This is a genomic window from Nakamurella sp. (assembly GCF_044224575.1).
GTDB lineage: Bacteria > Actinomycetota > Actinomycetes > Mycobacteriales > Nakamurellaceae > Nakamurella.
This window is the reverse complement of record NZ_JBGAKE010000027.1, coordinates 1-57022: the sequence shown is the minus strand read 5'-3', so window position 1 is coordinate 57022 and position 57022 is coordinate 1. Positions and strand designations below refer to the sequence as shown.

Annotated in this window: 55 protein-coding genes and 1 pseudogene (1 of these 56 cut by a window edge); 19 read left to right on the top strand and 37 right to left on the bottom strand. The window is 72.1% G+C overall.

Annotated features, from left to right (window positions below; translation table 11 throughout):
* The 3 genes from ACILSK_RS22330 to ACILSK_RS22320 all read right to left on the bottom strand — a co-directional run.
* On the bottom strand, positions 1-415 hold the start of the coding sequence (locus ACILSK_RS22330) for a bifunctional 3-(3-hydroxy-phenyl)propionate/3-hydroxycinnamic acid hydroxylase (RefSeq protein WP_395729391.1). Its footprint begins 1385 nt before the window's first position; the window shows 415 of its 1800 coding nt (coding positions 1-415); its start codon is at positions 413-415; its stop codon lies off the left edge, out of view.
* A 92-nt stretch (positions 416-507) separates the two neighbouring features.
* On the bottom strand, positions 508-1392 hold the full coding sequence (locus tag ACILSK_RS22325) for an alpha/beta fold hydrolase (RefSeq protein WP_395729390.1): 885 nt from the start codon (positions 1390-1392) through the stop codon (positions 508-510).
* A gap of 225 nt (positions 1393-1617) precedes the next feature.
* On the bottom strand, positions 1618-2337 hold the full coding sequence (locus ACILSK_RS22320; protein WP_395729389.1) for an IclR family transcriptional regulator: 720 nt from the start codon (positions 2335-2337) through the stop codon (positions 1618-1620).
* A 267-nt stretch (positions 2338-2604) separates the two neighbouring features.
* On the opposite strand from ACILSK_RS22320, the gene ACILSK_RS22315 reads away from it, so the two are divergent.
* A complete protein-coding gene (locus tag ACILSK_RS22315) occupies positions 2605-3945 on the top strand; it encodes an MFS transporter (protein WP_395729388.1) in 1341 nt (446 codons plus the stop codon).
* A 95-nt stretch (positions 3946-4040) separates the two neighbouring features.
* On the opposite strand, the gene ACILSK_RS22310 is transcribed toward ACILSK_RS22315, so the two are convergent.
* From ACILSK_RS22310 to ACILSK_RS22285, 6 genes are all read right to left on the bottom strand, one after another.
* A complete protein-coding gene (locus ACILSK_RS22310) occupies positions 4041-4463 on the bottom strand; it encodes a pyridoxamine 5'-phosphate oxidase family protein (protein ID WP_395729387.1) in 423 nt (140 codons plus the stop codon).
* Positions 4460-5485 (bottom strand): o-succinylbenzoate synthase, encoded by a 1026-nt coding sequence (locus tag ACILSK_RS22305; protein WP_395729386.1) that lies wholly within the window; start codon positions 5483-5485, stop codon positions 4460-4462. The genes ACILSK_RS22310 and ACILSK_RS22305 overlap by 4 nt, the downstream gene beginning before the upstream one ends.
* A gap of 59 nt (positions 5486-5544) precedes the next feature.
* Positions 5545-6033 (bottom strand): hypothetical protein, encoded by a 489-nt coding sequence (locus ACILSK_RS22300; protein ID WP_395729385.1) that lies wholly within the window; start codon positions 6031-6033, stop codon positions 5545-5547.
* Positions 6034-6151: 118 nt separating this feature from the next.
* Positions 6152-7594 carry a histidine kinase dimerization/phospho-acceptor domain-containing protein gene (locus tag ACILSK_RS22295; RefSeq protein ID WP_395729384.1) on the bottom strand — a complete coding sequence of 481 codons (1443 nt, stop codon included), beginning with the start codon at positions 7592-7594 and terminating at the stop codon, positions 6152-6154.
* 11 nt (positions 7595-7605) lie between these two features.
* A complete protein-coding gene (locus tag ACILSK_RS22290) occupies positions 7606-8355 on the bottom strand; it encodes a response regulator transcription factor (RefSeq protein ID WP_395729383.1) in 750 nt (249 codons plus the stop codon).
* A 50-nt stretch (positions 8356-8405) separates the two neighbouring features.
* Positions 8406-8801 carry a hypothetical protein gene (locus ACILSK_RS22285; protein ID WP_395729382.1) on the bottom strand — a complete coding sequence of 132 codons (396 nt, stop codon included), beginning with the start codon at positions 8799-8801 and terminating at the stop codon, positions 8406-8408.
* A 205-nt stretch (positions 8802-9006) separates the two neighbouring features.
* Here ACILSK_RS22285 and ACILSK_RS22280 point away from each other — a divergent pair, with 205 nt between their 5' ends.
* The gene (locus tag ACILSK_RS22280) at positions 9007-9411 is read left to right on the top strand and encodes a MerR family transcriptional regulator (protein ID WP_395729381.1); all 405 of its coding nucleotides are present in this window, start codon (positions 9007-9009) and stop codon (positions 9409-9411) included.
* Positions 9408-9752 carry a thioredoxin gene (gene trxA, locus ACILSK_RS22275; RefSeq protein WP_395729380.1) on the top strand — a complete coding sequence of 115 codons (345 nt, stop codon included), beginning with the start codon at positions 9408-9410 and terminating at the stop codon, positions 9750-9752. The genes ACILSK_RS22280 and trxA overlap by 4 nt, the downstream gene beginning before the upstream one ends.
* A 119-nt stretch (positions 9753-9871) precedes the next feature.
* Here trxA and ACILSK_RS22270 read toward each other — a convergent pair whose 3' ends face one another.
* Positions 9872-10369 (bottom strand): winged helix-turn-helix transcriptional regulator, encoded by a 498-nt coding sequence (locus ACILSK_RS22270; RefSeq protein ID WP_395729379.1) that lies wholly within the window; start codon positions 10367-10369, stop codon positions 9872-9874.
* Positions 10370-10433: 64 nt separating this feature from the next.
* On the opposite strand from ACILSK_RS22270, the gene ACILSK_RS22265 reads away from it, so the two are divergent.
* From ACILSK_RS22265 to ACILSK_RS22225, 9 genes are all read left to right on the top strand, one after another.
* Positions 10434-10949, top strand: a complete 516-nt coding sequence (locus ACILSK_RS22265) for a PaaI family thioesterase (protein ID WP_395729378.1) — start codon at positions 10434-10436, stop codon at positions 10947-10949.
* Between the two features lie 577 nt (positions 10950-11526).
* On the top strand, positions 11527-12486 hold the full coding sequence (locus tag ACILSK_RS22260) for a 1,4-dihydroxy-2-naphthoyl-CoA synthase (RefSeq protein ID WP_395729377.1): 960 nt from the start codon (positions 11527-11529) through the stop codon (positions 12484-12486).
* Between the two features lie 4 nt (positions 12487-12490).
* Complete coding sequence (gene menE, locus ACILSK_RS22255; protein ID WP_395729376.1) at positions 12491-13756, top strand: o-succinylbenzoate--CoA ligase; 1266 nt, start codon at positions 12491-12493, stop codon at positions 13754-13756.
* A complete protein-coding gene (locus ACILSK_RS22250) occupies positions 13753-14334 on the top strand; it encodes a mismatch-specific DNA-glycosylase (RefSeq protein WP_395729375.1) in 582 nt (193 codons plus the stop codon). Before menE ends, ACILSK_RS22250 begins: the two co-directional genes overlap by 4 nt.
* A gap of 227 nt (positions 14335-14561) precedes the next feature.
* The gene (locus ACILSK_RS22245; RefSeq protein ID WP_395729374.1) at positions 14562-15440 is read left to right on the top strand and encodes a 1,4-dihydroxy-2-naphthoate polyprenyltransferase; all 879 of its coding nucleotides are present in this window, start codon (positions 14562-14564) and stop codon (positions 15438-15440) included.
* A gap of 87 nt (positions 15441-15527) precedes the next feature.
* A complete protein-coding gene (locus ACILSK_RS22240) occupies positions 15528-16034 on the top strand; it encodes an RNA polymerase sigma factor (protein ID WP_395729408.1) in 507 nt (168 codons plus the stop codon).
* Positions 16031-16813, top strand: a complete 783-nt coding sequence (locus ACILSK_RS22235; RefSeq protein ID WP_395729373.1) for a hypothetical protein — start codon at positions 16031-16033, stop codon at positions 16811-16813. The genes ACILSK_RS22240 and ACILSK_RS22235 overlap by 4 nt, the downstream gene beginning before the upstream one ends.
* Before the next feature lie 57 nt (positions 16814-16870).
* The gene (locus ACILSK_RS22230; protein WP_395729372.1) at positions 16871-17632 is read left to right on the top strand and encodes a hypothetical protein; all 762 of its coding nucleotides are present in this window, start codon (positions 16871-16873) and stop codon (positions 17630-17632) included.
* 41 nt (positions 17633-17673) lie between these two features.
* Positions 17674-18321 (top strand): hypothetical protein, encoded by a 648-nt coding sequence (locus ACILSK_RS22225; RefSeq protein ID WP_395729371.1) that lies wholly within the window; start codon positions 17674-17676, stop codon positions 18319-18321.
* Positions 18322-18361: 40 nt separating this feature from the next.
* On the opposite strand, the gene menC is transcribed toward ACILSK_RS22225, so the two are convergent.
* The 5 genes from menC to ACILSK_RS22200 all read right to left on the bottom strand — a co-directional run bounded on the left by menC (position 18362) and on the right by ACILSK_RS22200 (position 23337).
* Positions 18362-19504, bottom strand: a complete 1143-nt coding sequence (gene menC, locus ACILSK_RS22220) for an o-succinylbenzoate synthase (RefSeq protein ID WP_395729370.1) — start codon at positions 19502-19504, stop codon at positions 18362-18364.
* Positions 19501-20475: a GNAT family N-acetyltransferase gene (locus ACILSK_RS22215; RefSeq protein ID WP_395729369.1), complete on the bottom strand. Its 975-nt coding sequence runs from the start codon at positions 20473-20475 to the stop codon at positions 19501-19503. The genes menC and ACILSK_RS22215 overlap by 4 nt, the downstream gene beginning before the upstream one ends.
* Complete coding sequence (locus ACILSK_RS22210) at positions 20472-21608, bottom strand: M20 family metallopeptidase (RefSeq protein WP_395729368.1); 1137 nt, start codon at positions 21606-21608, stop codon at positions 20472-20474. The genes ACILSK_RS22215 and ACILSK_RS22210 overlap by 4 nt, the downstream gene beginning before the upstream one ends.
* Complete coding sequence (locus tag ACILSK_RS22205) at positions 21605-22768, bottom strand: PLP-dependent cysteine synthase family protein (protein ID WP_395729367.1); 1164 nt, start codon at positions 22766-22768, stop codon at positions 21605-21607. The genes ACILSK_RS22210 and ACILSK_RS22205 overlap by 4 nt, the downstream gene beginning before the upstream one ends.
* 170 nt (positions 22769-22938) lie before the next feature.
* Positions 22939-23337: a DUF4229 domain-containing protein gene (locus tag ACILSK_RS22200; RefSeq protein ID WP_395729366.1), complete on the bottom strand. Its 399-nt coding sequence runs from the start codon at positions 23335-23337 to the stop codon at positions 22939-22941.
* A 319-nt stretch (positions 23338-23656) separates the two neighbouring features.
* Here ACILSK_RS22200 and ACILSK_RS22195 point away from each other — a divergent pair, with 319 nt between their 5' ends.
* Complete coding sequence (locus ACILSK_RS22195; protein WP_395729365.1) at positions 23657-23857, top strand: BldC family transcriptional regulator; 201 nt, start codon at positions 23657-23659, stop codon at positions 23855-23857.
* A 306-nt stretch (positions 23858-24163) separates the two neighbouring features.
* The gene (locus tag ACILSK_RS22190) at positions 24164-24376 is read left to right on the top strand and encodes a hypothetical protein (RefSeq protein ID WP_395729364.1); all 213 of its coding nucleotides are present in this window, start codon (positions 24164-24166) and stop codon (positions 24374-24376) included.
* A gap of 75 nt (positions 24377-24451) precedes the next feature.
* Here the strand turns inward: ACILSK_RS22190 and ccsB are convergent, their stop codons facing one another.
* The 13 genes from ccsB to ACILSK_RS22125 form a co-directional block, all read right to left on the bottom strand.
* Entirely contained in the window at positions 24452-25486 is a 1035-nt protein-coding gene (gene ccsB, locus ACILSK_RS22185; protein WP_395729363.1) for a c-type cytochrome biogenesis protein CcsB, read from the bottom strand.
* 37 nt (positions 25487-25523) lie between these two features.
* Positions 25524-27194 (bottom strand): cytochrome c biogenesis protein ResB, encoded by a 1671-nt coding sequence (locus ACILSK_RS22180; RefSeq protein ID WP_395729362.1) that lies wholly within the window; start codon positions 27192-27194, stop codon positions 25524-25526.
* Positions 27195-27207: 13 nt separating this feature from the next.
* Positions 27208-27999: a cytochrome c biogenesis CcdA family protein gene (locus tag ACILSK_RS22175; protein ID WP_395729361.1), complete on the bottom strand. Its 792-nt coding sequence runs from the start codon at positions 27997-27999 to the stop codon at positions 27208-27210.
* 16 nt (positions 28000-28015) lie between these two features.
* Entirely contained in the window at positions 28016-28606 is a 591-nt protein-coding gene (locus ACILSK_RS22170; RefSeq protein WP_395729360.1) for a TlpA family protein disulfide reductase, read from the bottom strand.
* Positions 28603-29280: a histidine phosphatase family protein gene (locus ACILSK_RS22165; RefSeq protein WP_395729359.1), complete on the bottom strand. Its 678-nt coding sequence runs from the start codon at positions 29278-29280 to the stop codon at positions 28603-28605. Before ACILSK_RS22165 ends, ACILSK_RS22170 begins: the two co-directional genes overlap by 4 nt.
* Positions 29277-29651: a hypothetical protein gene (locus ACILSK_RS22160; RefSeq protein ID WP_395729358.1), complete on the bottom strand. Its 375-nt coding sequence runs from the start codon at positions 29649-29651 to the stop codon at positions 29277-29279. The genes ACILSK_RS22165 and ACILSK_RS22160 overlap by 4 nt, the downstream gene beginning before the upstream one ends.
* On the bottom strand, positions 29648-30295 hold the full coding sequence (locus ACILSK_RS22155; protein WP_395729357.1) for a hypothetical protein: 648 nt from the start codon (positions 30293-30295) through the stop codon (positions 29648-29650). Before ACILSK_RS22155 ends, ACILSK_RS22160 begins: the two co-directional genes overlap by 4 nt.
* Positions 30296-30591: 296 nt before the next feature.
* Positions 30592-31422: a hypothetical protein gene (locus tag ACILSK_RS22150; protein ID WP_395729356.1), complete on the bottom strand. Its 831-nt coding sequence runs from the start codon at positions 31420-31422 to the stop codon at positions 30592-30594.
* 76 nt (positions 31423-31498) lie between these two features.
* Positions 31499-32059, bottom strand: a complete 561-nt coding sequence (locus ACILSK_RS22145) for a hypothetical protein (protein ID WP_395729355.1) — start codon at positions 32057-32059, stop codon at positions 31499-31501.
* A gap of 191 nt (positions 32060-32250) precedes the next feature.
* Positions 32251-33771: a uroporphyrinogen-III synthase gene (locus ACILSK_RS22140; protein ID WP_395729354.1), complete on the bottom strand. Its 1521-nt coding sequence runs from the start codon at positions 33769-33771 to the stop codon at positions 32251-32253.
* Between the two features lie 136 nt (positions 33772-33907).
* Positions 33908-34678 carry a redox-sensing transcriptional repressor Rex gene (locus tag ACILSK_RS22135; protein ID WP_395729407.1) on the bottom strand — a complete coding sequence of 257 codons (771 nt, stop codon included), beginning with the start codon at positions 34676-34678 and terminating at the stop codon, positions 33908-33910.
* 319 nt (positions 34679-34997) lie between these two features.
* Entirely contained in the window at positions 34998-35255 is a 258-nt protein-coding gene (locus ACILSK_RS22130) for a glutaredoxin family protein (protein WP_395729353.1), read from the bottom strand.
* Between the two features lie 76 nt (positions 35256-35331).
* On the bottom strand, positions 35332-37245 hold the full coding sequence (locus tag ACILSK_RS22125) for a class I adenylate-forming enzyme family protein (protein WP_395729352.1): 1914 nt from the start codon (positions 37243-37245) through the stop codon (positions 35332-35334).
* 304 nt (positions 37246-37549) lie between these two features.
* Here ACILSK_RS22125 and ACILSK_RS22120 point away from each other — a divergent pair, with 304 nt between their 5' ends.
* The gene (locus ACILSK_RS22120; protein WP_395729351.1) at positions 37550-38452 is read left to right on the top strand and encodes an HAD family hydrolase; all 903 of its coding nucleotides are present in this window, start codon (positions 37550-37552) and stop codon (positions 38450-38452) included.
* Between the two features lie 46 nt (positions 38453-38498).
* Here ACILSK_RS22120 and ACILSK_RS22115 read toward each other — a convergent pair whose 3' ends face one another.
* From ACILSK_RS22115 to ACILSK_RS22100, 4 genes are all read right to left on the bottom strand, one after another.
* Complete coding sequence (locus tag ACILSK_RS22115) at positions 38499-39536, bottom strand: lysophospholipid acyltransferase family protein (RefSeq protein ID WP_395729350.1); 1038 nt, start codon at positions 39534-39536, stop codon at positions 38499-38501.
* 73 nt (positions 39537-39609) lie between these two features.
* A complete protein-coding gene (locus ACILSK_RS22110; protein WP_395729349.1) occupies positions 39610-40803 on the bottom strand; it encodes an NAD-dependent epimerase/dehydratase family protein in 1194 nt (397 codons plus the stop codon).
* A gap of 88 nt (positions 40804-40891) precedes the next feature.
* Entirely contained in the window at positions 40892-40993 is a 102-nt protein-coding gene (locus tag ACILSK_RS22105) for a 30S ribosomal protein bS22 (protein ID WP_015746237.1), read from the bottom strand.
* 543 nt (positions 40994-41536) lie between these two features.
* Positions 41537-41710: a helix-turn-helix domain-containing protein gene (locus tag ACILSK_RS22100; RefSeq protein ID WP_217180750.1), complete on the bottom strand. Its 174-nt coding sequence runs from the start codon at positions 41708-41710 to the stop codon at positions 41537-41539.
* Positions 41711-42091: 381 nt separating this feature from the next.
* Here ACILSK_RS22100 and ACILSK_RS22095 point away from each other — a divergent pair, with 381 nt between their 5' ends.
* Complete coding sequence (locus tag ACILSK_RS22095) at positions 42092-42742, top strand: hypothetical protein (RefSeq protein WP_395729348.1); 651 nt, start codon at positions 42092-42094, stop codon at positions 42740-42742.
* A 67-nt stretch (positions 42743-42809) separates the two neighbouring features.
* Here the strand turns inward: ACILSK_RS22095 and ACILSK_RS22090 are convergent, their stop codons facing one another.
* Together ACILSK_RS22090 and ACILSK_RS22085 are read right to left on the bottom strand one after the other, a co-directional pair.
* On the bottom strand, positions 42810-43316 hold the full coding sequence (locus ACILSK_RS22090) for a hypothetical protein (protein ID WP_395729347.1): 507 nt from the start codon (positions 43314-43316) through the stop codon (positions 42810-42812).
* A 64-nt stretch (positions 43317-43380) separates the two neighbouring features.
* Positions 43381-45699, bottom strand: a complete 2319-nt coding sequence (locus tag ACILSK_RS22085; protein WP_395729346.1) for a transketolase-like TK C-terminal-containing protein — start codon at positions 45697-45699, stop codon at positions 43381-43383.
* A 271-nt stretch (positions 45700-45970) separates the two neighbouring features.
* Between ACILSK_RS22085 and ACILSK_RS22080 the strand changes: the two genes are divergently transcribed.
* The 3 genes from ACILSK_RS22080 to hutH all read left to right on the top strand — a co-directional run bounded on the left by ACILSK_RS22080 (position 45971) and on the right by hutH (position 54172).
* Entirely contained in the window at positions 45971-47620 is a 1650-nt protein-coding gene (locus ACILSK_RS22080) for an ABC-F family ATP-binding cassette domain-containing protein (RefSeq protein ID WP_395729345.1), read from the top strand.
* A gap of 280 nt (positions 47621-47900) precedes the next feature.
* Positions 47901-52523, top strand: a complete 4623-nt coding sequence (locus ACILSK_RS22075) for a PKD domain-containing protein (protein ID WP_395729344.1) — start codon at positions 47901-47903, stop codon at positions 52521-52523.
* Between the two features lie 53 nt (positions 52524-52576).
* A complete protein-coding gene (gene hutH, locus ACILSK_RS22070) occupies positions 52577-54172 on the top strand; it encodes a histidine ammonia-lyase (protein WP_395729343.1) in 1596 nt (531 codons plus the stop codon).
* Between the two features lie 266 nt (positions 54173-54438).
* Here hutH and narI read toward each other — a convergent pair.
* The 3 genes and pseudogenes from narI to ACILSK_RS22055 form a co-directional block, all read right to left on the bottom strand.
* Positions 54439-55155: pseudogene (gene narI, locus ACILSK_RS22065) on the bottom strand (respiratory nitrate reductase subunit gamma); the annotation flags it as partial.
* 2 nt (positions 55156-55157) lie between these two features.
* Positions 55158-55874, bottom strand: coding sequence for a nitrate reductase molybdenum cofactor assembly chaperone (gene narJ, locus ACILSK_RS22060; RefSeq protein WP_395729342.1), 717 nt, complete (start codon positions 55872-55874; stop codon positions 55158-55160).
* Positions 55871-57022, bottom strand: a 1152-nt coding sequence (locus tag ACILSK_RS22055; protein ID WP_395729341.1) for a 4Fe-4S dicluster domain-containing protein, incomplete at its 5' end; no start/stop codon positions are given. The genes narJ and ACILSK_RS22055, both read right to left, overlap by 4 nt.

Here is a 57022-nt window from a genome sequence, read left to right as displayed (position 1 = left end):
CGTCGACATCGTCGAACCGGTGCAGGGCGGCGAACAGTTCGGCGTCGACCGCGGGCTGGATGAACCCGTTGCGCCGCGACCAGCCGAAGTCCTGCGCGCCGGGGGCGACGTTGGCCAGTACCTGCCCCTTGCCGTTGATCATCCGCATGATGTGTTGCGGCGTGGTGTGCGGCAGCACGGCGTCGACCACGCCGGCCGTCTGGAACGTCCGCAGCGACTCGTCGTCCAGACCGACGCCGCGCGGATAGTCGATCAGCTTCTCCCCGGCCTCGGTCAGGGTGGTCCGGATGCCGTACCCACCGAGCAGGTTGGCCAGGGTCAGCCCGACCGGGCCGGCCCCGACGATCAGCACGTCGGTGTCGAAGGGCCGGGCGGTGGAACCGTTCGGCGGCAGAGCGGGCGTGGAGGTGGTCATCGGGTGGTCCTCGGCGTCAGTGGCGGGTGGGGGAATGGCAGATGGGGTGCAGCGAGCGGCCGCACGGGGCGGGGCGAGCCGCGCCGGGCGGGTCAGCGGGCGAGCAGGAAGTCCAGGTGAATCCGGTCGAACGTCTCGGTGTCCTCGTACTGCGGCCAGTGACCGCAGTTGTCCATCACCGCGAGCTGCGCACCGGGGATCAGTGACGCGATCCGCCGCGCCTCGGCGACCGGACCGGACGGGTCCTTGGTGGTCCACAGCACCAGCGCCGGGGCCTGGATCCGGCCCAACGCCTGGTCGGTGAGCATGTTCCGCCGGCGGATCTCCGGGTCCTGCAGGGCCATGTTGGCCTCGCACGCGGCCAGCCAGTCGGGCTGCTGGAAGATCGCCTGCCGGGTCTTGATCAGATCGTCGGTGACCATGGTCGGATCGGCCATCAGCCACTCGAGGCGGGCCTTCACCCGCTCCCACGACGGATCCTTGGCCGCCTCCATCGACAGGGTGTACAGACGATCCATCACCTGCGGGTTCGCCATCGTGCCGCCCATCGTGTTCAGCACGATCCGTTCCACCCGCTCCGGGTGATCGATCGCCAACTGTGCGGTCACCCAGCCGCCCAGGGATTCCCCGGTGAAGGAGGCCTTCTGCACCCCGATGGCGTCCAGGAACGCCAGCACCTGCTCGATGTAGTGCTTGACCTCGAGCGGGTGGTCGGGCTTGCTGCTGTAGCCATGGCCGATGAAATCGATGGCCCAGCAGGAGAAGTGCTCGGAGTGCGAGCGAAGGTTCCGGACGTACGCCTCGGCGTGCCCGGTGATGCCGTGCAGCATGATCAGCGCCGGCTTGCTGCGGTCCCCGGCGTGCAGGTAGCGGGTCCGGTAGGGGCCCGCCTGGATGAAGCCCTGCTCGAACTCCACCTCGCGCAGGTCGGACCACACGCTGGTGAACGGGCGGGGGCTGGTGGGCGTCTCGGTCACGACTCGCTCCTCATCGACGGTGCGCACTCATCTCGACCATGCGGACGGCAAAGTGTGCGATATTCGGTTGCCTTGTTGCGATAAGTGAACATCTTCGTGCGGTCATGTGTCAAGACCTCAGCGAGGTTGAGTTCGCCACCGCGCGGGCGGGGACCGGCGGCGGGCGGTCACGAGCACGACAATGCCCGGAGGCCGGGTGGCCTCCGGGCTCGTCGAGCAGGTCGGTCAGCTCAGCAGGGCGCTGATCCGGGCGGCGCCGTCGATCATCACCGGGGCGGCCCCGGCCATGATGTCGTCGCGGTAGGTGATCAGGTTCAGGCAGGCGGTGGGTTCGCTGTCGCCCTGGTGGATCAGCACGGCCAGACCGTGCGCGCCGGGTTCGACCTCACCCTTGCTCACGGAAAATCCCTGCACCCGGGCCCGGGTGACCTCGGGACGCTCGCCCGGTCGGGGCGGCAGGGCCGACAGCAGGCAGATGCCGGCCGACCCCCGACCCAGCGGATGCCGGCTGCCGGTGCGAAAGGCCAGGTGGTAGGTGCTGGAGGTCGGGGCGGCGACCGCGATTCCGACGACCTCCTCCCCCTCGCGAATCAGCAGCACCACGGTCGACTCCAGCTCCTCGGCCAGCTCCCGCATGATGGGCATGGCGGTGTCCCGCAGGGTGCTCTGCAGCCCGCCGGCCAGCGCGATCAGCCCGCCGCCGGCCCGGAACCGGTTGTCCGGCCCGCGGGAGATCAGGTGATGCTCGGCGAGCGTGGCCAGCAACCGGTGGGCGATCGTGCGGTGCACCTGCAACCGGTCCGCAACCTCCTGCACGGTCAGGCCCCCCGAGGTCGCCGCCACCAGTTCCAGCGCCCGGATCCCCCGATCCAACGTCTGCGATCCGCCGCCTTTCGCCGACGTCGCACGGGCCTTCGGATCGGCTGGGACCTCGAGGTCGGTCATGGGTGCTCATTTCGCTCGGCGTGCTCGTCACGGTGGCATTTGCCGGGCGGACTGGCCGCCGGCCCCTCGGTGATCGCCGCTTCAGGCTAGATCACGGGGCTGAAGGGCTTGACAGACCGCGGTATGGCCAGGATTCTATTCCATATAACGCACGGCAGTGCGCGTTGATCGCACGAGAAGCCAGGAGGCCGGCGGCGTCGATCGTCATCGGTCTCGCTCGCCTCCCTTGCGTCACCCCCCTGCGTCACCCCACACAAAGGAGTGTCCGTGTCCCCCACCCCGTCCACCACCGTGCCCGGTCTCGCCGACAAGACGCAGATGCGTCGGGTGCTGTTCTCCAGCTTCCTGGGCAGTGCCGTCGAGTTCTACGACTTCCTGCTGTACGGCACCGCCGCCGCCCTGGTCTTCGGGCAGCTGTTCTTCTCGGACCTGTCCCCGGTGGTCGCGACCATCGCCTCGTTCGGCACCCTGGCCGTCGGCTATATCGTCCGGCCGCTCGGCGGGGTCATCTTCGGCCACTTCGGCGACCGGATCGGCCGCAAGTCGATGCTCGTGCTCACCATGACCCTGATGGGCGCGGCCAGCTTCGCCATCGGCCTGCTACCCACCTACGCCACGATCGGCGCGGCCGCCCCGATCCTGCTCATCCTGCTGCGGCTGATCCAGGGCTTCGCCGTCGGCGGTGAATGGGGCGGCGCCGCCCTCATGGCCCTGGAACACTCCGACGAGAACAGGCGCGGCTTCTCCGCCAGTTTCGCCAATATGGGGGCCCCCGCCGGCGCCGTCCTGTCCACCGTAGTGCTGGCCATCGTGACCCTGCTGCCCGGCGACGCATTCCTGTCCTGGGGCTGGCGCATCCCGTTCCTGCTGTCCGCGGTCCTGGTCGGCATCGGCCTGTACGTGCGGCTCAAGGTCACCGAATCCCCCCTGTTCGAACAGGAAGTCATCACTGCCGTCGCCGTCGACCCGACCGTGAAGAAGCGACTGCCGATCATCGACGTCCTGCGCACCAACCCCGTCTCGGTGCTGCTCGGCATCGGCGCCGGCCTCGGCGCGTTCGCCCTGCAGGCGCTGATGGCCACCTTCGCCCTGACCATCGGCGTCCAGGGTGGCCTGACCCGCTCCACCGTCCTGTGGCTGTTCGCCGCCGGATCCCTGCTGCAGATCTTCGCCCTGCCCGCCTACGCCGCCCTGTCCGACCGGATCGGCCGCCGTCCCGTCATGATCAGCGGGTGCCTCGCCGCCGTCGTCGCCGTCTACCCGATCCTGCTGCTCATCGACTCCGGCTCCGCGCTCGGGGTGCTGCTCGGCTTCGTCATCGCGATGCCTCTGGTCCAGGCGGCCATGTATGGGCCGCTGGCCGCGTTCACGACCGAGATCTTCGCAACGGGCAACCGGTACACCGGGGCCTCGCTGGGCTACCAGCTCTCCTCCACCCTCGGCGGCGGGTTCGCCCCGCTCATCGCGGCCACCCTGGTCGCCGGCACCACCACCGGCAACGGCCTGCTGCGGGTCGCCGTGTTCGCCGCGACCGCCGCCCTGATCAGCGCGATCACCATCGCCCTGGCCAAGGAGTCCAGCCGGCGCACCCTGGTCACCACCGGCTGACGACGAGATGATCAGTGGTGCCGAGGTCGCCCGCCATCGGGTGACCTCGGCGCCGCACCACGTCCGGACCTGTAGATCCGTCGGTGGCGGTGGAGTCAGTCGTCGCCCGGCTCGGGACCGAAGACGAAGCTGCGCCCGGTGACGAACCGGGGCACGATGCGAACGAAGACGTGCTTGCGGGTAGCGACCCATGGGTGCACCCCCGCCGTGGCGGCATCCTCGAAGTCGGCGCCCCACTCGGCCGGATGGGCCTGGCCCTTCACGACCACGCTCCACCCGGACGTCTGGTCGAAGCCGTCGATCTCCATGGCGACGACGTCGTTGACGGTCAGCGCGGCGAGCTTGGTGCCCTGCGCGGTCCGGAACACCAAGGTGCCGTCCTGGACCACGTAGTTGATCGGGAAGATCTCCGGCTCACCGCCGACGGTCAGCGCCAGGCGACCGAACTGATTGCTGCGCAGTAGATCCCAGCAGGCCTCGGGGGTCAGCTCGGTCACGGCGGAAAGTGTCTCGGTCATTGCTCGATCCTGGGCGACGGGGCGCCCGAACGACCAGAGCCGAAAGTCCCATTGCCGGCGAGACGGGCCACCCGGCGGAGCCGGTCCAGCCAGAAGGCGGTCCCGGCGGGGTCCGCGGCGACCTGGTCGATCCGGTCCGGGTCCGGCGCCCGATCGGGGACCGTCAGGTACCCGTCGACCGGGCGCGGCGCCGCGGCGCAGACGTCGTCGGCCAGCAGCACGCCGGTCCCGAGCCCGCAGGCGTAGGGCAGCTCCGGGAGCGCGGCGGCCAGCGCGACTCCGGCGGCCAACCCCACCGCGCTGTCCACCGCCGACGACACCACCACCGGCACCCCGGCCGCCGCGGCCAACGCGAGCGCGGCCCGGACCCCACCCAGCGGCGCCACCTTGACGATCGCGATGTCCGCGGCATCCGTCAGCCGGACCGCGTGCGGATCGCCGGCCCGGCGAATCGACTCGTCGGCAGCGATCGGCGGCCGGATGCGACCCCGGACGGCGGCCAGCTCGGCCAGCGTCGGACACGGTTGCTCGACGTACTCCAACCCGCCGGCGGCGTCGTCCAGGTCGGCGACCGCCGCCACCGCCTGGTCCACGGTCCAGGCGCCGTTGGCGTCGATCCGGATTTGCCCGCCGGGCCCGAGTGCGGCCCGCACCGCGCGGACCCGGGCCAGGTCGGTCGCCGGTTCGGTCCCCGGATCGGCCACCTTGACCTTCGCCGTGCGGCAGCCGGCCGCCGCGACCAGGTCGGCCGCGACACCCGGGTCGACCACCGGCACGATCACATTCACCGGGACCTCGTCACGCACCGGCGCCGGCCAGGGCGTCGTCGCCGACTCGACCGCGGCCCGCAGCCACGGCACACACTGCGCATCGGTGTAGTCCCGGAACGGGGCGAACTCCGCCCAGCCGGCCGGTCCCCGCAGCAGGACCCCCTCACGCACGGTCACGCCGCGGAACCGGTGCACCATCGGCAGCGCGAACACCCGAGCGGTGCCGAGCAGGTCCTGCAGATCGCCGTTCACCGCCTCATCGTGCCCCGACGTCGGAGAAGGTCCCGGGTGGGGGCGACCGGATGTCCTGGTCAGGGCCCCGACTGCGCGGACGTCAGCTCGGCGCGGAACCGGGCCAACCGGACGCGTGGGTCCTCCAGGCGGCGGGTCCGGACCAGCAGCGCGACCGTCGGTAGCGTCCCGACGAGTGCGACCAGCCACCACGGGGTGGTCCGGAGCGCGGCCACGACCGGCACGAGGACGACCACGCAGGCGAGGACGAGCACCACCACCCGATCGGCCCCCGGGTAGCGGCTCGCCCGGAGCAGCCGGTCGAGGACGACCGCATCAAGCTCCCCGACCCCGGTCGGCTGCCCGGTGCTCACGGCGACCGCGATCCGTTGCCGCTCGGGCCACGAGCGGTTCCAGTAGGCCCGCTCGATGATTCGGTTGGTCACCGCACCGGCGAGCACACTGCCGAACATCCCGGCCACTGACAGCCAACGGGTGTTCACCCCGTTGATCGCGGCCGGCAGCGCGAGAATCCACGGAGCGGCCGCGACGAGATACACGATGGTCAACGTCCAGAAGCTCGGCGTCCACGGCGCACCAGGGACCCGTGCGCGCGCCGTCCCCGCCTCCCGCATCGTGCGGCTGTGCCCGGACCGGGCTCCGGCGAAACGTCGGTCCGGCCGGGCGTCAGGGTGTGGGTACGTCGGACGGCAGGCGGATCGTCATGGCGACGCCGCCCTCTGGCGCCGGTGATGCGGCGATCGTGCCGCCCAGCCGCTGCACCAGCCCGTGCGCGAGCGCGAGTCCGAGGCCGGCCCCGGTCGGCCGGCGGCCCCGGTAACGGCGGTGCAGCTCGCCGGGCAGGAACGCCACCGGGTAGTCCTCGGGCGCCAGACCTGGCCCGCCGTCGCGCACCTGGAGCACGGCGGCCCAGGGCGGCCCGGCGGTCTCGGCGCGCAGCGACAGCACCAGCGGGCCACCCGCCGGCAGGACCCGCAGGGCGTTGTCGGCCAGCCCGTCCAGCACCTGCCGCAGCCTCCGCGGATCGGTGCGCGCGGGCACCGGCGACGGCGGGACGTCCAGCACCAGCGGCACTCCCGCGGAGTCGCACCGGGGCCGCCAGACCTGGGCCATCTCGTCGAGCAGCGCGGTCAGGTCCACCGGTTGGACGTCCAGGGTGAACCGGTCGGCGCCGAGCCGGGCCAGGTCCAGCAGGTCGGAGATCAGCCGCTCCATCCGCACCGCCTCGCCCTGGATCAGGCCACCGACCTCGGCCTGCTCGGCGGCGCCGACCAGCCCGTCGGCCAGCGCCTGCGCCTGCCCGCTGATCCCGGCGAGCGGGGTGCGCAACTCGTGGGACACCGAGGCGAGGAAGTCACGCTGCCGGGACTCGCTGTGCTGCAACGCGTCCGCCAGCTCGTTGACGGCGATCGAGACGTCCGCGACCTCCCGCGGACCGGCCACCGGGACACGCACGTCGCGGGCGCCGTGGCCCATCTGCCGGGCCAGGTCGGCGGTGCGACGCAGCGGGGCGGAGACCACCCGGGCGATCAGCAGCCCGATCAGCAGGGCGGCGACCAGACCGGCCGCGACCGCCCAGATCAGCCGGCCCTCGACGGTCCGCCGGGTCTCGGCCGCCACGTCCGCGGGCGTCACCAGCGCGAAGCCGCCCGTCGTGGTGGACCGGGCCTCGACAAGCTGCAACTCACCGCCGGCGCTGGCCCGGCCGGAGACGGACCGGCCGCCGACCGCATCCGACGCCCCGGCCTGCCGGGCCGCCCGCCGCGCGACCTGGTCGCCCCCGGCCAACGACCCGTCGGGACCGATCAGCACCACCCCGGTCTGCTGGCCGTCCAGGGCTCGGGCGGTCGCGGCCAGAATGTCGGCGGCGGCGGCGGGGTCGGCGGCGATCTGGGTGGCCACCAGGTCGGCCCGATCGGACAGAGCCTCGGTCGAGATGTCCAGCAGGCTGCGCCGCACCAGCAGCACGCCGACCACCGCGGCCACCGTGGCGACGAGCACGGCGACCGCGATCACCAGCAGGGTGACCCGGACGGCCAGCGTGGTCCGGGTCCGACGGGCCCGACCGGGCGGCGGTGCGGGCGGACCCGTCACCGGGGGCCCGGCCATCGGCGGGCCGGTCATCGGTCGTCGGCGGCGTAGCCGACCCCACGGACCGTGCGGATCGGGCTGGCGTCACCGAGTTTGGCGCGTAGCGCGGCGACGTGGACGTCGACGGTCCGGGCGCCGGCCGCGCTGGCGTACCCCCAGACTGCGCTGAGCAGTCCGGCCCGCTCGAATACCCGCCCGGGGCTGCGGGCCAGGTGCAGCAGCAGGTCGAACTCGGTGGCGGTGAGGTCCACCTCCCGTTCCTCGCCACCGGCGGCCGGCCGGGCCGGATCCGGATCGACCCAGACCCTCCGCCGTCCCGGGTCGATCCGTACCCGCCCCACCCGGAGCGCGGCGGCACCCGCCCCGCCGGGGCCGCCGGCCCGGCGCAGCACCGCCCGCACCCGGGCCACCAGCTCGCGCGGGTTGAACGGCTTGACCAGGTAGTCGTCACCGCCGAGTTCCAGGCCGAGGATCCGGTCGACGTCCTCGTCCCGGGCGGTGGCGAACAACACGGGCGTCCAGTCACCGCCGTCCCGCAGCCGCCGGCACAGGTCCAGCCCGTCCATGTCGGGCAGGCCGATGTCGAGCACGATCGCCACCGGCCGATCGGCGCGGACTGCGGCCAACCCCTCCTGGCCGGTCCGGCAGATCCGCACCGCGAAGCCGGCGGCCGTCAGGTACCGGCGGACGACGTCGGCGATCACGGACTCGTCCTCGACCACGACCACCAGCCCCCGATCAGGGGCCCGGTCGGTCGCCGGGTCGTCGCGTGCGGCCATGGATCAACCTTCGCCGGTGCGGGACGCCCGGGCGAGCTGACACACGCCGGTCAGCTGCAATGGGCCTGTTTGACCGCCTGCAGATCGCTGATGATCCCCGCCGCCGGGTCCTTCACCTGCGCGCGCAGGTTGGCCATGTCGGTCATCAGCTTGGACAGTTCGGGGTTGCTGGAGCTCAGCGACTGGGCCTTGGCCTGCAACCAGGCGATGGACCCACGGGTATTGGCATCGCCGTTCCACCGGTCCTGCGCCTTCTGCCGCCGGTCGAGCGCCTTGTCGATCCGCGCGCAGTACTTCGGGGTGTCGGTCGCCTGCGCCGCGGTCGCGGACACCGCCTGCCCGGCCACCGGCGCGGCGGCCGCCGGCCCGGCCAACGCGACCGTCGCGGCCAGCGCGGTCGCCGTGACGCCGCCGGCCAGCATGGTCCAGAACGCTCGTTTCGCCATCGGTGGTTCCTCCCTCACGTGCCCGGGCGATCGCCCGGAACCGAACGAGGACCAGCGTCGTCGCCGGGTTTGCGGGCACCGTCCGGGCCGTGTTCGGGTTCGGTAAAGACGCCTGGCCGGCCGGGCCGGCCAATTTTCTTGCCTTCACCCGCGCGTCAATGTCTACCGTCGTGCCCATGAGGACATGGGCCGAGCGGAATCGGTCATGAGGATCGGGGAGGCGGCTCGCCTCGCCGGAACGACCACCCGGGCGCTGCGCTTCTACGAGGCGCAGGGACTGCTCGACGCCGGCCGCTCGGCCAACGGGTACCGGGAGTACGACGAGCAGGACGTGAAGGTGCTCGTGGAGATCCGGTCCCTGCAGGCGGAGGGGCTGAGCCTGGAGGAGACCCGGCCGTTCGTCGAGTGCCTGCGGGCGGGCAACGACGCGTCCGACTCGTGCGCCGATTCGTTCGAGATGTACTCGCGCAAGCTCGCCGAGGTGGACGCCCAGCTCGCGCGGCTGCAGGCGATCAGGGACGCGTTGCTCATCCGGCAGGCCGCCGCGGCCGGCCGGGACGTCATCGGCTGCCGGGCGCCGCTCGGCATCAACGGAAACGAGGATTCATGATCACCGATAATGCCCTGGTCCGGCCCGTGACCGACGAGACCTTCGCGCAGGACGTCCTGGCCGCACCTGGCCCGGTGCTCGTCGACTTCTGGGCCCAGTGGTGCCCGCCGTGCCACATGATCGCTCCGGTGCTGGAGCGAATCGCCGCGGAGAAGGCCGGCGAGCTGACCATCCGATCGATCGACTGCGACGCGAACCCGCTCACCGGCGCCCGGTATCGGGTCATGGCGATGCCGACGATGATGCTGTTCGTCGACGGCGAGCCCGTCGCGTCCATCGTCGGCGCCCAGCCCAAGGCCCGCTTGCTCGCAAGGATCGATGACGCCCTCGGCACTCGCTGACCGGCCTGCCTCCCCTGCCCCCAGGCCCCTGCTCGCGCGGATCAACTTCGCCGGCGCGGCTGATCTCGTCGACTTCCGTCCCACCGTTCCCATTCGGCGCGACTTCGTCCGCGCGCCCGTCAGTCCCCGACGGCGGCCGGGGTCGCCCGGCGCACCGCCCCCGGCCCGATCCGTCCGACGACCTCACGGCTACCGGTCAGGTCGTGGCCGGCCGCGCACCGCACCACCAGGTGCACCGGCTCGCCGCAGTCGCGGTGGGCGAACTCGATCGGCGGCCCGGCCGGGTCGGCCAGGTAGCGATTCCCCCACTCCTGCAACGCGATCAGCACCGGGTACAGGTTGAGACCCTTCTCGGTGAGCCGGTATTCGTGCCGTTCCCGCTGACCGGGCACCCGGTATGGCTCCTTCCGCAGGATGCCGTCGTCGACGAGGCGGCGCAGCCGCGCCGTCAGCACCTGCCGTGGGATCGAGGTGCGCACCGTCATGTCGTCGAAGCGGCGGATGCCCTGAAACACCTCGCGCAGCACGATCAGCGACCAGCGGTCCCCCATGATCTCCAGGCTGCGCTGGATGGTGCAGTTGTCGACCGACCACTGCAGCGCCTCGGGTGCCGTCATGAGGTCGATGGTCGACACGCTGGGTCTACTTGTCAAACCCAGAGCCGCGTGCCACCCTGAGTTCATGACGCAGACGCAGACCGACTCCCGCTCCCGCGCGCACTCGTGGGACGACCCGGCGATCGCGCTCAGCTCCCTGCCGACCCTGAGCGGGCTGGAGTTCCTGCAGGCGATGGTCGAGGGGCGGGTGCCGTCCCCGCCGATCTCCTCGACGCTGAACTTCGCCGAGTTCACCGTCGAGCCCGGCCGGGTCACCGTCGAACTCGACCCCGCCGAGTTCCACATGAACCCGCTCGGCAGCGTGCACGGCGGCGTCATCGCTGCCCTGCTGGACACGGCGTGCGGTTGCGCGGTGCACACCACGCTGCCGGCTGGCACCGGGTACACCAGCCTGGACCTGAACACCCGGTTCCTGCGCCCGGTCCGGGCCGGCGGCGGCCGGATCCGCTGCGTCGGAACGGTCCTCACCGCCGGATCGCGGACCGCGACGGCGGAGGCGAAGCTGCTCGACGGTCGTGACCGGCTGCTCGCCCACGCCACCTCGACCTGCCTGATCTTCCCGATCGCCGCCCCGGCCTGACCCCCGAGGCCCCTGCGGCTCGGCCCACCAGGGTTCGCTGATCAAAGCCGGGCGCGGACGGCCGGATTCGCCGGTTCGGCTCGGCTTTGATCAGCGGGCGGGCCCGGCAGGGGCTGTTCCCTCGAGTTGAACCGTATGCGGGACGGCGAATCCGCGTCAGGCTGATCAACTCGGCACTGAGTCCGACATTTCAGGCGTGCCTTGCCGAGATGAACGGCGGTCGGCCCCGCAGGGGCCGTCCCCTCGGGCTGAAACCATGTGCGGCTGGGGCCTCGCGCCCCCGGGCCGGCTGCGCTGATCCAAGTCCAATCAATACAGATAAATCGGGCGTCAATTCGAGACTTCGATCAGCGCACCGGTCGGCCCAGCCCAAAGCAACGGTGCATTACGGGCATATCGGTCGCCTTTGGTTTCGACTGATCAGCCCGGCACGACCACGATCCTGCAACAACGGTGCATTTCGGGCAGGTAGGTCTCCGCGGGCTTCGACTGATCAGCGAACCAATGGGGCGCCGGCCTGCACCGCAGAGCCGGGCGACACTGCGCCCGGTGCCCGGCCCCGAGGGTGGCTCGTAGCATGCTGCGCATGACCGTCAGCGAGATCTTCGACCCCACCCGATGGCGCGAGGTCGAGGGCTTCGACTTCACCGACATCACCTACCACCGGCACGTCGGCATCCGGCCGGCCGGCGGGACTGAAGAGGATCGAGCCCGGGTGACCGATCTCCCCACGGTGCGGATCGCGTTCGACCGGCCGGAGGTACGCAATGCCTTCCGCCCGCACACCGTGGACGAGCTGTACCGCGCGTTGGATCACGCCCGGATGACCAGCGACGTCGGCTGCGTGCTGCTCACCGGCAACGGCCCCAGCCCCAAGGACGGCGGCTGGGCGTTCTGCTCCGGCGGCGACCAGCGGATCCGCGGCCGTAGCGGCTACCAGTACGCCTCCGGGGAGACCGCGGAGTCCGTCGATCCGGCCCGGGCCGGGCGCCTGCACATCCTGGAGGTGCAGCGGCTGATCCGGTTCATGCCCAAGGTGGTCATCGCGGTCGTCCCCGGGTGGGCGGCCGGCGGCGGCCACTCCCTGCACGTCGTCGCCGACCTGACCCTGGCCAGCGCCGACCACGCAAGGTTCAAGCAGACCGACGCCGACGTCGGTTCGTTCGACGCCGGCTACGGCTCGGCCTACCTGGCCCGGATGGTCGGTCAGAAGTTCGCCCGGGAGATCTTCTTTCTCGGCCAGGAGTACTCGGCGCAGGAAATGTTTGCGATGGGCGCGGTCAATCGGGTAGTGCCGCACGCCGACCTGGAGACCGTCGCCCTGGAGTGGGCCGCGCTGATCAACGGCAAGTCACCGACCGCGCAGCGGATGCTCAAGTACGCGTTCAACCTCGTCGACGACGGCCTGGTCGGGCAGCAGTTGTTCGCCGGCGAGGCGACCCGGCTGGCCTACGGCACCGACGAGGCGGTGGAGGGGCGGGACGCGTTCCTGCAGAAGCGCGCCCCCGATTTCACCGGCTACCCCTGGGCGTACTGATCTCATGCCGCGCCCGCTCGAGCTGCTCCTCGTGCCCACCGGTGCACCGGTGCCGGACCTGCTGCCCCGCCTCGCGGACGCGCTCTCCGGGACCGGTCCGGCGCTGCTCCCGGTGCCGGCGGCCGACCCACGGGCCGCCGCCGAGCTGGCCCGGGCGTTGGGCGCCGGCCGTCCCCTGACGCCGGGCGAGGACGACGATGCCGACCCGACCGCGTTCGTCGTCGGCACCTCGGGCTCGACCGGCGACCCCAAGGGCACCCTGCTCCCGGCGTCGGCGTTGCTGGCCTCGGCCCGAGCCACCCGTAGGGTCCTGCTCGGCGACGACCCCCGGCCCGCGCACTGGCTGCTGGCGCTGCCCGCGCACCACATCGCCGGGCTGCAGGTCCTGCAGCGGTCGCTGGTCGAGGACACGACGCCGACCGTGCTGGACACGTCGTCGACGTTCACCGCGGAACGGTTCGCGCAGGCTGCGCAATCAACCCCGGGCCCGGTCCGGCTCGTCTCGCTGGTGCCGACCCAGCTGCAGCGGGTGCTGGCCGACCACGACGCGACCGCCGCGCTGGCCGGTTTCGACGCGGTGCTCATCGGCGGTGCCGCGGCGGCGCCGGCGCTGCTGGACCGGGCCGCGGCCGCCGGGGTGCGCGCGGTGACCACCTACGGGATGAGCGAGACCTGCGGCGGCTGCCTGTACGACGGGCGGCCGCTGGACGGCGTCGTCGTCGGCACCGACCGGTCCGGCCGGCTGACCCTCGCCGGCCCGGTGGTCGCCCGCGGGTACCGGGGACGGCCGGACGATCCGGCCTTCGACGTCGACGAGGACGGCCGGCGCCGGTTCCGCACCGACGACATCGGTGAGTTCACCGGCGACGGGACCCGTCCGGACGCCGGGCGGTGGCGGGTGCTCGGCCGGGCCGACGACGCGTTGATCACCGGCGGCGTCAAGGTCGCCCCGGCCGCGGTCGAGGCCACGCTGTCGGCGCTGCCCGGGGTCGCGGAGGTCATCCTCACCGGCGTCCCGGACGCCGAGTGGGGCGAGCGGCTCGTAGCGGTGGTCGTCCCCGAGGCGACCGGCCACCCGGACGCGGCCGCGCTGCGCGCGACGGTCCAGGCCACGCACGGCCCGGCGGCGGCCCCGCGGGTGATCGTGCTGGTGGACGGCCTGCCGCTGCGCGGGCCGGGCAAGCCGGACCGGGCCGCGATCCGGACCCTGGCCCGGGATGCCGTCGCCGCCCGCGCGAGCCCGACCGTCGACCTGCGGTCCGGCCGGTGAGCCCGGCCAGGTTCACCCGGGCGGAGCTGCAGTCGTTCCGCGGTGCCAAGGTCGACGACCTGATCGAACCCGGCGTGCGGTTACTGTTCGTCGGCATCAACCCGGGCCTGTGGACGGCGGCCGCGAACGCGCACTTCGCCCGGCCGGGCAACCGCTTCTGGCCGGCGCTGCACCTGGCCGGGATCACCCGGGAACGGATGGACATGTCCGGCGGCATGTCCGCCGCCGACCGCTCCGAGCTGGTCGCGGCCGGCGTCGGCATCACCAATCTGGTGCCCTACGCGACCGCCCGCGCGGACGAGCTCACCACCGAGCAGATCCGGGCCGCCGCCGCGACGCTCACCGCCACCGTCGAACGCTTCGCTCCTGCGGTCGTGGCGGTCCTCGGGCTGACCGCCTTTCGACAGGCGTTCGGCCGACCCAAGGCGGTCCCGGGCCGGCAGCCCGACGACCTCGCCGGCGCCCAGCTGTGGGTGCTGCCCAACCCCAGCGGGCTCAACGCGCACGAGACCGCCGCCTCGCTGGCCGCCGCCTACCGCCGGCCCGGACTCGCCGCCGGCGTCCCGCTGGTCCGCTGACACCGCCCGCCCAATCCCTGTTCGCTGATTCGGCCGCCCGCCCCCGGGTTCGCTGATCAATCCCGCGCCGGGCCGGGCGTTCTGTCCGATTCAGCGCGGAAAAGATCAGCGAAGCACCGAGACTCGCCCGGGTGGGAGTAGCGAACCACCTCAGGGAGCGCCGCCCCCCGGCGGCTGGCCGGGCGGATGGCCGGGGGCCGCCGGGTCACCGGCTAGGGTCGGATCACGTGGCAACAGCTCAGCAATGGATCCAGGCCGCCCGGCCGCGCACCCTTCCGGCGGCGGTCGCCCCGGTGCTCGTCGGCACCGGCGCGGGTATCGACCTCGGCGGCTTCTCCTGGCTCCGCGGTGGGCTGGCCCTGATCGTCTCGCTGGCCTTGCAGGTCGGGGTGAACTATGCGAACGACTACTCCGACGGTGTCCGCGGCACCGACACGGTCCGGGTCGGTCCCACCCGGCTGGTCGGCGCCGGCCTCGCCACACCCGGCACGGTGAAGCGGGCCGCCTTCGCCTGCTTCGGGGTCGCCGGCCTGGCCGGCCTGGCGTTGGCGGCGATGACGTCCTGGTGGCTGGTCCCGGTCGGCCTGGCGTCGGTCGCCGCCGCGTGGTTCTACACCGGCGGCCCCAAACCGTACGGCTACGCCGGCCTCGGCGAGCTGTTCGTCTTCGTGTTCTTCGGCCTGGTCGCGGTGCTCGGCACGACGTACGTGCAGGCCGGAACGGTCACCCTCTGGGCGGTGATCGCGGCGATCGGCATCGGCCTGCTGGCCTGCGCGCTGCTGATGGCCAACAACCTGCGTGACGTGCACACCGACGTCGATGCCGGCAAACGCACGCTGGCGGTGCTGCTGGGCGAGCCGTTGTCCCGCAAGGTCTTCGCGTTGATGATCGTCGGCGCGTTCCTGGCCGTTCTCGCCCTCTCGCCGAGCCATCCCTGGTGCCTGCTGGGGTTCCTGGCGGTGCCGCTGGCGGTACTGCCGACCCGCGCCGTCCTCCGGGGCGCTCGCGGCCGCGACCTGATCACCGTGCTCGGCCAGACCGGCCGCCTGGAATTCGTCTACGCGGTGCTGGTCGGGGCCGGCCTCGCGTTGGAGGCGTGGACCTGACGGAACCGGTGAGCTGACCGGCGGTGTAGGCCGGGTAAGGACGACCGGAGGTGACGGATCAGCCAGGACCCGCCGGATGGCGAAGCCATCAGCAGCGTGCGCGGAGGTGATCCGGCCGCGTTCGCCGTTCTGGTGCGCCGGTACGGCGGGATCGCCCGGCGGACGGCCGCGGTACTCGGCGCCGGCGCCGACACCGACGACGTGGTCCAGGAGGCGTTCGTGAAGGCGTACCGGGCGCTGGGCACCTTCCAGGACGGCGCCCCCTTCCGGCCGTGGCTGCTGCGGATCGTCGCCAACGAGACCCGCAACACCCGCCGGGCGGCCGGCCGGCGAGCGGTCCGGGAGATGGCCCACCTGCCGCCGCTGGTGGAACCGTTGGAGGACCGGCAGGCAGACCTGGAGGTGTTCCGGACGCGGGTCGAGGCCCTGCCCGAGCACCAGCGGCTCGTCATCGCGTGCCGGTTCCTGCTCGACCTGGACGAGACGCAGACCGCGCAGGTGCTCGGCATCTCCCGCGGAACGGTCAAGTCCCGCACGCATCGGGCGCTGGCCCGGCTGCGCGACACGATCACGCGGCCGGAGGTGACCCGGTGACCGACCCCGACGACGAGGTGCTGACCAGGCTCACCCGCCTGGCCACCGCCATGCGGGTCGAACCACCCGCGGACGGTCTGGTCGACGATGTGCTGGCCCGGATCGACAAGATGACGGTCCCCGTTCGGTCCGGACCACGACAGCACCTGGCCCGGTGGGCCGACTCGGCGCGACGGCACCGGCGAGCGGCGACCGCGCTCGCCGTCGCCCTGATCCTGACGCTGCTCGCGGTCAGCCCGGCCGGCGCGAAAATCGCCGAGTGGCTGGGCATCGGCGCCGTGCAGATCGTGCCGGTCCCGGCACCGCCCGGGGACGCCGCGACCGCCGACCCGGCCGACGCGGACGGCTTCACCGAGGTCACCCTGGAGCAGGCCCGGGCGCAGGCGCCCTTCCCGCTCATCGTCCCGGCCGACCTCGGCCCGCCGGCCCGGGTGCTCCTCGGCCCGGGGCGGACCGTCGTGTCGATGGTGTGGCCCGCCGGCGACCCGGCGGCACCCGGTCCCCCGGTGCGGCTGGACCAGCTGGCCGGCCGACCGGACTATGCCGTGGTCAAGAAGTACGCCGACGACATCGACTTCACCCAGGTGGGCGGGGCGGACGCGTTCTGGCTCCGGATGCCGCATCCGTTGGTCTACACCGACCCGACCGGCGCCGAGCAGACCCAACGGTCCCGGATCGCCGGGCCGACCCTGATCTGGACGGACGGCCCGGTCACCCTGCGCCTGGAAGGGGTCCCCGGACGGGACCGGGCGATGCAGATCGCCCGGTCGGCCGGCTGACGGAACCCGGCGAGCACACCGCGGTGTAGAGGCATCGAGACTGCCGAGGAGGCCGCTGTGCGCATCGTCCGAACCCTGATCACCCGGCTGACCGCCGTGCTGGCGGTGGCCGGCGCCGTCGTCCTGGCCGCCCCGGGCACGGCGACCGCCGGCGGGCCGACCAGCGTGCTGCTGGCGTCGCCGTACACCGGCTCCGCGACCGGCCTGTACTACACCGACCCCGACTACGAGCAGTTGCAGGCCCTGCTCGGCGGACCCGACCTGCCCGCCGGTGCGCCGCAGCCGCCGGGCGTGACCGGGTCGCCGTACGTCACGGCGACCTGGTTCATCCACGACGTCTTCGCCTGGCGGATCGATCGGATCTTCCTGCCCGGCGACGACATCTGGGTCGTCTCCGAGATGTCCGGCGACGGTGGCCCGCTGACCGGGGACGGCATGTACCCCGGCCAGACCGGCGACGCCGGGGCGGTCTGGCACCGGCCCACCGACCCGGCCGCACTCGGCACCCTGCTCGCCGCCCACGGGTTGACCCCCGGGTCGGGCCGCGCCGGGAGCGGCGAATCACCGGCCACCGAGGGTGCGTCCCTCGCCGGCGCCGCGCCCACCGACGCGTCGCCGGCCGCCGCCGCGCCGATCCAGCCGGCGGCGACGTCCGCGCCCTCGCCGGCCGGAACGGGCTGGCCCTGGGGCATCGGCGGTCTGCTCGTCGGGCTGCTGCTCGGCGGGGCGATCGTCCGGGCCACGATGGGTCGCCGGACGGTGCCCGGACCCGAGCCGGTGTCACCTCCCGACCCGGCCCGGATGCAGCCGATCGACTGATCGGATGGCGCGCCGAGCACGGACGGCGGCACCATGGAGAGATGTTCATCGCCGGGACCGAGCGATGGAAGGTCGTGCTGGTCGAACCGGAGGTGCTCCGGATCGCCCTGTACGTGCGCGATGCCGCCGGACTCGACCCGGTGACCGACCCGCCGATCCCACCCACCGATCCGTCGACCGGGTGGTGGCCGTCCTGGTCGCGCCGGCCGGTGGAGATTCCCCAGCCGCGCGGGGTGCGCCTGCTCGGGCGGCGGGAGGTGGACCTCACCGCGGCCTCCGCCCAATGGGCCCGTTGGTGGCGGCACCTGGTCGATCAGGGCACGGCCGGCATCGACGACCTGCGGCCGCCGAACTTCCCGGCGCTGGCCCACGTGCCGGACCTGCGGGCCGTGCTGCAGCAGCACTATCACCATGCGTGCCTGTGGTCGGAGGGCATCGATGGTGATCCACGGATCCGGAACGCGCATTCGGCCCCCGGGATCGGGCTGAACGCCTTCATCAGGGACCTGCCGCGCCGGCTCGGACGCGAGCCCCGCACGTTCGCGCTCCGGGTGTCGGTGATCGGCGTGCAGGGCAAGCACGCGTGGGTCGTGCACCCGGACCACTTCCTGCTCACCCGGCCCCTGATGTACGACCTGGACAACGCCCTGGACTGGTTGCAGCCCCGGATCCTGGCCCTGGCCAGCTGAGCCGGAGGTTGCGTGTCGACGCCGGGTCCGGGACGCTCGGTCAGGCCTGGATCCACTCCGTGGACACGGTGTACGACTCCAGCACGGCGCCGATCGGGGCGACCCCGAGCCCGGGGCCGGTGGGCACGGTGATCCGGCCGTCGTCCATCACGAACGGTTCGGTGATGTCCTGGGCGTAGAACCGGTCCGACGCGGAGACGTCGCCGGGCAGGGTGAAGCCGGGCAACGCGGCCAGCGCCGCATTGGCCGCGCGGCCCAGGCCGGTCTCCACCATCCCACCGCACCACACCGGGATGCCGTTGGCCTGGCACAGGTCGTGGATGCGCCGGGCGGCCAGGTAGCCGCCGACCCGGCCGGCCTTGATGTTGATCACCGAACAGGCCCGCAGCGCGATCGCGTCCGCGGCCGCCCGGGGCGAGACGATCGACTCGTCGAGGCAGATCGGGGTGCGCACCAGCCGGGCCAGCTCGGCGTGCTGCCGCAGATCGTCCTCGGGCAGCGGCTGCTCGATCAGCAGCAGGTCGAACGCGTCGAGCCGGCGCAGCACGCGGGCGTCGGCCAGCGTGTAAGCGGCGTTCGCGTCGACCTGGAGCGGGATCAGCTCGCCGAACCGTTCGCGCACCGCCTCGACCGGAGCCACGTCGAAGCCGGGTTTGATCTTGAGTTTGATCCGGACGTAGCCCTCGGCCAGGTACTCACCGACCACGTCCAGCAGGGCCGCCACGGACGGCTGGATGCCGACGGACACCCCGGACGGCACCGTCGTCCGGGTCGCCCCCAGGTAGGCCGCCAGGGACTGCCCGGTGCCGCGCAGCTGGGCGTCCAGCACCGCCATCTCCAGCGCCGCCTTGGCCATCCGGTGCCCGATGAACGGTTCGAGCAGCGCGTCGACGGTCTCGGCGGTGACGTCGGTGCCGGCGTTCGACGCCGCCAGCAGCCTCGGGATGAGGTAGCGGCGCAGCACGGCCGCGGCCGCCTCGGCGTACTCCGAGCTGTACAGCGGCGCCTCCATGGCGACGCACTCGCCCCAGCCGTGCACCTCGACGGGACGCCGGTCGCCGCCCACGGTGCCGATCACCCGGACGAGGATCGCGACCCGGTCATGCTCGACCCCGAACGAGGTCTCGAACGGCGAGACCAGCGGCATCCGGATCGTCCGCAGCTCGGCGCCGGTCACCTTCATGTGCGCTTTCCTCTCTCCACCACGTACCACCCGGCCTTGGCGAATCCCGTGACCCGGTGACTCCCGTCCGCCAGCAGCGGGGCGAGCACGGCGCGCAACCGCAGCCGCCAGCGCAAGGCCAACGCCGGGTCGGCCCGCCGGATCGCCTCGATGTCGGCAGGAATACCGATCAGCCGCACCTCCGGGCCGACCGGCCCGACCACACCCGGCTCGGCCACACCCGGCTCGGCCACACCCAGCTCGGTCACGCCCCGCTCGGCAACGCCCGGTTCCGGCTCACCGTCGGCGCCGACGGCCAGCACGACCGTCGCACCGGCAGCCCGCAGATCGTCGACGACGGGCCCGTCCGCCGAGGAGTCGGACCCGACGAGCAGCCGCGCGGCCGCGCGCGCGGTGCGGCCGGAGCGCAGGTCCCAGATGGCATCGACGCGATCGGTGGGCTGTCCACGGTTCGGCCCGTCGTCCATCGGACCGTAGAAGTCGACGAAATAGCGCTCCGGACGGGCGCCCAGCCGGTTGAGGTTGAAGAACGAGTTCCGGGCGATCAACGGGTCGTACGTCCAGGTGATCCGGGACAGGCCCAGATCCAGCGCCCACGCCCGCTGATGCCATTTGACCGCGGTGCCGACCCCGCGACCCGAGCCGGGCAGCACACCGGTGATGTGCGAGTGCATGGACGTCCCGATCGGCGTGCCGAAGAAGGCCACGCTGGCCGCGACCATCTCACCGCGCCGGGGCCCTTCGGTCAGGTGGGCACCGACCAGGTAGTTGCCGGCGTGGCCGAGCGCCCGGAGCAGCGGCGGCCGAACCTCGGAGGCGTCCTCCGGCGGGATGTCCCACACGGCGTCCAGCAGCCGGCAGGCGACCGTCATGTCGTCGAGGGTGGCCAGCGGACGGATCTCGACGGACGCCTGACCCGCCGCCGCCCGAGCGACCGACCAGGCATCGGTCGGCGACCGGGCGGCCGTCATCGGCCCAGGAGCTCGTCGACGAGCGCGGCCAGCAACGCGGTCCGCGGGGCCAGGGCGTCCACCAGCACGTGTTCGTCGGCGGCATGCGCGCCCCCGCCGACGGCGCCGAGCCCGTCGAGCGTGGGCACGCCGAGCGCGGCGGTGAAGTTGCCGTCCGATCCGCCCCCCACCGACCGCTGGTCCAGCGGTCCCAGATTCTCCCGCTGCGCCAGCCGGACCGCGGTGCCGAACAGCTCGGCCGCGCCGGACGGTTCCATCGGTGGCCGGTTGATCCCACCGTGGACGGTCAGCCCGGCACCGGGCACGGTGGGGGTCAGCGCCTGCATCGCCGCGTGCACCCGTTGCTGCTCGGCCGCGGTCCGCGCGCGGACGTCGACCTGCAGTTCGGCCGCGGCCGGCACGGTGTTGGTGGTGGTGCCCGCCGAGGCCACCGTCGGCGTCACCGTCGTTCCGGCCGCCGGGCGGCCCAGCTCGGCGACGGTCAGGATCAGGTGCGCCAGTTCGACCGCGGCGTTGATGCCCTTCTCCGGCTCCCCGCCCGCATGCGCGGCCCGGCCGGCGATCTCGATCCGGTACCAGGAGGTGCCCTTGCGACCGGTCTTGAGCGCCCCATTCGGTGCCGCGCCCTCCAGTACCAGGCAGCCGCGCGCCGACCGCGCGTGCTGCTCGATCAGCCGCCGGGAGGTGGGCGAGCCGATCTCCTCGTCCCCGGTGACCAGCAGGCAGGCGCCGGCGAGGTCGACGCCGCGCCCGGCCAGCAGCGCCAGCGCGTGCACACCCATCGCCAGGCCGGCCTTCATGTCCACCGTGCCCGGCCCGCGGATCACCCCGTCGTGATTCGCCCACGGGTGCCGGGTCAGCGAGCCGATCGGCCACACCGTGTCGTGATGGGCCAGCAGCAGCACGCGCACCGGGCCGGCGCCGAACCGGAAGCTCAGATGGCTGCACCCGTCCACCACCCGGCGTCCGGGGCGCAGGCCCACCCGCCGTTCGCCGACGGCGGCGACCACGTCGGCACTGCGGGCGATCGCGGCCAGGTCGGCGGACGGGGATTCGCACCGCACCAGCCGCTCCAGGTCGTCGAGCAGCTCGGGCAGCCGCGCCTGGGCGAGCTCAAGCAGGTCGCCGGTCATCCGGCCGAACCGGTCCAGGCACCGATCGCGATGAACTCCCGCACGGCCGCCCGGTAGGGAGCCAGATCCCAGCCCTGCGCGGCGACCCAGCCGTCGTCGAAATACGTCTCGGCATACCGGTCGCCGGAGTCGCAGAGCAGGGTCACGATCGACCCGCCCACCCCGGCGTCCCGCATCTCGCCGATGAGGCCGAAGCAGGCCCACATGCTGGTCCCGGTGGACGGGCCGACCCGCCGGCCGAGGATGCTCTCCAACTCCCGCATCATGCCGACCGACGCCGCGTCCGGGACCCGCTGCATCCGGTCCACCACGGGCCCGATGAACGACGGTTCGACCCGGGGCCGACCGATTCCTTCGATCCGCGACGGCGTCCCGGTCCGGGTCGGGTCGCCGTCCCGCCACCCCGGAAAGAAGGCGGATCCCTCCGGATCGGCCACACACAGCCGGGTCGGATACCCGCGGTAGCGGACGTAACGGCCGATGGTCGCGCTCGTCCCGCCGGTTCCGGCCCCGACGACCACCCAGTCCGGGATCGGGTGTCGCTCGAGCGCGAGCTGCGCGAAGATCGACTCCGCGATGTTGTTGTTGCCCCGCCAGTCGGTGGCCCGCTCGGCGTAGGTGAACTGGTCCATGTAGTGACCGCCGCACTCGGCGGCCAGCCGCCGCGACTCGGCGTAGATCGCGGCCGGGTCGTCGACCAGATGGCACCGGCCGCCCTGCGCCTGGATGAGCGCGACCTTCTCGGGCGACGTGCCGGCCGGCATGACGGCGACGAACGGCAGCCCGATCATCCGGGCGAAGTACGCCTCGGAGACCGCGGTCGAGCCGCTGGACGACTCGATGACGGTGGTCCGCTCCGTCAGCGCCCCGTTGCACAGGGCGTAGAGGAACAGCGAGCGCGCCAACCGGTGCTTGAGCGACCCGGTGACGTGGGTGCTCTCGTCCTTCAGGTACAGGTCGATGCCGGCGCCGGCCAGGCCGGACGGCATCGGGAAGCGGAGCAGGTGGGTGTCGGCGCTGCGTTGCAGGTCGGCCTCGATCAGCCGGACGGCGTGCGCCAGCCAGGCCCGGTCCGCCGGACGGGCGCGATCGACAACCGAGCCGTCATCCGCCGTATCGTTCGCCCCCGAAGCCCCGCCGGCCGGCCGCGCGCTCGTCATGCCGACCCGGCCGCGGAGCTGCGCGCGGGCTCCGTGATGCCCGAGCCGGCATCGGCATTCACGCATCGGTGGTTCGCACGCCGGCGCTCGCTCACAGTCGCGAGCCTATGACGGGGTCACGCCGGCCGCCGGAGGGGCCCGCCAGGAGATGGCGATCCGCTCGGTGACGGTCAGCCGGCCGGATGCTCCGGCGCCGGGGCGTCCCCGGCCAACGCCGCCCGCAGCCGCTCCCGCTCGGTCCGGCGGTGCGCCGAGGCCGCGGCCATGGCCGCATTCACCCGCTGCCGCGGACCCGAGAAGAGGACGTAGGCCAACGGCAGTTGGACGATGATCGCGAACAGCAGGGCCACGATCAGCGGCATGAACAGGACCAACACGGCGGTCAGGATCGCGATCAAACCCAGCCGCAGCACCGTATACACCACCAACGGCCGCGCCAGTCCCCTGCCACCGGCCAGTGGCCGGTTCCCGGCCGCGGGGTCGACCGGAGCGGTCGGCCCGGCGTCCGCCGCATCCGGTATCGACGTCCGGGCGGGCGCCTGCGGCGTCTCCGAGTGTTCGTTGCCCACGCCGCCCAGAGTAACGACCGCACCTCTGGGCGGTTCGGTCGTTTCGCAGCGCCCATGCCCGGGTACACCCGCCGTTGGCGCTTCCGTGATCTGGTCGAGATCGGGGCCACGATCGAGAAAAATCGGTGGACTCCTCTCGACTAAGTCAGGTGTCAATGTAGAATGGGACAAACGGTACGCTGAATGACTTGGAACACGAATGATGCCCCGACCGGGGTCGACTTCGGGTTCCGGGAGAGCGGCGGGTGCCCGTCCAGGGCGCCCGCCAGTCCGTCCAACGAGGCCAGTCGGGGCCCGAATGTGGAGGTGGCACGTGACCATGGAAATTTCTGAGCGGTTGCTGACCCCGGGAGAGGTCGCACTGATGTTCAGGGTCGACCCCAAGACCGTGACGCGGTGGGCATCCGCGGGTCGGATCGGATCCATCCGCACACCCGGCGGGCACCGCCGGTTCCGCGAGTCCGAAGTCAGTGCGCTGCTGGCCGACCTGACCGTCGACGCCTCCCGCTCCACGGCCTGACCCAGGTCGCACCGCGGCCGGGAGCAGCCGGCGGTGCCGCGGGACCACCCAGCGTGTGATGCCCCGGTTCGGTTGACGTCAGCCGAGCCGGGGCATCGCCCTTTCCGAAGCTGGACCACCCTTCCCCGAACTCCGCGCAGCGCCCCCCACCGGAGCGGAACGGGGGTCGCCCGGAACATCCGGCGGTGCCCGATCCGGGACGTTCGCCGATGTCCCGTGTATCACTGGCGGCCTCCGCTCACCCATAGTGGGCAGGTCCCCCGGCGCGGAAAGTGCGTACGCTGAGGGCGACGAGGAGGTAGGTAGATGTACATGCTCATAGCCATCGCCATCACGATCCTGGTGATTGCCCTCGCGTGGCGTGGGATGGGCCCTCGCACCCCTGGCGCGCCGCAGACCAGTCCCGGTACCGCCCGTGGCCCACGCCCCCGGCCGACCCGCACCATCGCCCCCGACGACGATCCCGAGTTCCTCAGCGAGATCGACCGCCGGATGCGGGGCGAGGACAAGAGCAGCTGAGCGACGCAGCCACCCTCGTCACCGCGTCATCCCGCAGTTCTGTGATCCTCCCGCCGCCCGCCGGCGTCGATCTGCTCAGTTCAGGCCGGCGTACGAGTGCAGGCCCGAGACCACCATGTTGATGAAGAACAAGTTGAAGATCATCGACACCCAGCCGAGCACGCAGATCCAGGCGGCCCGCCGCCCTCGCCACCCCGCCGTCGACCGGGCGTGCAGGTAGGCCGCGAAGAACACCCAGGTGATGAACGAGCAGGTCTCCTTCGGATCCCAGCCCCAGTACCGGCCCCAGGCCACCTCGGCCCACATCGCCCCGGCAATCACCGCGAAGGTGAACAGCGGGAATCCGACGATCGCCGTCCGGTACGCGATCCGATCCAGGGTCACCATCGACGGCAGCACCGACAGCACGGAGCGGGACCGAACACCGGCCGGAGCCGCGGGGCTCCGCTGGTCCACCGAGTCCGCCGAACCGGACCGGGTTTGCTCGATCCGTCCACGCAGCAGATACAGCGCCGATGCGGCGCCGCTGACCAGCAGGATGCTGGACGAAATGGCCACGGTGGTGACGTGGATCCACTTCCAATAGGAGTTCAGGGCCGGCACCACCGGTCCGGCCGGGACATACAGTTTCGTGCCGGCGACGACGGCCAGGACGACCACCGGCGTCATCACGAAGACGCCCAACGTCCGCGCCCCGGTGCGGGCCAACACGATCAGCCAGGTGATGGTCGCCGCGGCGCAGATCACCGAGACGAACTCGTACATGTTGGCCAGCGGCAGCCGGCCGACCGCGAGCCCACGGGCCACGATCGACAGCACATTGGCGGCCGCACCCACCACCGTGACCACGACGGCGGCCCGCCCGAACCGAACCCCCCACGGCGCCAGCGGCGCCCGGTCGACCCGGCCGATCGCGCCGGGGTCGATCGGTCCGGTCCGGACCAGCGTCGTCGTCCCCGCCGCGACATCGTGACCCGCGGCCACCGCCTCGGCCGGGTTGACCGCCCGCCGCGACGCCAATTCGATGGCGTAGCAGACCAGGGCGACCACGTACGCGGCGAGCGCGGCCTCGAACGCCAGGTCCGAGATTTCGGCCCACGTCTGGTTCATCAGCCCTCAGCCTCTCCTGCCGCCCACGGGGGCACCGTCACCGCTTCGTCGACACAATGTCGGCCAGCATCGCCAACCTGTCGAATTCTTCGCCATACCCTGCCTGGTCGGTCCGGGCGAGCCCACCGATCTCCACCACCGTACGGTCGCCCGGGCCCGACTGCGTCGGCGGGTTCGCCGGGTACAGCCGGAACCACACCCGCCGCCGCTTGATCACCAGCGAGATCATCAACCCGATCAACAGCGTCACCGCGAAGACCAGGGCCCACCCCTGGGCCGGGTCGTAGGAGGTCTGCAGCGACACCCATTCGTTGTAGCCGGTGAAGGTGATCACCGTGCCGTCGTCCAGGGTGACCGACTGCCCGGTCATCAGGTTGGTCCGGGCCTGCTTGACCAGGGCACCCTTGTCGACCTGATCGGTGTCGATGGCGAAGACCGACTGCGAGCGGCCGCCCTCCATGCCCAGGTCGCCCCGGTACACGTCGACGGCGACGCCCGGGTTCTGCGCCGATGGGAACTCCGACGTCATGATGCCGCCATGCGCGAGAGTCGCCGTCGGCGCGAAGATGCCGACGATCGCCAACTGGCGTTTGCGGACGTCGTCGCCGGTCACGCCCGGCGGGTCGAGGATCTTGACCGCGCCCTGCGAGGTGAAGTTCGGGTCGTTCGGTTCCGGGGCGAACGGCTGCTCGTAGTCCCGGACGGTGCCGTCGGGGAACGCCACCGAGAAGTGCGGCGTGAAGCCGTGTCCGATCAGGTACACCCGTTCGCCGGCCAGCCGCAGTGGGTCGTTGACCTGCAGCAGGTTGTCGTCCCAAGCGTCACCGCCGGCGGCCGCGCCGGTCTGCGAACCGACGTCGGCGGCGAAGCTGATCGCCTGCCCGGCCTGCGTGTACCCGGCGGTGAAGGTGCGCACGTCCAGGCAGAACGGGGTGAGATCGGTGCCGTCGACGAGCAGGCCCGGCCGGAAGTTGTCGTAGGACGCCGGCGAGGTCGAGCAGAACTGGGATCCGACGTTGACGATCACCGAGCCTTCGTAGCCGACCAGCTTGCCGACCGCGATCGCCACCAGCAGCCCGACCAGGGAGAAGTGGAAGACGAGGTTACCCAACTCGCGCAGATACCCCTTCTCTCCGGAGATGGTCACGGCGTCCGCCCGGCCGGCGACCCCGTCCGCAACGGCCCCGGGCCGTGCTGGCCGTTCCTCGGCGCGCCGGGCGAACCGCCAGCCGCGCAACCCGGCGGTGATCCGGTCGGCGACCTCGTCGACCGGCCCGGCAACCTCCCGCCGGTCGTGATGCGGCAGCCGGCTCAGGTTCCGCGGGGTGGCGACCGGCCGGGCCCGCAGTTGACCGACGAACTCCCAGGTCCGCGGGGTCAGACAGCCCACCAACGAGATGAACAGCAGCAGGTAGATCGCGGAGTACCAGGGCGATCCGAACACCTCGAAGAAGCCGAACCGGTCCAGCCACGGTCCGAGGGTCGGATAGTCGGCGATGTACTGCGCGGTCTTGGCACTGTTCAGGGACCACTGCGGAAGCAGCGCGCCCGGCAACGAGGCGACGGCCAGCAGGAACAGCAGGATCAGCGCCGTGCGCATGCTGGTCAGCTGCCGCCACACATTGCGCAGGAACGCCAGCACCCCGCGCACCGGACCCGGGCGGGCCGGCTCGGCCGCCGGGGCGGGCGGTGCCTCGGTCGCGCTCATCCGATCGTCCCGTTCACAGGACGGTCCCGACGCCGGCGATCCGACCCTGCAGCCAGGCGATGAACGAGCCCCACGCACCGGTCAGCATCAGCAGCCCCAGCACGATCAGCGCGACGGCGCCGACGATCTGGATCGTCCGCGAGTGCCGGCGCAACGCCGCCAGGGCGCCGGCGGCCCAGCCGAAGCCGAACGCCACCGCGATGAAGGGCAGACCCAGACCGGCGCAGTAGAAGAGCACCAGCGAGAGCCCGCGCCAGGCCGAGCCGCCCCAGTCGGTGGCGCCGGCCAGCGACAGCACGCCGACCAGCGTCGGACCCAGGCACACCGTCCAGCCGAGCGCGAACACCGCACCGAGCAGCGGGGCGCCCAGATACCGGCCGGCCGGCCGCACGTGCAGCCGTCGTTCGGCCTGCAGCGGGCGGATCAGGCCGAGCATGGCCACCCCCATCACGATGGTGATCGCCCCACCGATCCGCATGAGCAGCTCGGTGTTGGCCAGCAGCGCCCGCGACAGGCCGACCACCACCACCGACTGGATCAGGAACACGACGGTGAACCCGATGACGAACAGGCAGGTCGCCAGCACCGCCCGGGTCCGCACGCCCGTACCGACCTGGGTGCGGGCGCCGCCCCCGGCGTCGACGGCCGCGCGCGCGGTGCTCTCCGACCCGACCAGCGAGGCCAGGTAGGCCAGATAGCCGGGGACCAGCGGGACTACGCACGGCGAGGCGAACGAGACCGCACCGGCGGCCAGCGCCAGCAGCGCGGCCAGCAGGTAGGGCCCGGTCAGGATGGTGTCGGTCATCTGGTCCGTGCCCGAATCAGGACTGTTCGGCGGCGACCGCGCCGACCACGTCGATCATCTGCTGCGGATCCTCGATCGCCTTCAGCCAGATGTGCGCGACCCGGCCCTGCCGGTCCAAAACGATCGTGGACGGGATGCCGCTGGCCGGGTACCCCTTGATGGCCAGCAGGGTCCGCATCGACGGGTCGTAGATGGACGGGTAGCCGACCTGCTTGCTGGTGAGGAAGTCCGCCGCGGCGGACTTGGTGTCCTTGACGTTGACGCCGAGGAACTGCACCCCGGCCGGGGCCAGCGCGGTCGCGGCCTCTTCCAGCGCCGGAGCCTCGGCCCGACACGGCGAGCACCAGGATCCCCAGAAGTTGAGGACGACCACCTTGCCGGCATAGTCGGACACGGAGATGGCGCCGTCGCCGACCACGTCCTCGCCGGACAGGTTCGCCACCGTGCCGCGGTCGGCCGGCGGGTAGGCGAACTCGAGCTGCCCGCCGGGCGAGACGAACGTGAACGAACCGCCGTAGACGGCCGCGTCCTTGCCGGTGCTACAGCCCGCCAGCACCAGGGCCGCGGCGACGACGAGGGCCGCGATACGGGTCAGCCGCCGGGTCATGACGCCCCCGCCTGCGGATGCGGTGGAGCCATCTGCTCCACATCCGGTCCGGCATCCGGGTCGTTCACCGCGGCGATGTGCGCAACCGGTTCGGCGTAGGCGACACCGGCGAACACCCCGTCGACGAACGTGAGGGACGTCAGCGAGGCCACCGCGCACTGTCGCCGCCGGGGGTCGTGCCAGAGCCGCCGCCCCTCCAGGTACCGGCGCACGGAGACGATTGGCAGTTGATGGGAGACCAGCACCGCGGCCCGGCCGTCGGCCTCGTGCACCGCCGTATAGACCGCCGCCAGCATGCGGTGCGCGATCTGCAGATACGGTTCACCCCACGACGGACGAAGCGGGTCGCGCAACTTCAGCCAGATTCCCGGGCTCCGGAAGGTGTGCAGGCCGACTTCGCCGCCCTCGAAGTCGTTGGCCGCCTCGATGATCCGGTCGTCGGTGTGCACCGGCAGTCCGGTCGACGCGGCCAACGGTGCGGCGGTCTCCTGCGCCCGCAGCAGGGAAGACGCGGCCAGGTAGGCGATGTCGGCGCCCTCGAGATGGCGCGCCACCCCGGCCGCCATCTTCCGCCCCGACTCGGCCAGCCGGTAGCCGGGCAACCGGCCGTACAAAATGTTCCCGGGATTGTGCACCTTGCCGTGCCGGAGCAGGTGCACCACCGTCGTGCTCATCGCTCCCTCGGCCGGACGGTCAGGCCCCGCACCAGCGCCATGATCGACAGCCCGGCGCCCAACACCGCGGCGGCCGCCACGGTCAGCCACGGTCCCGAGTACCGGGTGATCGAGGTCGAGTCGGTCCCCGGCAGAAACGCCGGCCAGGTGTCGGTGATGATGCCGCGCCCGGCCGCGATCCCCGCGACGAGCAGGAACATCAACGCCAGCAGGCCGGCGACAACGGTGCGCCACGGGCTCCACCGGGCGCCCGTGGAGCCGTCCCCAGCGGCCTTCCCGACCTGAGCGGTCGGGGCCGCGCCGGGCGGCGTGGCAGCGAGGGCTCCGACCCGGACGTCGCCGACGCCGTCCCGGGCACCCGCCGTGCTCACCCCGCTCGCCTGCTCTTGACCCGGCTGAAGAACACGCCCCCCTTGCCGATGAAGCACAGCATGACGGCGACGATCATCAGCAGCGAACCGCCCAGGGTGAACAGGTTGGACACCTGGAACAGCATGCTCAGCAACACCGACAGGACCACCGCGACCGCCAGGGCGGTGCGGCCCCACCGATTGCCGGACCGGATGAACCAGGCCGCCCCCACCGCAATGACCCCGATGACCACCACGAACGCGCTGATCAGGAGATTCTGCGAACGAGCGGACGAGATGGCCTCGTCCGACAGCACGATGTAACTCTTGCATTGCTCGGCCTGATTGGCGTCGTCCGTCGACGCACCCGACGGCACGACCACCGAGTCACCGATCCCACCGAACTTATTGGTGCAGTCGGTGATCGCCTGGTTGTACTGGGCGATCGCCTGGTTGAGCTGGCTGTCGTTGGTGGCCAGCGAGAACCCGCCGATCAGCACGAAGATCGCGCCGCCCACGATGGCCAGCGCCGTGGCGACAGTGACCGCCGTCGGGCGGACCAACGGCTTTCCGTCATCGGGCGGCAACGGTGGCGGCACGAAGGCCGACCGGAGCGAATCCATGAAGCCGGGGCGCTTGCCGGCATCACCCGCGCCTGAACTCATATCCGTGCCCCTGTACCGCTCTTCGCCCGCTCAGCCGCGCCGGACGGGACGGGAGCCTGACGGTGTTGATCGTTCGCTCGCTGGCGCTCGCTCATGCCCACGCCCCTCCGGCGCGCTTCGCACGCTCAGCCGCGCCGGACGGGACGGGAGCCTGACGGTGTTGATCGTTCGCTCGCTGGCGCTCGCTCATGCCCACGAACTTACCGGTTGTGGGCGGGCGGCCAGGACACCTGCACCACCGGCCGTGAGGTGCTGGTGAACTGCCGGGAACCCACCGATCCGCCGATCGGAATGGGTCAGCGCAAGGCTTGGCGATGCGCCTTGGCCTGCCGGAAGTAGATGTTCGACTGGGGTAGGTACATCAGCACGACGGCGACGACCGCCAGGATCCCGCTGATCCAGTTGATGCCGTAATTGGTCGCCGTGTAGGTCGACCCGTTCACGGTGACCGACCCGGTGGTCGGGGTCACCGCCGTCAGCACGCTCAGCGCGCCGAGCACGGTCAGCACGATCCGCGCCCAGTTCCGACCGCCGTACATCATGAACGCGAAGAACAGGTACAGCGCCGCGAAGATGCCGAAGACCGCGACGATGATGATCTTGGTCGTCGTCACCAGGCTGTTCGCGTCGATGGCGACGCCTTGGGTGTTGGCCTGACGCAACCCGGCCTGGACGGCCAGGTCCCACATCGGGCTGTTCAGCGTCACGACCAGCGTGACGACGGCGAGCGCCGTCATCAGCAGCCAGTCGTAGAAAGCCAGTTTGACGGTCATCGGCTGGACGGGGGCCGGCGGCAGCTCCGCGTCCCCGGGATAGGCCTGGCCCGGGTACGGCGGCGGGTACCCCCCCGGCTGACTGGGGTACCCCGACGGACCGGGGTAACCGGCCTGGCCGGGATACCCGCCCTGCCCGGGATACCCGCCCTGCCCGGGGAAACCGCCTTGGCCCGGATAGCCGCCCTGCCCGGGATAGCCGCCCGAACCCGGATACCCGGGACTGGGCGGCTGGTTGCCCGCCCCCGGAGCGCCCGTTCCGGCTCCGCCGCGGGCGAACGGATCGCCCGAACCGTCGGACGGTTGCCCGGCGTCGTATGGACTGTTGCCCTGATTCCACCCGGGAGTGCTCACGATCAAACGGTAGACCCGGCCGGGGTCCGGGTGGGTCGACGCGCTCGATTCCTCCGCGAACGGGATGGCCCGGGCGTCAGCGGTGGGCCTGTCGGTAGGCCTTGGACGCGGTGAAATAGGCATTCGACGCGGGCATGAACATCAGCACGAGTGCGGCGACGAGCAGGGCCAGGCTGATCCAGTGGATGCCGTAGTTCTGTACGACGAACGAGGTGCCGTTCACGGTGACGGAGCGGTAGGTCGGCAGGACGGCACTGAGGACACCGAGCACACCGATGACCGTCAGCACCACCCGCGCCCAGTTGCGTCCGGCCCGCATCTTGAACGCGAACAGCAGGTACAGCGCGGCCCCGATCAGAAAGCCAACCACCGAGGTGATCTTGGCCGTATTCACCACGGTCGACGCGTCGATGCGGACCCCGTTCGTGTCCGCCGCCAGTAGTCCGGCGGCCACGGCCTGATCCCAGATCGGGCTGCTCAGCACGAGGATCAGCGAGATCACCGACAGGGCCGTCATCACCAGCCAGGCGACGAAGGCCACGGTCACGGTCGTCGGTCGGGCCGGCGGCTCGGCCAGGCCGGTGCCGCCGGGGTAGGTGGGCGAAGCGTAGCCGGGTGCGCCGCTGGGCTCAGTCATGATCCAAACGGTATGCCCGGTCGGGCCGCCGGACAGGTTCTCGTCCGTGTGCTTCTCGGACGCGAGAGTGACGACGGCCGAGCACTGAAAGTGACCGGCCGGCCGGTCCGTCGAGTGTGCAGATCCCGTCCCCAACAACACCGACGCTCGCGCGGACGGGTTGCCGCACACTCGGCACCGGGCGGCGACCGTCAGCGGCGGCGCGGTGTCTTCCGCGGGGGCGGCAGTGCCCCCTCGGCCCGCAGCCGGGACGCGTGCTCGGCGAGCGCCTCGACCAGCGCCGGGATCTCCGCGATCTCGGGCTGGACGTCCACCCGCAGGCCGAACTCCCGCGCCGTTTCCGCGGTCTTCGGACCCAGGCAGGCGACCATCGACCGGGCATGCGGCTTGCCGGCGATGCCGACCAGGTTCCGCACGGTTGACGACGAGGTGAAACAGACCGCGTCGAACCCGCCGGTCTTGATCGCCTCCCGGATCGGCGCGGCCGGCGGGGCCGCCCGCACGGTCCGGTACGCGGTCACGTCGTCGATCTCCCAGCCACGCTCCCGCAACCCCTCGGCGAGGGTCTCGGTGGCGATGTCCGCCCGCGGCAGCAGCACTCGGTCGACCGGGTCGAGGATGTCGTCGTACTCCGGGAAGGTGGCCAGCAGGCCGGCCGACGACTGCTGATCGGCCGAAATCAGCTCGGGCACGATGCCCAGGGCCCGCACCGCCGCGCCGGTCTGGCTGTCGACGCAGGCGATCCGCACTCCGGAGAACGCCCGGGCGTCCAACCCGAACTCGGTGAACTTCTCCCACACCGCACGCACGGAGTTGACCGAGGTGAAGACGATCCACTGGTAGCGACCGTCGACCAGACCCTTGACCGCCCGCTCCATCTGGGCCGGCGTCCGCGGCGGCTCCACCGCCACCGTCGGCACCCGCTGGGGGATGGCACCGTGCATCCGCAGCAGTTCGACCATCTCGTCGGCCGGGTCCTTGGTCTGCGGGATGAGCACCCGCCAGCCGTACAGGGCGCGGGATTCCCACCAGGACAGCCGGCCCCGCAGCGCGATGCCGGCGCCGACGGTGACCACCAGCGGGCCGGCCATGTCGCCGCCGATGCCGTCCAGCGTCGCCAGCGTGCCGTCCACCGTGCGCTGGGTGGGCAGGGTGGCGCCCGAAGTCACCGACGCCGGAGTCTCACCGGCCAGGCCGGACTGGGCGAGAAACGCGGCAGTGTCCGCCAAGTGGCCGGACGAGGCCTGCAGCAGGAGCGTGCCCGGCGCCGCGGCCAGCCGCGACCAGTCGGAGGTGGACCGGACGTCGGCGACGGTGTGCACGGAGCCGACTGCGATTCCCGAGTAGGAGGCGACCGCGGTCGCCGACAGGCCGGGGATGACGTCGAACATCACCGAGCAGCGGGCCACGCTCTGCAGTTCTTTGACGACCGGGTCGGCGGTGAGTACATCGCCGGCGACCAGCCGGACCACGGACTGACCGGACCGGGCCGCGGCGACCAGCGCCTTGGCCACCTCGGCCGGCTCGCCGACCGCCGGCTTCACCTCGGCGTCGCCGGCCAGCGCGGTGACGTCCAGCGGCACGTCGGGATCGGTGACGACCAGCGACGCCCCCTCGAGGGCCTGGGCCGCGCGCATGGTCAACAGCCCGGGATCACCGGGACCGGCACCGACGAAGGCGATCCGGCCGGCAGGTTTACGTGCGCGGGTCATTGCGAGCTCCTCGAGCATTCAGGTGCGCCGGCGGCCGCTGGCTGCGACCGCCGACCGGTGGCTGACTCTTCTCGGCCAGCCGCAGGGTTCGGTACCACCCGGGTGACCGGCGGGCGATCGGCCGATGAACAGCAGGTCACGAGGTCACCGCCACCCGGGACGTGTCCGCCGGATGAAAGGCGGGTGGCTGATCGGCCTGATGGTCGGCCGGGGCCCGCAGTCGTGGCCCGAGCCGGTCGGCATCGCGCCGGGACTCGTGGAACGCCAGGATCTGCAGCTCCAGGGCCAGATCGACGTGCCGGACCTCCACGTCGCCGGAAATAGTGAGGACCCCCGGCGCGAAGTTGAGGATCGACCGGATGCCGGCCGCCACCAGGATGTCGGCGACCTGTTGGGCGGCCTTCGCCGGAGTCGCGATGACACCGATGGTCACTCCGGCCGCCCGGCACACGGCGACCGCGTGGTCCAAGTGCTGGATGACCCGGCCGCCGACCTCGCGGCCCACCCGGGCCGGGTCGACGTCGAACAATGCCGAAATGACGAACCCGCGACCGGCGAATCCCGGATAGCCGGCAAGGGCCTGACCCAGGTTGCCCAGCCCGACCAGGGCCACCCGGTGGGCTCGGTGCGCGCCGAGCGTCCGGCTGATCTCGTCGATGAGCGTGCCCACGTCGTACCCGACCCCGCGAATTCCGTAGGACCCCAGGTACGAGAGGTCCTTACGGAGCTTGGCCGAGTTGACCCCGGCGGATCGGGCGAGCTGCTCGGAGGAGACGGTCTCCTGACCTGCGCTGCCGTCCCCGAGGGCCGAGAGCACCTGGAGATAGAGCGCGAGACGGGCCACCGTGGCCTCCGGAATTGCACGCAGGCGGCCACTCTCGCGCGACCCGCCGACCTGCCCTGTCACCCGTTTGCCCTCCACAGGGCGGATCACGCCCCCACCGCAGCCGTGGCGACCGAATGTGCTAGGTCCCCGGTACGCGCAGAGCCTAGTCATTCGTGAACGCGTGCACAAAGTCGCCGAGTACCGGGGTCCCCCCAGGGACACTGCGTCCGCAGCGGCCCTTCCGCGGGTCGGACCGCGCGACGGTGATCCGGATCACAGCGTTCGGCCGCAGCCGAAGCCGGGCGTTCCGCCAGCACCGACGGGGTGATCCGGGACGGCGTCGATCCTGGGTCGATCATCGTCCCGCGGGGCGGCGGGCGGACGGGCGGCGAAAGCGTGCTCAGCTCCGGGCGGGGGGTGGTGGCGCGGTGAGCGCGGCGCGAAGCCGATCCGGGTCCACCTGGTAGTACCCGTGGATCCGGCCGTCGACCAGGATCACCGGCACCAGGTCGCCGTACTCGGCCCGATCCTCGGGGTCGGCGTCCACATCGACCGTCCCGAACGCACTTGCGGTGTCTGCGGCGATCCGGGCCGCGGCGGCGATGGCGACCTCACACAGGTGACAACCGGCGCGGGTGTAGACGGTGACGGTGCTCATCGAGGCGTCCACCCGGTACGCGTGGGGGCCCGGTCGGCCTCGCTGCGGTCACGACGATGCGCCCGGCCGGCCGCGCTCAAAAGAGGTCCTCGTCGGTATCGTCGCGGCCCCGGCCGGCGCGGTCACCGGTGCCGGGCAGGCGCGCCCCGAGATCCACGAGATCCCCAGCCGGCTCGGGCCTGACGTCGGGAGCGGGATCACCCTCCTCGACCGCGTCCAGGTGGTCGACGTCCGGCACCGCGACCAGAGTGCGTAGCGCCTGCCGGGCCGCCGGGCCGAACCGGCGCCGCGACTCGTCCCGGTCGATCCGGCCGAGCTCGGTCTTGGGCAGGTCGTCCACCACCCGATAGAGCGCCGGGTGCTTGAACGCGGGCAGCCGCGCCCCCACGAACTCGCGCAACTCCTCGACGGCGGGCGTGCGATCCTCGGCGCCGACGAGCACCGCGACGAGTTCGGAATGCCCGTCGGCGGCCGGCACGCCGATCACCGCCACCTCGGCCACGTCCGAGTGCCCGGCCAGCACGTCCTCGACCTCGCGCGGGTAGACCGTGAAGCCGGCGACGACGACCGCCTCGGCCGCCCGGTCGACCAGGTGCAACTCGCCGCCGTCGTCGAGGAACCCGATGTCTCCGGTGGTGAACCAGCCGTCGGGGTCCGGGCCCCCGCGCCCGTTGGGCCAGTACCCGGAGAACAGCGTGGCCCCGCGGATCTTGATGCGGCCGACCTCACCGGCGTCCGGCGCATCGGCCACCGTGTCCAGCGGGTCCCGATCGGGGTCCTCCCGCGCGGGCTCGTCCGGCTGCTCGTCGGGCTGGTCGGCCGGTTCCTCGTCGACGACCGCGGCCACGTCCTGCCCGTCGGGCCCGACGACCTTCAGTTCGATACCGGCCAGCGGCCGGCCGACGGAGCCGTGGACGGGCGCGCCGGTGACGAGGGAGGTGGTGACCACGGACGCGGATTCGGACAGCCCGTAGCCCTCCCAGACCGGTTGCCCATGCCGCTCGCGGAAGGCCTCGTAGTCGACCGCCGACAGGGGCGCGTTGCCGGAGGTGAACAGCCGGACGGAGGCCAGCGCGCCCGCCGAGTCCGGAACCGCCGTCAGATGATGGAAGAAGCCGGGCGCCCCCGGCAGCACCGTCACGGCATGCTCGGCGGCGGCGCGCAACGCCGATTCGGTGGCGGACCGGCCCTGACCGGCGTGGGATCCGGTGCCGCCGGGCACGCCGACGGCCACGGTCGCCACGTCGAACCCGACCTCGGGGAACACGGCGGCCCCGCCCACCAGCGCGGTGGGCAGCAAGGAGACCACCCAGCCGGCCACGTGATAGAGCGGCAGGACCTGCAGGACCCGATCGCCGTCGCGCACCCGAACCGCACCCAATTGCCCGATCGCGCCGACCGCCGCGCGGACCGCCCGGTGCGACAGCATCACCGCCCGGTCCCCGCGCGCCCGCGCGAGCATGACCAGATCCTCGCCGCCGCCGACGCTCTCGAACGGCGCAGGGTCGGCCGCCCACCATTGACCGACGTCGGCGGCACCCAACGCGATGCCCAGCCGGTGGTCCCGCTGAGGACCGATCGAGGCGACCGCGCCGACCCGGTCGGCGAGCTCGGCGACGTCGGCCCCCGGCGCCGTCGGCACCGCGATCAGACCCGCCCGGGCCACCGCGTACAACACGAGAGCCAGATCACTACCCGTCGGCAGGGAGATGACGACCCGCTCCCCCGGCGCCGCGCCCAGCGCGGTCAGCCGGCGGGCACCCGCGTCGGCCGCCCGGTCGAGCGCGGCCCAGGACCGGGACACCGACCGCGCGATCAGCGCCGGCCGGTCGGGGTGGTGGGCCGCCGCGTCCCGCAGGAGGTCGGCGACGTTCGCGGACCGCCCGCCGACCGTGGCCGGGCGCTCGGCGTCGCCCCTCGGGACGCCGCCGCTGGTGTCGACGCCGCTGGGTGGGGCGCCACTGGAATCGGCCTGCTGCGGGCTGCTCACGCCGAACATTGTCCGGCACGGGGTGCCGCGGCACCGTGCGGAGGCCCGTTCCGGACGGGTGAGTCGCCGGGCACGTCATGAGCTCCCCGCCCGGGCCTCCTCCAGTGCTCACTGGTCGCCTCGCAAGCTCGGCCGTCGACGAGGGCCCCGCGCAGCCCGGCTCCTCCGTCGCCGACCGTGCCCCGGAACCCTCCTCCAGTGCTCACTGGTGGCCTCGCAAGCTCGGCCAACTAGTCTGGCCGACGGACGCATCGGGTGCGCGCCGCCGGCCGACCCGGATCGGTCGCGGCAGGGGAGGTCACGGGTGAGGAAGCGAAAGGCGTTCGACGATCAGGCGTCGGCCGCCGAGATCGCCGGGGCCGCCTCGGCCGAGGCCGCCTACCTCGCCGTGCACGAGGAGGACGAGCACCTGCCGCCCGGCACCGACCTGACCGCGGCGGCCTTCTTCGACGTGGACAACACGATGATGCAGGGCGCCTCGATCTTCCACTTCGCCCGCGGCCTGGTGAGCCGCAACTTCTTCACCACCGGCGACCTGCTGCGGTTCGCCTGGCTGCAGATCAAGTTCCGGCTCGTCGGCGAGGACGCCGAGGACACGTCCCGGGCCCGCGAAGGTGCGCTGGCCTTCGTCGCCGGCCGGCAGGTCTCGGAGATCGTTGACCTCGGCGAGGAGATCTATGACGAGTTGATGGCGGAGCGGATCTACCCACGCACCCGGGAGCTCGCCCAACGGCACCTGGACGCCGGGCAGCGGGTCTGGCTGGTCACCGCCACCCCGGTCGAGTTGGCCCAGATCATCGGGCGCCGGTTGGGGCTGACCGGCGCGTTGGGCACCGTGGCCGAGACCGAGGACGGCGTCTACTCCGGCCGGCTCTACGGGGAGATGCTGCACGGCCAGGCCAAGGCCGCCGCGGTCCGCGCGTTGGCCGCACGAGAGGGCCTTGACCTGCGGCGGTGCACCGCCTACTCGGACTCGGTGAACGACGTGCCCATGCTGTCGGTGGTCGGCACCGCGGTCGCGATCAACCCCGACGGCGCGTTGCGCGACATCGCCCGCGAACGCGGCTGGCAGATCAAGGACTTCCGGACCGGCCGCAAGGCGGCGAAGATCTGGGTGCCCGGGGCACTGGGCGCCGTGCTGGCCGGCATCGCCGCGCTGATCTGGCGCTCGTTCTGGCGACGTACCCGCCGAGCAATGGCCGGCTGAGGCCGGCAACGGAACCCGGGGCAGCGGGCCGTCAGGACGAGCGGTATCAGCCCAGGAACGGGTGCCCGCGCCGCAGCAGCAGCCGGTACAGGGTCTGCTGGATCGTCTCCCGGACCCGGTCGGTGATGTTGAAGACGACCATCGGGTCGTCGGCGGCGTTGTCACCGAATCCGGTGGTCGGAATCGGCTCACCGAACTCGATGATCCACTTGCTGGGCAGCGGGATGGCGCCGAGCGGCCCGAGGAGCGGGAACGTCGGAGTCACCGGGAAGTACGGGAATCCGAGGGCGCGGGCCAGCGGCTTGAGGTTGCCGATCAGCGGGTAGATCTCCTCCGCCCCGACGATCGACACCGGGATGATGGGCACGCCGGTCCGCATCGCCGCGGTGACGAATCCGCCCCGGCCGAACCGTTGCAGCCGGTACCGCTGGGAGTAGGGCTTGCCGACGCCCTTGAACCCTTCGGGGAACACGGCCACCAGTTCGCCGGTGGACAGCAGCCGCTCGGCGTCCGGGTTGCAGGCCAAGGTGTTGCCCATCTTGCGGGCGATCGGCCCCATGAACGGCGTCTGGAACACCAGATCGGCACCGAGCATCCGCAGCGGACGGTGCTGCGGATGGTGTTCCCGCACGGCCACCGCGGTCATCAGCGCATCGACCGCGATGGTGCCCGAGTGGTTGGCCACCAGCAACGCGCCGCCGGTGTCGGGAATGTTCTCCATCCCCACCGTCTCGATCCGGAACCACTTCTCGTACAACAGCTTCAGTGGAGGTACGACCACGTGGTCGGTGAAATCCGCGTCGTAGCCGAAGTCGTCGACCTGGTACTCGCCGGTCATTCGCCGACGCAGGAACGCCAGCGATTCGGCGAGCCCGCGGCGCCAACCCGTTTCGGCCGCCACGCCGTCAGCGGCCGGCTCGACTGTGGCCGCCGACCCTTCGGACGGGAGCGGCGCATTGCGCGACTCCCGTCCCAGCGGCGCATCCCTGCCGGCCACGGCGCTTCCCCCGTCCTTCCATGTCTTGTCCTGCCCGAACTCACCGACGAGCGCGGTCACCGGCCGCGTCCGGTCCCGATCGCTCATCGCGGTGCTCCTGCGGAACGCGGCTCGGCGGTCCCGGCCCAACTGGACCGACGATTCGCTCGGCCAGCCTCGCTCATCGGATCCGCCGGCGCCGTGGGGCACCCGCCGCGTGACCGTCGATGCCGACGAGTCTGGGTCGGCCACCATCAGCGGCTTCCTCGGTTCCCCGGTCCGCCGGCGATTCGTCCACCACCGACCCGGCCGGCTCGCCCGGCCCGAGGGCGCGGATGTCGGGCAGGGGCTGGACGCCGAGCGTGCCGGCCACCCGCACCTCGACGCCCCGCACCACCTGCGGGGTGACCACCGGTCGCAGATGGGCGGCGAAATCGTCGAACGCCTCGATCGTGGTGAACCTGGGTGTGTAGTGCGCCCGCTCCCGCAGCCGGGTGGTGTCCATCACCCGACCCGCCGACAGCACCTTCACCTGGTTCGGCGAGAACCCGCCCAACCGTACGGTCCGCATCACCCGGGACAGCGGGTCGAGCCCGAACGAAGGCACCGGCAACGGGATCCGGCCCGCCCGGTGGATGGCCTGGGCCAGCGTCATCGTGCCGTCGCCGGCCGCGTTCACCGTGCCGGCGAAGTCACCGAGGGCCAGGTGTTCGAGCAGGCCGATCGCGTCCTGCTCATGCACGAACTGCAGCCGGGCATCCCGACCCAGCACCATCGGCACGGCCGGAGCCAGGCCGAAGTACCGGGTCAGCGGAGTGACCACGGTCGGACCCACGATTTCGGCGAATCGCGGCACCGCGATCCGAACGTCAGGCCGGCGCCGCCCGAAGCCTCGGACGTAGGCCTCAATGTCGATCGCGTCCCGGCCCGGGCCGGAGGGGACGGACCGGGCCGACATCTCCTCGGTGAAGATTGCCGGGTCGCGGGAGGAGGCACCGTAGACCGCTCCGGTGGACCGGACGATCAGGTTCCGGACGCTCTCCGACCGCTGGCAGGCGGCCAGCAATTGCATGGTGCCGAGGACGTTCATTTCCTTGGCCATCGTGCGCGCGGCCGACGACGCGGGCGTGGAGGACGCCGAGGCGTGCACCACCGTATTGACCCCGGCGGCCTCGATCACCCTGGCCACCAACGGGTTTCGGATGTCGACCCGGGCGAAGTCGGCCGCACCCATCCGCGCCCGGGCGGCCGGCTCGGGCAATGCGGCGTCGACGCCGATGACCCGATCGACTGCCGGATGCTCGGCCAGCCGGCCGGCCAGGCACGAGCCGATAACCCTGGTCACCCCGGTGACCAGGACGATCAGTCCCGCCATCGACCCGCCATCCCTCGCGTGAAGTTCTCGAACCCGGTGCCGGCCGGTGACCGGAGCGCGCGGGCGGCCGCCGGCCGCCCGGCGACGGTTACTTGCCGGCCTTGCGGCGCGCCACCCGGGTCTTGCGCAGCAGCTTGCGGTGCTTCTTCTTGGCCATCCGCTTGCGACGCTTCTTGATGACTGAGCCCATTGACGACTTCTCCCGGTGCGCGGCCGCCGCGGTCCACGGGCCGCATCGACGGATGATCAGCGCGAGCGACGCACGGCCGCCCGCCGGCCCGGCGGTTGCCGAACCCGGTCATCCTACCGGCCGGTACCCCCGATCCGGTCACCCACCATCGATCGCTCCGGCCGGCCCACCCCGTGCCACCCCGCCGTCCGGCGGCCACACCCCACGCCGGGCGGACGCAACAGCGAGGCGACGCCCAACCGGCTAGTACTGCGATCGGACTTCGCGATATTGGGCGTTTTTGCGCTGTTCGGAGTGGCCACCCGGGGGCCGATCTCGGACCAGCACCAGGCCGGGACCTGGATCACCGATCAGGCGGACAGCTCCGGGATACCGGCCGGCTGATCTTCTGGTCGGGCCAGTGGATCTCGATCCGCAGGGCCGGCTGGCCGATGCCGGCGGGGCGGCGGATCCGGGGCCGGTGTTCCCACGGCGCAGCTCAAACGACGGGGCGGTGGTGGTCTGCTCGGTGCCCGTCAGTCGGCCGCGCGCCGATCGACGCTGCTAACCGACGTCGTTGAAGGCGGTCCGCAGGTAATCGTGCACCGCGCGCTCGGGTACCCGGAACGACCGGCCGACGCGCACGGCGGGCAGCTCGCCCGAGTGCACCAAGCGGTACACCGTCATCCGGGACACCCGCATCAGCGTGGCCACCTCGGCAACGGTCAGGAATCGCATTTCCGACAGGTTCGATTCCCGAGGCGTCGGCTCCCTCGGGGGTCGGTCGTCTCGTGCGGCCATCGGACACCGTCTTTCGGCACGTTTCGCGCCGCCGGCTTCCCCTCCGGTGGACACCCAACGTACGTGCTCTATGAACTCTAGCGTGACTGGTGGGATCGGCGCGACGGTCAGTTTTTCCCGGTCGCCCTGGATTTCACAGTCAGTGATCACCGATACGGGTGATGCGACATCGGAAGGGGTCGCCGGCCGGTCGCCGGCGCCTTCGTCGGGCCGGTGACCGGCCGGAGCAGGACTGTTGCCCATGCGCCCCATCAGGAGAAGGCTGGAACTCACCGGCAGCGCCGCCGGGGCGCTGCCCGGAGTCGAAGGAGTCCGGCGATGTACGCACGTTCCACGACATTCCGAGCGGGCCGCCCGAGCCGTGGTCGTCAATCGACCCCGATGCACCTGACGGATGCGGGGATCGACTTCCTGCGCAACGAGGTGGTGCCGGCCGTCCAGGCAATGGATGGTTGTCTGGGCCTGTCTCTGATGGCCGACCGCGGCTCGGGGCGGTGCATCGTCACCTCGTCGTGGGACTCCATCGACCGGATGCGGGCCAGCGACTCGGCCATCACCCCGATGCGTGAACGGGCCGGCACGATGCTCGGCGGCCTGCCGTTCGTCGAGGAGTGGGAGATCGCGGCGATGCACCGCCATCACCGCTCGCACGAGGGCGCCTGCGTGCGGGCGACGTGGATGCACGGGGCCGCGGCCGATCTGGATCGCGGTGTCGACCTGTTCCGGATGGTGACCATGCCGGCCATGGAGAGCCTGGACGGATTCTGCAGCGCCAGCCTGTTCATCGACCGGTCAACGGGACGCGCGGTCATCTCGGCCACCTACGACTCCACCGCCATGATGGTCTCCAGCCGCGATCAGGCCATGGACCTGCGGATGCGCACCGCCCGGGAGGCTCGGGTGGACGTCCTGGACGTCGCCGAGTTCGAACTGCTGCACGCCCACCTGCGGGTGCCCGAGATGGCCTGAGGATCGAGTGCGCTACCGGGCGATGCATCCCGACCAGGTACGAGTCGAGCGCTGAACATCGCGACGATCAGCCGATCCGCACCGCGTGGATCAGCAGATCACTGCCCAGGGTGCCGACCACCGACCAGGTCGCGCAGCCGAGCGCGGCCCAGCGGTACAGGTCGGCGCGCGGCGGGTCCAGGGCGACCGCCGCCGCCGGAACGAGCCAGCGCCCGAGCAGCGGCGCCAGGACCACGACCCCGCGGTAGCCGAGCCGGTCCAGCAGCGCGGATCCCCGGTCGACCAGCCCGGTCGCCCGGCCACCGGCGATCCGCCGGCCACCGGCCCGGTCCCACCACCGGGCGATCCGGGGGGCATGCCGCAGGCCCAACCGCACCCGTCCGGTGATCCGGCTCGGCACCCGATCGACCACGAGCGGCACGCTGAGGACGGCGAACGCGGCGCTGCCCACGAGCACGCCGGCCGCGACGGCCGGCGGCGGCAGCCCGAGCGCCAACCCCAGCGGTGCGGTGACCACGCCGAACAGGAACGCCGCGAGCACCACCACCAGCACGGCGAGCGCCACGGAATCCACCGGACGATCATGGTGCGCCGCCGGACCGCACCCGCCCGCGACGCGCCACCGGCGGGAACCCGACTCAGCCGAGCAGACCCAGCGCGGCATCGATGATCGAGTCGGCGTCCAGACCGTGATAGCGGTACACGTCGGCCAGGTCACCGGACTGGCCGAACCGGGTGACGCCGAGATGGGCGGCCGGGACGCGGTTCACGGTGGCCAGGAACGCCAGGGCGTGCGGGTGCCCGTCGAGGACGGTGACCATGGGCGCGGCCCGCTCGGTGGCGAAGACGCTGTCCAGGATCCAGGCCGGCGCATCGCTGCGGCCGCGGCGGGCCTGCACGGCCCGGAACAGCAGGTCCGGGCTCGTCACCACCACCACATCGGCGTCCCACCCGATGGCGGCCAGGCGGTCCGCCGCGGCGAGCGCGTCCGGTACGACGGCACCCATCGCGCACAGGGTGACCGCGGGCCGGGATGTGCGGCGCAGCAGATAGGCGCCGGCGACGACGCTGCGTCGGCGATGTTCCCGGGCGGCCGGGTCCGTCGGGATCGAGGCCAGCGCCTGGTCGACCGGTCGGGTGGACAGGCGCAGGTACGCCGAGCCGCCGTCGGGCCGGCCCAACCGGGCCAGCGACGCCAGCAGCACCCACTGGGTGTCCAACGCGAACGCCGGCTCGTAGCTGACGCAGCCGGGTTGTTCGAGGCCGATGGACGGGGTCTTGATCGACTGGTGCGCGCCGCCCTCCGCGGCCAGGCTCACCCCGGACGGCGTGCCGACCAGGATCGACTGCCCGCCCGCGTAGATGCCGAACGACCAGGGTTCGAGGGCTCGCTCGACGAATGGGTCGTACAGGACGCCGATCGGCATCAGCGGCTGCCCCCACCGGCTCCAGGTGGTGCCGAGCTCGCCGAGCACGCCGACCAGGTTGGTCTCGGCGATGCCCAGTTCCAGATGCTGCCCGGTGGGTCGCTCCCGCCAGTGCAGGATCGTCTGCTTGTCGTCGGCGAACAGGTCGGCGCGTTCGGCCTCGGCGTAGACCCCGACCTTGTTGACCCAGCCGCCGAGGTTGGTCGACGAGCTGACGTCCGGGCTGACCGTGACCACCCGGGCACCCGCGTCGGGCGCGGCCCGGTGCAGGTCCAGCAGGGTCCGGCCGAGGGCAGCCTGGGTGGTCGACACCCCGGTCGGGGTGCGTTCCAGGTCCTTGGGCACGGCCGGCGGCGGCGTGACGGCCACCGGGTCCCGGCGCAGTCGGGCCGCGGCGGCCGAGCAGGTCACCGCCTCCGGGCTGCCGGCGGCGAACCCGCGCCACGGGTCGGCCGGGTCGGCGCCGACCCGCTCGGCCAGCTGCGCCAGCTGGTCGGCCGTCAGCAGCGCGGAGTGGTTCTGCGGATGGCCCTCGGTGGCCAGCCCGTACCCTTTGAGCGTGTAGGCGAAGATCACCGTCGGCCGGCTGTCGTCGATCGCCGCGAAGGCCTGGTCCAGCGCGGCCAGGTCGTGCCCGCCGAGGTTGCGCACGGCCTGATAGACCTCGTCGTCGGGCCGGTCGTCGATCAACCGGTGCAGGTCGTCGTGCCCGCCGGCCAGCAGCCGCTGCCGGACCTCGGCGGGGCCGCCGCGCAGCAGCCGCTGGTACTCGGTGTTGGGCATCAGGTCGATCCGGTCCCGCAGCACGGCCCCGCCGGGCCGGGTGAAGAGTTCCTCCAGCGCCCGGCCGTACTTCGCGGTGAGCACCTGCCACCCGGCGGCGGCGAACATGCCCTGCAGCCGGGTCACCCCCATCACCGGGACCACCCGGTCCAGCGACTGCCGGTTCATGTCGACGATCCACACCACCTCGCCGAGCTCGGCCACCATGGGGTCCTGGACGGCCTCCCACACGGCGCCCTCGTCCAGTTCCGCGTCGCCGACGAGGGAGTACTGCCGACCCGTGCCGCCGGCGCCGAAGTGCGCGCCCACGTAACGGCGGGCCAGCGCGCCCCACAGCGGGGCCGTCGCACCGATCCCCACCGACCCGGTCGAGTAGTCCGCCGCGTCCGGATCCTTGGCCCGGCTCGGATACGACTGCAAACCGCCGAACTCGCGCAAGGTGGTCAGGTAGGCGCCGTCCAGGGCGCCCAGCAGGTAGTTCAGGGCGTGCAGGACAGGCGACGCGTGCGGTTTCACCGACACCCGGTCACCGGGCTGCAGGTGCTCGAGCCACAGCAGCGTCATCACCGACACGATCGACGCGCTGGACGCCTGATGCCCGCCGACCTTCAGCCCGGACGGGTTGGGCCGCACCCGGTTCGCGTGGTCGACGATGGCGGTGGCGAGCCACAGCACACGCTGTTCGACGGAGCGCAGCACGTCGAGCCGGTCCGTCGCGGCCGCGTCGGCCGGGGGCAGCATCGTCATGTCGCCGGCCATGGTCAACCTCCCGATCCGGGCCCCCCGCGACCGCCGGCGGTCCGGTGTGCACCCGCTGCCGTCACGATGGACCCGATCGCCTCCGATCGCCACCCGGCCCGGTGCCATCGTGCCGAAAAAACCGTTGCGCGCCGACCGTCGGCGTCCCTACGGTGGGCGGCATCATGGATCACTGACGTCGCCCCCGCCCGCGTCCGCGGCCACGCCTGAATCGGCGTCATGCCCGGCGGGATCCGCTCGACCACCCTCGGGATCTGCGATGCCATCTCCTTCTTCGCTGCCGTCCGCCCTGATGGGCCGGCGATCGTCACTGTCCGGACCGGTCCGGGTGCTCGCGGACGACGTCACCAAGGCCTTCGGTGACCGGATCGTCCTCGACGGGATCGACCTGTCCGCGGGACCCGGCCACCGGGTCGGCGTCATCGGCGAGAACGGCGCGGGCAAATCCACGCTGCTGCGGCTGCTCGCCGGGGAGCACCGGCCCGATCACGGGTCGATCGAGATCACCGGCTCCGTGGGCCTTCTCACCCAGGAACCGGCACTCACCGGCACGGTCGGGCAGATCATGGGGCGCGCTCTGGCGCCCCTGCACGATGCCGTTCGCGACGTCGAGGCGCTCAGCGCCCGGGTGGCTTCCGACCCGGCGGCGGCACACGCGCTGGCCGACCGGCTGGAGTGGGCGACCGCGCACGACGCATGGGACGCCGACCGGTGGGCGGCGACCGTCCTGGACGCCCTGGGCCTGGCGGCGCTGCATCCGGATCAGCCGGCCGGCCGGCTGTCCGGTGGTCAACGGACCCGGCTGGCCCTGGCCGCTCTGCTGGTCGCGCGCCCCGACTGCCTCCTGCTCGACGAGCCGACCAACCATCTCGACGTCGCCGGCATGGAACTGCTTGAATCGCACCTGGTCTCGCTGCCGGGGGTGGTGGTGGCAGCCAGCCACGACCGCGCATTCCTCGATCGGGTGGGTACCGAACTGTTGGACCTGGACCCGCAGCGCTCGCCGGCCGATCGTCGTTTCGGCGCCACCTTCAGCCGCTACCTGGAACACCGCGGAGCGGCCCGGCGCCGATGGGAGCGCACCTACGCCGAGCAGCAGGACCGGATCGCCCGGCTGCGCCGGGACACCGAGATGGGCACCGATCGGATTGCCCACGACCGCGGCCCACGGGACAACGACAAGTTCATCCACCACTTCAAGGGAGCCGGCGTCGAACGGGCCCACGCCCGTCGGGTGCGCGTTGCCGAACGGCGACTGGCCGCCGCCGAGCGGGCGGCGGTGCCCGCACCGCCGCTACCGCTCACCTTCACCGGCCCACTCACCGACGCCCCGCGCGGCGCGGACGGGGACGCGGTCCGGGTGCGTGGGCTACGCATCCCCGGCCGGGTGGTGGTCGACGAGCTGAGCGTGCCGGCCGGCGGCCGGCTGCTGCTGACCGGCGCAAACGGGTCCGGCAAGTCCAGCCTGCTGCTGGTGCTGGCCGGCCGGCTGGGACCGGCGGACGGCTCGGTGCAGGTGTCCGCCGACCGGGTCGGGCTGCTGGAACAGGACGTGATGTTCGCTGAGCCGGACCTGTCCGCCCGGGCCACCTTCGCGCGAACCCTCGGACGGGACGACGACGGCTCGGCACTGGTGGACATCGGCCTGCTGCGCCGCCCCGATCTGGACCTGCCCGTCGGCCGGCTCAGCGTCGGTCAACGCCGGCGGCTGGCGCTGGGCCTGCTCGTCGCCCGGCCGGCCGATCTGCTGCTGCTCGACGAACCCACGAACCACCTGTCGCTCACCCTCGCCGCCGAACTGGAGGAGGCGCTCGGCGCCGCCCCCGGCACGGTGATCATCGCCAGCCACGACCGCTGGTTGCGACGGCGGTGGACGGGCCCGGAGTATCGGCTCGACCGGGTGAGTTGACCGGGCGACCGGTCGACCGGCTCACTCGATGGTGTGACGCGGCCGCTCGGTCCGAGCCAGTTGAAATCACCCAGACCGGACTGATGCGGCGATCGCGCCCACCTTCAGGCGTCGCGTTGTCTTCGGTCACGATTGGACGGCCCTCGCCCGTGGTGGAATGTCACTCGTTCGAGGGATCTTTCACAATCACTGTCGCGTAGTGTGACGATCGCCCCGCGACTTGATAGTCTTAACTACTCCGAATGAGGTGTCGTGGGGGGCTACGTGACACATTCGGACGATGCTCAGCTACACGGAGTCAGGCAGCGCCCACGGGCGGCGCCGCCGGGGGGAGTTCGACATGCGGGATCGCCAGCCGTCCACAGGACAGGTCGTCGCGCCGTCGCCACGCCGGTGGGCGTCGCTGGCTGCCGTGGCCGCACTCGCCGTCGCCGGGTTCGGGTTCGGGGCCGTCACCGCGCCGGTGGCGTCCGCGGCCCCGGGCGTCGTGCAGACATCCGGCGCCGGCATGGTGACGGCCGACCCCCTGCCCACCGTGCAGGTGAACGGCGTCGTGTGGTCGCAGGCCGTCGTCGGGACCAAGGTGTTCGCCGGCGGGAGCTTCACCCAGGCCCGGCCGGCCGGAGCGGCGGCCGGCACCAACGAGACCCCGCGGTCCAACCTGCTGGCCTACGACATCACCACCGGCGCGCTGGACACCGGCTTCGCCCCCGTCCTCAACGGCCAGGTGCGGTCCGTCGCGGCGTCCCCGGACGGCAAGCGGGTCTACGTGGCCGGCGACTTCACCACCATCAACGGCGGGACCCGCAGCCGGATCGCCGCTTTCGACACCGCCACGGGCAAGCTGATCACGAACTTCCTGGCCTCGGCCGACTACAACGTCTATTCGGTCGCCGCCACCAATTCCACCGTCTACATCGGCGGCGATTTCAACAACGCCCGCGGCGCGGCCCGCGCCAAACTCGCCGCGTTCAACACCAACGGCGACCTGCTGGGCTGGAACCCGGGGGCCGACAAGAAGGTCAACGCACTGGTTCTCACCCCGGACGGATCGAAGGTGGTGGCCGGTGGCGCATTCCTGACCCTGGCCGGCCAGACCGTCTACGGCAACGGCGCGGTCGACGCCGCGACCGGGGCGGCCTCGACCTGGAAGGCGAACGGTCTGATCCGCAACTGGGGCGATCAGGCGGCCATCCTGGGCCTGTCGACCGACGGCACCGCGGTGTACGCCAACGGGTACGTGTATGGCAAGAACGGCAACCTGGAAGGTGTCTACTCGGCCGATCCCGCCGACGGCAGCATCAACTGGGTCGAGGACTGCCACGGCGACAGCTATGGCACCTACGCCCCGAACAACGCCACCGACGCCGTGTACGTGGTCAGCCATGCCCACTACTGCGGCAACGTCGGCGGACACCCGCAGACCGACCCGTGGACGTTCCAGCGCGGGATGGCCTTCACCAAGCGGGTGACCGGCACGCTGGGCGCCGACCCGTACGGCTACTACAACTTCGCCGGCACCCCGAGCCCGTCGGTCGTCAGCTGGTTCCCGCAGTTGGCTGCTGGCACCTACACCGGCCAGTCGCAGGGCGCGTGGACCGTGACCGGCAACGACCAGTACATCGTGCTCGGCGGGGAGTTCCCCAGCGTGAACGGTGTCGCCCAGCAGGGTCTGGTGCGGTTCGCCGTGCAGCCGATCGGCAAGAGCACCAAACCGATCTACTCGGGCGGCAACCTGATCCCCACCGTCACCGACGTCGGTGGCGGCGTGGTTCGGGTGGCGGTCACCGCGAACTGGGACCGGGACGACTCGCGGCTCACGTACGAAGTGCTCCGGGACGGCAAGGTAGTCCGGACCGTGACCGCCGACTCGACCTTCTGGAACCGGCCGGCGGTGACCGTGCTGGACGGCGGCCTCACCGCAGGGCGGACGTACAAGTATCAGATCCGCAGCACCGACCCGGCCGGGAACGCCGCCGTCGGCAACCCGGTGATGTTCACCGCATCCGTCAACTCCCCCGGGTCGACCAGCCCGTACGTGCAGCAGGTGACGGGTCAGGGTGCCTCGGCGTTCTGGCGGTTCGGTGAGACCTCCGGCCCCGTGTACGACTGGGCCGGCAACAACGACGGCACCGCCGGCGCCGGGGTCACCCGGGGCGTGGCCGGGGCCATCGCCGGCGACGCCGACACCGCGGCCACCCTGGACGGCACCGACAAGGGTCGAGTGTCCACCGCCACCGCACTGTCCGGCCCGAGCACGTTCACCGCGCAGGCGTGGATCAAGACCACCTCCACCCGCGGCGGCAAGATCCTCGGTTTCGGCAATTCGGCCACCGGGACGTCGAGCAACTACGACCGGCACCTGTACATGGACAACTCGGGCAAGATCTTCTTCGGCGTCTACCCCGGCGCGGTGAAGACGGTCCGAACGAGCAACTCGTACAACGACGGGCAGTGGCACCAGGTGGTCGGCACCCTCGGCCAGGGCGGCCTGACCCTCTACGTGGACGGGGTCAGGATCGCCACCGATCCGACCGTCACCGGCGCGCAGAACTACAGCGGCTACTGGAAGATCGGCGGCGACAACCTGGGCGGCTGGACCAACCAGCCGAGTTCATCGAACTTCTCCGGCACGATCGACGACGTGTCGATCTACCCGACCCAATTGACCGATCAGCAGGTGGCCGATCAGTTCAAGGCGGCCGGCGGGCTGCTGCCGAATGTCGCCCCGACCGCGGTGTTCACCTCGTCCGTCACCGGATCGACCGTCGGCTTCGACGGGCGCGGATCCACCGACTCCGACGGCACGATCGCCGGCTACGCCTGGGATTTCGGTGACGGCTCGACCGGCGCCGGCGCCCAGCCGTCGCACACCTACGCCGCACCCGGCACCTACCAGGTCACGCTCACCGTCACCGACGACCGGTCCGGTACCAACGCGGTCACCCAGCCGGTGACGATCGTGCCGAACCAGGCCCCGGTGGCCGCCTTCACCGTCACCGCGGACCACCTCACCGTGACCGTGGACGGCACCACCTCCACCGACCCGGACGGCACGATCGCCGCCTACGCCTGGGATTTCGGTGACGGCTCGACCGGCACCGGCCCGACCGCGTCCCACCCCTACGGCGCGGCCGGCACCTTCCAGGTCAAGCTGACCGTCACCGACAACGCGGGTGGCACCACCACCCTGACTCAACCGGTGACGGTGACCGCGCCCCCGCCGAACAAGGCCCCGACGGCATCGTTCACCGCGACGCCGACGGATCTCGCGGTGTCCGTCGACGGCACCGCATCGGCCGATCCGGACGGCACGATCGCCGCCTATGCCTGGGATTTCGGCGACGGGTCGACCGGCACCGGCAGCACCGCGTCGCGCACCTACGCCGCGGCCGGCACCTACACCGTCACGCTGACCGTCACCGACGACAACGGGGCCACCGCGCAGACCACCCGGTCGGTGACGGTGACCGCACCGCCGCCGCCGAATCAGGCGCCTGAGGCCGCGTTCACCGCGACCCCGACCAACCTGGTCGTGGCGTTCGACGGGTCGACCTCGAAGGACTCCGACGGCAGCATCGCCGCGTACGCATGGGATTTCGGTGACGGTTCGACCGGAACGGGGGCCGCACCGTCGCATACCTACGCCAGCGCCGGTTCGTACCAGGTGAAGCTGACCGTCACCGACAACGCCGGGGCCACTGCCGCGACGGCGGTGGCCGTCACGGTGGCCGCCGCCCCGCCGGCCAACCGGGCCCCGGTGGCCGCGTTCACCTCGTCGGGCGCCGGCCTGGCCGCCACGTTCGACGGCTCGGGTTCCAGTGACCCGGACGGCTCGATCGCCGGCTACGCCTGGGATTTCGGTGACGGCACGACCGGAACCGGGGTTACGCCCGCGCACACCTACGCCACCGCCGACACCTACCAGGTCAAGCTGACCGTCACCGACAACAAGGGGGCCAGCACGTCCGTCACGAAGCCGGTCACCGTCGCCCAGGGCCAGAACCAGGTTCCGACGGCGGCCTTCACCTCCTCGGTGAACAACCTGGACGCCACGTTCGACGGGTCCGGATCGGCGGATCCGGACGGCACGATCACCGCGTACGCCTGGGATTTCGGTGACGGCACGACGGGTAGCGGGGTCAAGCCCGCGCACACCTACGGCGCCGGCGGCACCTTCCCGGTGACGCTGACCGTCACCGACAACGGCGGCGCCGCCACCTCCGTCACCAACCCGGTGACGGTGGCCCCGGCCCCGGCCGCGGTCTTCGCCTCCGACGAGTTCGGGCGCACCCTGGCCGCCGGCTGGGGCACCGCCGACCAGGGCGGCGCCTGGACGGTCGCCGGCTCCACCGGCAACTTCGCGGTCGGCGCCGGAGCCGGCACCATCAAGCTCGCCGCGGCCGGCGCAGGCCCGTCGGTCTGGCTGAACGGGGTCGCGCAGGCCGACGTCGACACCACCGTCGACGTCAGGCTGGACAAGGCCGCCACCGGTGGCGGGACCTACTTCTCGCTCGCCGAGCGACGGACGGGCACCAACGACTACCGGCTCAAGGTTCGCGTGATCGCCGGCGGCACGGTGTCCGCGCAACTGACCAAGGTGGTCGGCGGCACCGAGACCGCGGTCGGCGGCGCCGTGAACGTGCCGGGCCTGACCTACAACGCCGGCGACACCCTGCGGCTGCGGTTCCAGGTGTCCGGCACCGGCACGGCCACGCTGGGCGGCAAGGTCTGGAAGGTCGGCTCGGCCGAGCCGGCGGCGTGGCAACTGACCGGCACCGACGGCACGGCGGCGCTGCAGACGGCCGGTGGAGTGGGGCTGGTGCCCTACCTGTCCAGCACATCGACCAACGCGCCGGTCACCGTGACGGTCGACAACCTGACGGTGACGGCCCCGCGGTAGCGCGACCTCCGGCCCGGGCACCCCTGTCGATGCCCGGGTGGCAGGCTCGCACCATGGACGCCGCGCTGCCCACCGGAACGATCGTGCTCGGTTCGGAACCGACGACGATCGGGGAGATCGCGGCGATCGCGCACGGTGCGCCGGTCGTCCTGGCCGAGCGGGCGGCGCGGGCGGTCGACCGCACCCACCGGCTCCTGCCGACGGTGCTGCGGTCCGGTTCACCGGTGTACGGCCTGAACACCGGGGTCGGTGACCTGTACACGATCGTGCCGGACTCCCGAGATCCCGCCGTCGTGCAGTTGCAGATGCTGCGCAGCCACGCCAGCGGGGTGGGCGATCCGCACGACGAGGCGGCGGTGCGGGCGATCATGGCGTGCACGGTCCGTTCCCTGGCCCGCGGTTACAGCGGGGTCAGCATGCGGCTGGTGCAGACGCTCGTCGACATGCTCAACCGCGGGGTCGTGCCCTACGCCCCGTCGCAGGGCTCGGTCGGCTATCTGTCGGCGACCGCGCACATCGGTCTCGCCGTCTTCGGCGAGGGCCAGGCCTGGTTCGGCGGCGAGTTGCTGGCCGGCGCGGAGGCGTTGCGGCGGGCCGGGATCGCGCCTCAGCAGCCCGGCCTGCGGGAGGGGCTGGCGCTGATCAGCGGCACGTTCGAGATCAGCGGCATCGGCGCACTGGCTGTCAACAAGGTGCAGACCCTCATCGACGTCGCCGACGTGGCCGGAGCGATGAGCGTCGAGGCACTCCGCGGCAACACCCGCGGCTTCGACGCCCGGCTGCAGGCCTTGCGGCCACACCCCGGCCAGGTGCTGACCGCCCGCCGGCTGCGGGCGTTGCTGGCCGGCAGCGAGATCGTCGAGACGTACCGGACTCACCGGCTGCAGGATCCCCTGAGCCTGCGCTGCATCCCGCAGGTGCACGGCGCGGTCCGCGACTGCCTGACCTACGTGGCCGGGGTGGTCGAGTGCGAGATCAACTCCGTCACCGACAATCCGGTCTTCGTGACCGTCGACGGGCCGGACGGCCCCGAGCTGCAGGCCCTGTCCGGCGGCAACGGGCACGGGGCGCCGGTGGCCACCGCGCTGGACTGCCTGGCCATCGCGACCGCGGAGCTGAGCACCATGTCGCAGGCCCGCTCGGACCGGCTGACCAACAGCCATCTCTCGGAGTTGCCGCCGTTCCTGGTCGCCGGATCCGGCGCCGGTTCCGGGTTCATGATCCCGCCCTACGTCGCCGCCGCCCTGGCCGCCGAGAACCGGGCCCATGCGGCGCCGGCGACCGTGCACACCGTCTCCACCTGCGCCGGGCAGGAGGACCACGTCAGCATGGGCACGACCGCCGCGATCAAGGCCCGCCGGGCCGCCTGGAACGCCGGCCACATCCTGGCCGTCGAGCTACTGTGCGCCGCCCAGGCATTGGACTTCCACGCCCCGCTGCGGCCCGGCGTCGGCACCGGCGCGGCGCACGCCGCGATCCGCCGGCTCGTACCGACCCGGGTGGCCGACGACCCGATCGGACCCGACCTGGAGGCGGTCCGCACCCTCGTGCAGGACGGCACCCTGGCCACCCTCGTCGACGCCCGCCTCGACCCGGACGCGCTGGGCCCCGCCGCGGACGCCCTCGCAGCGGCGCCCCCCGCCGGCTGACCCGCGCCTGAGTCACCAGCCCCGGCCGTCACCCGCCGGCTGACCCGCGCCTGAGTCACCAGCCCCGGCCGTCACCCGCCGGCTGACCCGCGCCTGAGTCACCAGCCCCGGCCGTCACCCGCACCCACGTCAACCCGCGCCGGCCCGCCGAACCCCAGTCCGCGCCGACTCGCCAGAAGTGCAGGTTCAGAATCGATACAGAACCTGCACTTGTGGCGAGTCAGCGCGGATGGAGGGGCTGGCGAGTCAGCGCGGACGGGGGCGACTCACCAGCCCCGGCGCTTGGGCCGCGACCCCACCGGGTCGCCGGGACGGCCGGCATCCCGGGAGCGGTAGACGATGTAGGGGCGGAACAGGTAGGCGACCGGAGCGCTGAACGCGTGCACGAGGCGGGTGAACGGCCACAGGGCGAACAACGCCAGGCCGATGATCGCGTGCAGCTGGTAGCTCAGCGGGGCCCCGGCCATCGCCGCGCCGTCGGGCTGGAAGACGAAGATCGACCGGAACCAGACCGCCACGGTCTCCCGGTAGTTGTAGGGCTCGCCGACGATCCCGGAACCGACCATGGTGGTGGCCAGGCCGGCGATGATCGCCAGCAGCAGCACCAGGTACATCAGCTTGTCGTTGCGGGTGGTGGCCATGAAGACCGGGCCCTTGGTGCGACGCCGGTAGATCAGGATGATCACCCCGGCCAGCGTGCACACCCCGGCGATCGTGCCCAGCAGCACCGCCTGCACGTGGTAGGCGGTTTCGCTCAGACCGACGGCGTGGGTCCAGCTTTCCGGAATCACCAGGCCGATGACATGCCCGACGATCACGACCAGGATGCCGAAGTGGAAGAGCGGGCTGCCGATCCGCAGCAGCCGGCTCTCGTACAGCTGGGACGAGCGAGTGGTCCAGCCGAACTTGTCGTAGCGGTACCGCCACCACAACCCGACCACCAGGATCGCGATCGTCACGTACGGCACGATCGACCAGAACAACGTCACGACGATCCCTTTCCGATCGGAATTCTCGTCCCCAGCACCAGGTCGACCGGCCCGGATCGGGCCCCGGCGCCCGACGCCGCCGGCGCGCCGGCCATCGGGTACGGGTCCAGGCCGACCGCCTCGGCCGGGGGGCCCTGCATGGCCAGGCGGCGGGCCGTCAGCAGGTCGTGCTCGGTCGGCGCCGGCAGCGTCGCGGCCACTGCCTCGATGAGCGGCGCGTACGGCGAATCCATCTTCCGTAACCCGTCGATCAGCAGATCGACGGCACTCCGGTGGGCGGCGAGCAGCGTGAACCCGGCCTCCTCGTCGACGGTGGCCGCGAATTCCAGCACCACCGCCAGGTGATCCGGCAGCTCCCCGGCCGGCGGGGTCACCCCGGCCGCCCGGTACGCGGTGGCGAATTCGAGCAGGGCGACACCGCGGCCGCGGGTGTCACCGGCCGTGTAGTAGGTCAGGAACAGGGTGCGGCGGCGGCGCCAATCGAAGGTGTCCACGTAGGCGACCGCCGCGTCGACCGGGTCCAGGGCCGACAGCCGGCGAGCGCAGTCCCGCAGCAGCTCGCCGGAGCGGCCGGGCAGGTCGGCGACGGCCGCCGCCACCAGCTCGAGCCGGTTGGGGAACGCGTCGTCCGGGTAGGCCAGCAGCAGCGACGCGGCCTGCCAGACCACCCGGCGGTCCGCGGACCGCTCCGCCGGGCGGCGTCGAAACCTCATTTCTGGCCCTCGCTCCCGGGCGATCGGGGCGAACCGGGCCGTGGGGTGAACATCGACTCCGGCGTGCCCTTGCCGTCCCAGTTGAGCAGGTTCACCCGGGACCGGTGGCCGCCGCGGACGCCCAGGTCCTCCGTCGTCTGCCGTTCCCGCAATGCCTGGAACGTCTCCACCGCGACCGGCACCGGGGCCCCGCTGGCCTCGCCGAACGGGCCGGATTCGTACATGCCCGGGCCGCCGTCGAAGTCCAGCGAGCACTCGGTCACCGATTCCTCCAGCCGGTGCCCCTGCGCCGCATAGGCGGTCGGGATGACGTACCGCTGCTCGTATTTGGCGATGGCCAGCAGCCGGTACATCTCGTACATCGACTCCTCGGTCATGCCCACCGACGCCGGGATCGACGGGTCGGCGTCCCGGCCCAGGTTGTGGTCGCGCATGTAGGCACGCATGGCGGCCAGCGTGCGCAGCACCCGGTCGACCGGTGCGGTGTCGCCGGCGGTGAACAGGCCGGCCAGGTACTCGATGGGGATGCGCAGCGCCGAGATGGCCCCGAACAGGTTCTCCACGTCCTCGCCGTCGTGCGCCTCCCGGCTGATCGCGTCGACCACCGGCGAGAGCGGCGGCACGTACCAGACCATCGGCATGGTGCGGTATTCCGGATGCAGCGGCAGCGCGACCCGGTACTGCTTGATCAGCGCGTACACCGGGGAGTTCCGGGCGGCCTCCAGCCACTCGTCGGTGATGCCGTTCTCCTTCGCCGCCGCGGCGACGGCGGGGTCGAACGGGTCCAGCAGCAGGTCCAACTGGGCCTGGTAGAGGTCCTGCTCGCGCTCGGTGGACGCGGCGGCCAGCACGGCATCGGCGTCGTAGAGCAGCAACCCCAGGTAGCGCAGCCGGCCGACGCAGGTTTCCGAACACACGGTGGGCAGGCCCACCTCGATCCGCGGGTAGCAGAACGTGCACTTCTCGGCCTTGCCGGTGCGGTGGTTGAAGTAGACCTTCTTGTAGGGACAGCCGGACACGCACATCCGCCAGCCCCGGCACTTGTCCTGGTCGACCAGCACGATGCCGTCCTCGGCCCGCTTGTACATCGCCCCGGACGGGCAGGACGCGACGCACGACGGGTTGAGGCAGTGCTCGCAGATCCGGGG

Bases quoted from the DNA above. Each gene is read 5' to 3' on its own strand.
- ACILSK_RS22320 (WP_395729389.1), bottom strand. From the start codon at position 2,337: ATGACCGACCTCGAGGTCCCAGCCGATCCGAAGGCCCGTGCGACGTCG.
- ACILSK_RS22310 (WP_395729387.1), bottom strand. From the start codon at position 4,463: ATGACCGAGACACTTTCCGCCGTGACCGAGCTGACCCCCGAGGCCTGC.
- ACILSK_RS22295 (WP_395729384.1), bottom strand. From the start codon at position 7,594: ATGGCCGGGCCCCCGGTGACGGGTCCGCCCGCACCGCCGCCCGGTCGG.
- ACILSK_RS22290 (WP_395729383.1), bottom strand. From the start codon at position 8,355: ATGGCCGCACGCGACGACCCGGCGACCGACCGGGCCCCTGATCGGGGG.
- ACILSK_RS22285 (WP_395729382.1), bottom strand. From the start codon at position 8,801: ATGGCGAAACGAGCGTTCTGGACCATGCTGGCCGGCGGCGTCACGGCG.
- ACILSK_RS22280 (WP_395729381.1), top strand. From the start codon at position 9,007: ATGAGGATCGGGGAGGCGGCTCGCCTCGCCGGAACGACCACCCGGGCG.
- trxA (WP_395729380.1), top strand. From the start codon at position 9,408: ATGATCACCGATAATGCCCTGGTCCGGCCCGTGACCGACGAGACCTTC.
- ACILSK_RS22270 (WP_395729379.1), bottom strand. From the start codon at position 10,369: ATGACGGCACCCGAGGCGCTGCAGTGGTCGGTCGACAACTGCACCATC.
- ACILSK_RS22265 (WP_395729378.1), top strand. From the start codon at position 10,434: ATGACGCAGACGCAGACCGACTCCCGCTCCCGCGCGCACTCGTGGGAC.
- ACILSK_RS22260 (WP_395729377.1), top strand. From the start codon at position 11,527: ATGCTGCGCATGACCGTCAGCGAGATCTTCGACCCCACCCGATGGCGC.
- menE (WP_395729376.1), top strand. From the start codon at position 12,491: ATGCCGCGCCCGCTCGAGCTGCTCCTCGTGCCCACCGGTGCACCGGTG.
- ACILSK_RS22225 (WP_395729371.1), top strand. From the start codon at position 17,674: ATGTTCATCGCCGGGACCGAGCGATGGAAGGTCGTGCTGGTCGAACCG.
- menC (WP_395729370.1), bottom strand. From the start codon at position 19,504: ATGAAGGTGACCGGCGCCGAGCTGCGGACGATCCGGATGCCGCTGGTC.
- ACILSK_RS22215 (WP_395729369.1), bottom strand. From the start codon at position 20,475: ATGACGGCCGCCCGGTCGCCGACCGATGCCTGGTCGGTCGCTCGGGCG.
- ACILSK_RS22210 (WP_395729368.1), bottom strand. From the start codon at position 21,608: ATGACCGGCGACCTGCTTGAGCTCGCCCAGGCGCGGCTGCCCGAGCTG.
- ACILSK_RS22205 (WP_395729367.1), bottom strand. From the start codon at position 22,768: ATGACGAGCGCGCGGCCGGCCGGCGGGGCTTCGGGGGCGAACGATACG.
- ACILSK_RS22195 (WP_395729365.1), top strand. From the start codon at position 23,657: ATGGAAATTTCTGAGCGGTTGCTGACCCCGGGAGAGGTCGCACTGATG.
- ACILSK_RS22190 (WP_395729364.1), top strand. From the start codon at position 24,164: ATGTACATGCTCATAGCCATCGCCATCACGATCCTGGTGATTGCCCTC.
- ccsB (WP_395729363.1), bottom strand. From the start codon at position 25,486: ATGAACCAGACGTGGGCCGAAATCTCGGACCTGGCGTTCGAGGCCGCG.
- ACILSK_RS22180 (WP_395729362.1), bottom strand. From the start codon at position 27,194: ATGAGCGCGACCGAGGCACCGCCCGCCCCGGCGGCCGAGCCGGCCCGC.
- ACILSK_RS22175 (WP_395729361.1), bottom strand. From the start codon at position 27,999: ATGACCGACACCATCCTGACCGGGCCCTACCTGCTGGCCGCGCTGCTG.
- ACILSK_RS22170 (WP_395729360.1), bottom strand. From the start codon at position 28,606: ATGACCCGGCGGCTGACCCGTATCGCGGCCCTCGTCGTCGCCGCGGCC.
- ACILSK_RS22165 (WP_395729359.1), bottom strand. From the start codon at position 29,280: ATGAGCACGACGGTGGTGCACCTGCTCCGGCACGGCAAGGTGCACAAT.
- ACILSK_RS22155 (WP_395729357.1), bottom strand. From the start codon at position 30,295: ATGAGTTCAGGCGCGGGTGATGCCGGCAAGCGCCCCGGCTTCATGGAT.
- ACILSK_RS22145 (WP_395729355.1), bottom strand. From the start codon at position 32,059: ATGACTGAGCCCAGCGGCGCACCCGGCTACGCTTCGCCCACCTACCCC.
- ACILSK_RS22140 (WP_395729354.1), bottom strand. From the start codon at position 33,771: ATGACCCGCGCACGTAAACCTGCCGGCCGGATCGCCTTCGTCGGTGCC.
- ACILSK_RS22130 (WP_395729353.1), bottom strand. From the start codon at position 35,255: ATGAGCACCGTCACCGTCTACACCCGCGCCGGTTGTCACCTGTGTGAG.
- ACILSK_RS22115 (WP_395729350.1), bottom strand. From the start codon at position 39,536: ATGAGCGATCGGGACCGGACGCGGCCGGTGACCGCGCTCGTCGGTGAG.
- ACILSK_RS22110 (WP_395729349.1), bottom strand. From the start codon at position 40,803: ATGGCGGGACTGATCGTCCTGGTCACCGGGGTGACCAGGGTTATCGGC.
- ACILSK_RS22105 (WP_015746237.1), bottom strand. From the start codon at position 40,993: ATGGGCTCAGTCATCAAGAAGCGTCGCAAGCGGATGGCCAAGAAGAAG.
- ACILSK_RS22100 (WP_217180750.1), bottom strand. From the start codon at position 41,710: ATGCGATTCCTGACCGTTGCCGAGGTGGCCACGCTGATGCGGGTGTCC.
- ACILSK_RS22095 (WP_395729348.1), top strand. From the start codon at position 42,092: ATGTACGCACGTTCCACGACATTCCGAGCGGGCCGCCCGAGCCGTGGT.
- ACILSK_RS22085 (WP_395729346.1), bottom strand. From the start codon at position 45,699: ATGACGATGCTGCCCCCGGCCGACGCGGCCGCGACGGACCGGCTCGAC.
- ACILSK_RS22080 (WP_395729345.1), top strand. From the start codon at position 45,971: ATGCCATCTCCTTCTTCGCTGCCGTCCGCCCTGATGGGCCGGCGATCG.
- ACILSK_RS22075 (WP_395729344.1), top strand. From the start codon at position 47,901: ATGCTCAGCTACACGGAGTCAGGCAGCGCCCACGGGCGGCGCCGCCGG.
- hutH (WP_395729343.1), top strand. From the start codon at position 52,577: ATGGACGCCGCGCTGCCCACCGGAACGATCGTGCTCGGTTCGGAACCG.
- narJ (WP_395729342.1), bottom strand. From the start codon at position 55,874: ATGAGGTTTCGACGCCGCCCGGCGGAGCGGTCCGCGGACCGCCGGGTG.